This is a genomic window from Pseudomonas sp. GG8 (assembly GCF_052976945.1).
In genome coordinates, this window is record NZ_JBRIIP010000001.1 from 4,251,957 (window position 1) to 4,309,627 (window position 57,671).

General features: G+C 56.5%; 45 protein-coding genes, 2 tRNA genes, 1 other RNA gene and 3 pseudogenes (2 of these 51 cut by a window edge). 22 read left to right on the forward strand and 29 right to left on the reverse strand.

Annotation, left to right across the window (positions count from 1 at the left end; translation table 11 throughout):
* The 11 genes from infB to rlmE all read right to left on the reverse strand — a co-directional run.
* Positions 1-380, reverse strand: partial view of a translation initiation factor IF-2 gene (gene infB, locus ACVBEG_RS20455; RefSeq protein ID WP_322177820.1) — the 5' portion only. Its footprint begins 2,143 nt before the window's first position; only the first 380 of its 2,523 coding nucleotides appear in the window; the start codon lies at positions 378-380; its stop codon lies off the left edge, out of view.
* Positions 381-407: 27 nt separating this feature from the next.
* Positions 408-1,889 (reverse strand): transcription termination factor NusA, encoded by a 1,482-nt coding sequence (nusA, locus tag ACVBEG_RS20460; RefSeq protein ID WP_219063829.1) that lies wholly within the window; start codon positions 1,887-1,889, stop codon positions 408-410.
* Positions 1,890-1,936: 47 nt separating this feature from the next.
* A complete protein-coding gene (gene rimP / locus ACVBEG_RS20465; protein ID WP_219063830.1) occupies positions 1,937-2,395 on the reverse strand; it encodes a ribosome maturation factor RimP in 459 nt (152 codons plus the stop codon).
* Between the two features lie 129 nt (positions 2,396-2,524).
* A tRNA-Met gene (locus ACVBEG_RS20470) sits at positions 2,525-2,601 on the reverse strand.
* Between the two features lie 95 nt (positions 2,602-2,696).
* Positions 2,697-2,782 (reverse strand) — tRNA-Leu (locus ACVBEG_RS20475).
* Positions 2,783-2,826: 44 nt separating this feature from the next.
* On the reverse strand, positions 2,827-3,210 hold the full coding sequence (secG, locus tag ACVBEG_RS20480; protein ID WP_219063875.1) for a preprotein translocase subunit SecG: 384 nt from the start codon (positions 3,208-3,210) through the stop codon (positions 2,827-2,829).
* Positions 3,211-3,214: 4 nt separating this feature from the next.
* Positions 3,215-3,970 (reverse strand): triose-phosphate isomerase, encoded by a 756-nt coding sequence (gene tpiA / locus ACVBEG_RS20485; protein ID WP_322177819.1) that lies wholly within the window; start codon positions 3,968-3,970, stop codon positions 3,215-3,217.
* Positions 3,971-4,036: 66 nt separating this feature from the next.
* A complete protein-coding gene (gene glmM, locus ACVBEG_RS20490) occupies positions 4,037-5,374 on the reverse strand; it encodes a phosphoglucosamine mutase (protein ID WP_322177818.1) in 1,338 nt (445 codons plus the stop codon).
* Between the two features lie 16 nt (positions 5,375-5,390).
* Entirely contained in the window at positions 5,391-6,242 is an 852-nt protein-coding gene (gene folP, locus ACVBEG_RS20495) for a dihydropteroate synthase (protein ID WP_322177817.1), read from the reverse strand.
* 8 nt (positions 6,243-6,250) lie between these two features.
* Positions 6,251-8,155 carry an ATP-dependent zinc metalloprotease FtsH gene (gene ftsH, locus ACVBEG_RS20500; protein ID WP_322177816.1) on the reverse strand — a complete coding sequence of 635 codons (1,905 nt, stop codon included), beginning with the start codon at positions 8,153-8,155 and terminating at the stop codon, positions 6,251-6,253.
* 191 nt (positions 8,156-8,346) lie between these two features.
* Positions 8,347-8,997 carry a 23S rRNA (uridine(2552)-2'-O)-methyltransferase RlmE gene (rlmE, locus tag ACVBEG_RS20505; protein ID WP_322177815.1) on the reverse strand — a complete coding sequence of 217 codons (651 nt, stop codon included), beginning with the start codon at positions 8,995-8,997 and terminating at the stop codon, positions 8,347-8,349.
* Positions 8,998-9,101: 104 nt separating this feature from the next.
* Between rlmE and ACVBEG_RS20510 the strand changes: the two genes are divergently transcribed.
* Entirely contained in the window at positions 9,102-9,413 is a 312-nt protein-coding gene (locus tag ACVBEG_RS20510) for a YhbY family RNA-binding protein (protein ID WP_322177814.1), read from the forward strand.
* A gap of 8 nt (positions 9,414-9,421) precedes the next feature.
* Here ACVBEG_RS20510 and ACVBEG_RS20515 read toward each other — a convergent pair whose 3' ends face one another.
* From ACVBEG_RS20515 to grpE, 8 genes are all read right to left on the reverse strand, one after another.
* Positions 9,422-9,877 (reverse strand): MFS transporter, encoded by a 456-nt coding sequence (locus ACVBEG_RS20515; protein ID WP_416194649.1) that lies wholly within the window; start codon positions 9,875-9,877, stop codon positions 9,422-9,424.
* Positions 9,855-10,331 carry a transcription elongation factor GreA gene (greA, locus tag ACVBEG_RS20520; RefSeq protein WP_322177813.1) on the reverse strand — a complete coding sequence of 159 codons (477 nt, stop codon included), beginning with the start codon at positions 10,329-10,331 and terminating at the stop codon, positions 9,855-9,857. The genes ACVBEG_RS20515 and greA overlap by 23 nt, the downstream gene beginning before the upstream one ends.
* Positions 10,328-13,549 (reverse strand): carbamoyl-phosphate synthase large subunit, encoded by a 3,222-nt coding sequence (gene carB / locus ACVBEG_RS20525; RefSeq protein ID WP_219063838.1) that lies wholly within the window; start codon positions 13,547-13,549, stop codon positions 10,328-10,330. The genes greA and carB overlap by 4 nt, the downstream gene beginning before the upstream one ends.
* A gap of 136 nt (positions 13,550-13,685) precedes the next feature.
* The gene (gene carA, locus ACVBEG_RS20530) at positions 13,686-14,822 is read right to left on the reverse strand and encodes a glutamine-hydrolyzing carbamoyl-phosphate synthase small subunit (protein WP_322177812.1); all 1,137 of its coding nucleotides are present in this window, start codon (positions 14,820-14,822) and stop codon (positions 13,686-13,688) included.
* A 264-nt stretch (positions 14,823-15,086) separates the two neighbouring features.
* The gene (gene dapB, locus ACVBEG_RS20535) at positions 15,087-15,890 is read right to left on the reverse strand and encodes a 4-hydroxy-tetrahydrodipicolinate reductase (protein WP_322177811.1); all 804 of its coding nucleotides are present in this window, start codon (positions 15,888-15,890) and stop codon (positions 15,087-15,089) included.
* 24 nt (positions 15,891-15,914) lie between these two features.
* Entirely contained in the window at positions 15,915-17,039 is a 1,125-nt protein-coding gene (gene dnaJ / locus ACVBEG_RS20540; RefSeq protein WP_322177810.1) for a molecular chaperone DnaJ, read from the reverse strand.
* A 325-nt stretch (positions 17,040-17,364) separates the two neighbouring features.
* A complete protein-coding gene (gene dnaK / locus ACVBEG_RS20545; protein WP_322177809.1) occupies positions 17,365-19,278 on the reverse strand; it encodes a molecular chaperone DnaK in 1,914 nt (637 codons plus the stop codon).
* 104 nt (positions 19,279-19,382) lie between these two features.
* Positions 19,383-19,946: a nucleotide exchange factor GrpE gene (grpE, locus tag ACVBEG_RS20550; RefSeq protein WP_322177808.1), complete on the reverse strand. Its 564-nt coding sequence runs from the start codon at positions 19,944-19,946 to the stop codon at positions 19,383-19,385.
* A gap of 274 nt (positions 19,947-20,220) precedes the next feature.
* Here grpE and recN point away from each other — a divergent pair, with 274 nt between their 5' ends.
* A complete protein-coding gene (gene recN / locus ACVBEG_RS20555) occupies positions 20,221-21,894 on the forward strand; it encodes a DNA repair protein RecN (protein WP_322177807.1) in 1,674 nt (557 codons plus the stop codon).
* Positions 21,895-22,023: 129 nt separating this feature from the next.
* Here the strand turns inward: recN and fur are convergent, their stop codons facing one another.
* Positions 22,024-22,431, reverse strand: coding sequence for a ferric iron uptake transcriptional regulator (fur, locus tag ACVBEG_RS20560; protein ID WP_322177806.1), 408 nt, complete (start codon positions 22,429-22,431; stop codon positions 22,024-22,026).
* Positions 22,432-22,529: 98 nt separating this feature from the next.
* Here fur and ACVBEG_RS20565 point away from each other — a divergent pair, with 98 nt between their 5' ends.
* A complete protein-coding gene (locus tag ACVBEG_RS20565) occupies positions 22,530-23,051 on the forward strand; it encodes an outer membrane protein assembly factor BamE (RefSeq protein ID WP_322177805.1) in 522 nt (173 codons plus the stop codon).
* Between the two features lie 78 nt (positions 23,052-23,129).
* Here the strand turns inward: ACVBEG_RS20565 and ACVBEG_RS20570 are convergent, their stop codons facing one another.
* The 3 genes from ACVBEG_RS20570 to ACVBEG_RS20580 are packed head-to-tail and all read right to left on the reverse strand — an operon-like array spanning position 23,130 to position 25,288.
* A complete protein-coding gene (locus ACVBEG_RS20570) occupies positions 23,130-23,450 on the reverse strand; it encodes an RnfH family protein (protein ID WP_322177804.1) in 321 nt (106 codons plus the stop codon).
* Positions 23,443-23,877, reverse strand: a complete 435-nt coding sequence (locus ACVBEG_RS20575; RefSeq protein WP_322177803.1) for a type II toxin-antitoxin system RatA family toxin — start codon at positions 23,875-23,877, stop codon at positions 23,443-23,445. Before ACVBEG_RS20575 ends, ACVBEG_RS20570 begins: the two co-directional genes overlap by 8 nt.
* A 7-nt stretch (positions 23,878-23,884) precedes the next feature.
* The gene (locus ACVBEG_RS20580; RefSeq protein ID WP_323566468.1) at positions 23,885-25,288 is read right to left on the reverse strand and encodes a sodium-dependent transporter; all 1,404 of its coding nucleotides are present in this window, start codon (positions 25,286-25,288) and stop codon (positions 23,885-23,887) included.
* Between the two features lie 118 nt (positions 25,289-25,406).
* Between ACVBEG_RS20580 and smpB the strand changes: the two genes are divergently transcribed.
* Complete coding sequence (smpB, locus tag ACVBEG_RS20585) at positions 25,407-25,889, forward strand: SsrA-binding protein SmpB (protein ID WP_219063850.1); 483 nt, start codon at positions 25,407-25,409, stop codon at positions 25,887-25,889.
* 123 nt (positions 25,890-26,012) lie between these two features.
* On the opposite strand, the gene ACVBEG_RS20590 is transcribed toward smpB, so the two are convergent.
* Complete coding sequence (locus ACVBEG_RS20590; protein WP_322278275.1) at positions 26,013-26,780, reverse strand: GntR family transcriptional regulator; 768 nt, start codon at positions 26,778-26,780, stop codon at positions 26,013-26,015.
* A 410-nt stretch (positions 26,781-27,190) separates the two neighbouring features.
* Between ACVBEG_RS20590 and ACVBEG_RS20595 the strand changes: the two genes are divergently transcribed.
* From ACVBEG_RS20595 to ACVBEG_RS20635, 9 genes and pseudogenes are all read left to right on the forward strand, one after another.
* Positions 27,191-28,885 carry a lactate permease LctP family transporter gene (locus ACVBEG_RS20595; protein ID WP_322278273.1) on the forward strand — a complete coding sequence of 565 codons (1,695 nt, stop codon included), beginning with the start codon at positions 27,191-27,193 and terminating at the stop codon, positions 28,883-28,885.
* A gap of 150 nt (positions 28,886-29,035) precedes the next feature.
* On the forward strand, positions 29,036-29,860 hold the full coding sequence (locus ACVBEG_RS20600) for a (Fe-S)-binding protein (protein ID WP_322278270.1): 825 nt from the start codon (positions 29,036-29,038) through the stop codon (positions 29,858-29,860).
* Positions 29,857-31,332, forward strand: a complete 1,476-nt coding sequence (locus ACVBEG_RS20605; protein WP_322278267.1) for a LutB/LldF family L-lactate oxidation iron-sulfur protein — start codon at positions 29,857-29,859, stop codon at positions 31,330-31,332. The genes ACVBEG_RS20600 and ACVBEG_RS20605 overlap by 4 nt, the downstream gene beginning before the upstream one ends.
* On the forward strand, positions 31,329-32,000 hold the full coding sequence (locus tag ACVBEG_RS20610; protein WP_322278265.1) for a LutC/YkgG family protein: 672 nt from the start codon (positions 31,329-31,331) through the stop codon (positions 31,998-32,000). The genes ACVBEG_RS20605 and ACVBEG_RS20610 overlap by 4 nt, the downstream gene beginning before the upstream one ends.
* Positions 31,997-34,807, forward strand: coding sequence for an FAD-binding and (Fe-S)-binding domain-containing protein (locus ACVBEG_RS20615; RefSeq protein ID WP_322278263.1), 2,811 nt, complete (start codon positions 31,997-31,999; stop codon positions 34,805-34,807). The genes ACVBEG_RS20610 and ACVBEG_RS20615 overlap by 4 nt, the downstream gene beginning before the upstream one ends.
* Before the next feature lie 215 nt (positions 34,808-35,022).
* Positions 35,023-35,292, forward strand: coding sequence for a hypothetical protein (locus tag ACVBEG_RS20620; protein ID WP_219063857.1), 270 nt, complete (start codon positions 35,023-35,025; stop codon positions 35,290-35,292).
* Positions 35,293-35,410: 118 nt separating this feature from the next.
* Positions 35,411-35,804: a transfer-messenger RNA gene (gene ssrA, locus ACVBEG_RS20625) on the forward strand.
* A gap of 186 nt (positions 35,805-35,990) precedes the next feature.
* Positions 35,991-37,247 (forward strand): integrase domain-containing protein, encoded by a 1,257-nt coding sequence (locus ACVBEG_RS20630; RefSeq protein ID WP_447108258.1) that lies wholly within the window; start codon positions 35,991-35,993, stop codon positions 37,245-37,247.
* A 258-nt stretch (positions 37,248-37,505) separates the two neighbouring features.
* Positions 37,506-37,613 (forward strand): annotated as a pseudogene (locus tag ACVBEG_RS20635) (LysR family transcriptional regulator); the annotation flags it as partial.
* Positions 37,614-37,653: 40 nt separating this feature from the next.
* Here ACVBEG_RS20635 and ACVBEG_RS20640 read toward each other — a convergent pair.
* Genes ACVBEG_RS20640 through ACVBEG_RS20650 form a run of 3 tightly spaced genes read right to left on the reverse strand, consistent with a single transcriptional unit; the run spans position 37,654 to position 43,366 of the window.
* Entirely contained in the window at positions 37,654-40,857 is a 3,204-nt protein-coding gene (locus ACVBEG_RS20640) for a hypothetical protein (RefSeq protein ID WP_447108259.1), read from the reverse strand.
* Positions 40,858-40,869: 12 nt separating this feature from the next.
* Entirely contained in the window at positions 40,870-42,285 is a 1,416-nt protein-coding gene (locus tag ACVBEG_RS20645; protein WP_447108260.1) for a hypothetical protein, read from the reverse strand.
* Between the two features lie 55 nt (positions 42,286-42,340).
* The gene (locus ACVBEG_RS20650; RefSeq protein WP_447108261.1) at positions 42,341-43,366 is read right to left on the reverse strand and encodes a helix-turn-helix transcriptional regulator; all 1,026 of its coding nucleotides are present in this window, start codon (positions 43,364-43,366) and stop codon (positions 42,341-42,343) included.
* A gap of 1,756 nt (positions 43,367-45,122) precedes the next feature.
* Between ACVBEG_RS20650 and ACVBEG_RS20655 the strand changes: the two genes are divergently transcribed.
* From ACVBEG_RS20655 to ACVBEG_RS20695, 9 genes and pseudogenes are all read left to right on the forward strand, one after another.
* On the forward strand, positions 45,123-46,523 hold the full coding sequence (locus ACVBEG_RS20655; RefSeq protein ID WP_447108262.1) for a YfjI family protein: 1,401 nt from the start codon (positions 45,123-45,125) through the stop codon (positions 46,521-46,523).
* The gene (locus ACVBEG_RS20660; protein WP_447108263.1) at positions 46,507-46,866 is read left to right on the forward strand and encodes a hypothetical protein; all 360 of its coding nucleotides are present in this window, start codon (positions 46,507-46,509) and stop codon (positions 46,864-46,866) included. Before ACVBEG_RS20655 ends, ACVBEG_RS20660 begins: the two co-directional genes overlap by 17 nt.
* A complete protein-coding gene (locus ACVBEG_RS20665; RefSeq protein WP_447108264.1) occupies positions 46,844-47,824 on the forward strand; it encodes an integrase domain-containing protein in 981 nt (326 codons plus the stop codon). Before ACVBEG_RS20660 ends, ACVBEG_RS20665 begins: the two co-directional genes overlap by 23 nt.
* Positions 47,821-48,096, forward strand: a complete 276-nt coding sequence (locus ACVBEG_RS20670) for a hypothetical protein (protein WP_047295632.1) — start codon at positions 47,821-47,823, stop codon at positions 48,094-48,096. Before ACVBEG_RS20665 ends, ACVBEG_RS20670 begins: the two co-directional genes overlap by 4 nt.
* A gap of 682 nt (positions 48,097-48,778) precedes the next feature.
* Complete coding sequence (locus ACVBEG_RS20675; protein ID WP_447108265.1) at positions 48,779-49,666, forward strand: hypothetical protein; 888 nt, start codon at positions 48,779-48,781, stop codon at positions 49,664-49,666.
* Between the two features lie 184 nt (positions 49,667-49,850).
* Positions 49,851-52,217 carry an EcoAI/FtnUII family type I restriction enzme subunit R gene (gene hsdR / locus ACVBEG_RS20680; RefSeq protein WP_447108266.1) on the forward strand — a complete coding sequence of 789 codons (2,367 nt, stop codon included), beginning with the start codon at positions 49,851-49,853 and terminating at the stop codon, positions 52,215-52,217.
* An 88-nt stretch (positions 52,218-52,305) separates the two neighbouring features.
* Complete coding sequence (locus ACVBEG_RS20685; protein ID WP_447108267.1) at positions 52,306-53,775, forward strand: N-6 DNA methylase; 1,470 nt, start codon at positions 52,306-52,308, stop codon at positions 53,773-53,775.
* Entirely contained in the window at positions 53,772-56,138 is a 2,367-nt protein-coding gene (locus tag ACVBEG_RS20690) for a restriction endonuclease subunit S (protein ID WP_447108268.1), read from the forward strand. The genes ACVBEG_RS20685 and ACVBEG_RS20690 overlap by 4 nt, the downstream gene beginning before the upstream one ends.
* 351 nt (positions 56,139-56,489) lie before the next feature.
* Positions 56,490-57,067 (forward strand): annotated as a pseudogene (locus tag ACVBEG_RS20695) (integrase arm-type DNA-binding domain-containing protein); the annotation flags it as partial.
* A gap of 1 nt (position 57,068) precedes the next feature.
* Here the strand turns inward: ACVBEG_RS20695 and ACVBEG_RS20700 are convergent.
* Together ACVBEG_RS20700 and ACVBEG_RS20705 are read right to left on the reverse strand one after the other, a co-directional pair.
* Positions 57,069-57,245: pseudogene (locus ACVBEG_RS20700) on the reverse strand (MFS transporter); the annotation flags it as partial.
* 165 nt (positions 57,246-57,410) lie between these two features.
* Positions 57,411-57,671, reverse strand: partial view of a VOC family protein gene (locus ACVBEG_RS20705; RefSeq protein WP_322278261.1) — the 3' portion only. It continues 123 nt past the right edge of the window; the window shows 261 of its 384 coding nt (coding positions 124-384); its start codon lies off the right edge, out of view — the gene reads right to left on this strand; it ends in the stop codon at positions 57,411-57,413.

The window sequence follows — 57,671 nt, forward strand, 5'->3', positions numbered from 1 at the left end:
TTGGATTCTTCTTCAGCCTTTTGACGTGCAGCATTTTCTACCGCACGACGTTCGTCCACTTCGCGTTTACGCTCGGCTTCGATTTCTTCCGGGCTGCGCTGTACGAAAACTTTCTTCTTGCGCACTTCAACGCTGATGCTTTTGCTGCCAGCAACGCGAAGTGTGCTTGTGGTTTTGCGCTGCAAAGTGATCTTGCGCGGCTCTTCCACTTTGGCCTTGTGACCGCTTTTCAAATGCGTCAACAGGGCTTGTTTCTCTATGTCGGTCACAACTTGTTCGGCGGCGGTGTGCGGCAAACCTGCCTCACGCATCTGCTGTAACAGGCGCTCTACCGGTGTGTCGACCACTGTGGCCAGTTCTTTCACCGTGACTTGCGTCATGCACTTCTCTCCTCAGGCCGCGCCTACTTACTCGAACCAATGGGCTCGGGCGGCCATGATCAACTTGCCGGCACGAATATCGTCAATGCCGTCGATGTCGAGCAGGTCGTCAATAGACTGCTCGGCCAGGTCTTCGCGGGTAACTACGCCGCGCACCGCCAGTTCCATCGCCAAATCCTTGTCCATACCCTCAAGCGAGAGCAGGTCTTCGGCCGGATGGGCGTCTGCCAGCTTTTCCTCAGTAGCGATGGCTTTAGTCAACAAACGATCTTTGGCCCGAGCGCGAAGCTCGTTGACGGTATCTTCGTCAAAGCCATCGATGTTGAGCATTTCTTCCAACGGTACGTAGGCAATCTCTTCCAGACTGGTGAAGCCTTCATCAACCAGTACCTGTGCCAGATCTTCGTCGACTTCCAACTCGTCGATGAAGTTGCGCAGGATGTCACCGGTTTCTGCTTGCTGCTTAGCCTGGATGTCCGATTCGGTCATCACGTTCAGGGTCCAGCCAGTCAATTGGCTGGCCAGACGCACGTTCTGACCACCGCGACCAATGGCCTGAGCCAGATTGTCTGCGCCAACGGCGATGTCCATTGCATGGGCATCTTCATCAACGATAATTGCCGCCACTTCAGCCGGTGACATGGCGTTGATGACGAACTGGGCCGGGTTATCGTCCCACAGCACGATGTCCACACGCTCGCCGCCCAACTCGCCGGAAACAGCTTGAACGCGCGAACCACGCATACCAATACAAGCGCCTTGCGGATCGATTCGTTTGTCCTTGGAGCGAACAGCGATTTTTGCACGCGAACCCGGGTCACGGGAGGCAGCCATCACCTCGATGAGACCTTCGGAGATTTCCGGCACTTCAATCCGAAACAGCTCAATCAGCATCTCTGGCGCAGTACGCGACAGGATCAGCTGAGGGCCACGGTTCTCGGTGCGGATTTCTTTAAGCAGTGCACGAACGCGGACACCCACGCGGAAAGTTTCCCGCGAAATAATGTCTTCACGCGCCAGCAACGCTTCGGCATTGTTACCCAGGTCGACGATGACATTGTCACGCGTAACCTTTTTAACAGTGCCAGAAATAATTTCGCCAAGACGCTCACGATAAGCATCAACGACTTGAGCACGCTCGGCTTCGCGGACTTTTTGCACGATGACTTGCTTGGCAGTCTGTGCAGCGATCCGACCGAATTCGATAGAGTCGATTTTAATTTCGACAACATCACCGGCTACGGCACCAGGCTGTTTTTCCTGGGCCTGATCGACAGCCAGTTCGTGTGCTGGATCGTCCAGATCTTCGTCTTCGACCACTGTCCAGCGACGGAAAGTCTCGTAGTTACCGGTCTGGCGATTAATCTCCACACGCAGCTCAACTTCATCTTCGAAACGCTTTTTGGTAGCAGTGGCAAGAGCCAGCTCCAGCGCTTCGAAAATCACACCTGCCGGTACGCCCTTTTCATTGGACACCGACTCAACAACCAGCAGTACTTCTTTGCTCATCGTACGCCTCGCCTTTCGCAAGCCATTGGATCCGCGGGATCCGCGTCTCAGTCAAACTTGGGGATAATGTTGGCTTTGTCGATCAAGTCGATCGGCAACAAGTATTCGTGGTCTTCTACCTGCACCACGATGTCTTGCTCCTCCACCCCGCGGAGAAGGCCCTGAAAGTTGCGACGACCATCGAAGGGCGAACGCAGCTTTATCTTCACTTGTTCGCCGGCGTGCAAAGCAAACTGCTCAAGCGTGAACAGTGGGCGCTCCATGCCAGGAGAAGAGACTTCAAGGGTGTATTCAACGGCGATTGGATCTTCGACGTCCAGAACACCGCTGATCTGACGGCTGACTATGGCGCAGTCATCCACCAAAACGCCGCCTTCTTTATCAATATAAATACGCAACAGTGAATGGCGACCTTGAGCCGAAAACTCAATTCCCCAGCATTCATAGCCAAGGGCCACGACCACCGGGGCCACCAAGGCCTGCAACTGTTCTAGCTTGCTCGACACCTGAACCCCCTCGTGCATGCAATGCAAATAAAAAATGGGCGAAACGCCCATCCCTGAAAACGCCGTTGAATAGCGGCGCTATGACTGTCCAGCTAACAAAAAGCCCCTAAAAAGGGGCTCCGCTAAAACTGGTTGCGGGGGCTGGATTTGAACCAACGACCTTCGGGTTATGAGCCCGACGAGCTACCAGACTGCTCCACCCCGCGACAAAGCTGGGGCGGAAGTATACGACCGATCCCTCGCAGGGTCAATCGAACCTCCACCGACAAGAAAGCCCGCTACTGCGGGCTATCTTGATAATTGGTACCGAGAAGGGGACTCGAACCCCTACACCCTATGGGCACAACCACCTCAAGGTTGCGTGTCTACCAATTCCACCACCTCGGCAATACAACTCTTTAGCGGTTCAACATCAACCGCCCGATCCGGTGTTACTTTTGCTGTGGCGCTTGAGGTACGTCAGCAGGTTTAGCCGCTGGCTTTTGCGCTTCGAGCACCGGCACATCTTCTGTAGCCGGCTTTTTCTGCGGTACTTCCAATACTGCTGGATCAGGCAAACCTACTTGAGTCAGCTGATGAGCTTTCTCTTTAGCAAAGTAACCTAACCCTAAGCTGGTTATGAAGAAACCGGCGGCAAGTATAGCAGTAAACTTACTAAGAAAGGTAGAGGAACCTTGGCTTCCGAACACAGTATTTGAAGCACCTGCACCGAAAGACGCACCAGCGTCCGCACCCTTGCCCTGCTGCAGCAATACCAGAGCGACAACGCCCAGCGCACCCAACAGATGAAAAACGACTACGACTGTTTCCAGCATTTTTTCAGTTTCCCGCGGCGCGACAAATCGCACCGAACTCATCTGCATTCAGGGACGCTCCACCAATGAGCCCCCCATCGATATCCGGCATGCCGAACAGTTCAGCCGCATTGGCCGCCTTCACGCTGCCGCCATAAAGAAGCCGCACACCTTGTGCAACCTCAGCATTCTCTGCCGCCAACTGCGCACGAATGGCTGCGTGCACTTCCTGCGCCTGTTGGGGCGATGCAGTCAGTCCGGTACCAATGGCCCAGACAGGCTCGTAAGCAATGACTGCATTTACAAAAGCACCGACGCCCAGCTCTTCGATGATGCTGCCAAGCTGACGCGCGACAACTTCAAACGTCTTACCCGCTTCGCGCTGCTCCAGGGTCTCCCCTACGCACAACACCGGCGTCAAACCACACGCCTGAGCTGCCGCGAACTTGCGATTAAGGACATCGTCGCGCTCGCCCATGATCTGACGACGCTCAGAGTGCCCTACCAGGACCAGGGTACAGCCCGCATCAGCCAGCTGACTCGGCGAAGTCTCACCGGTCAACGCACCCTGCACTGGCTCTACCGCAGAATTCTGCGCACCTACGGCGACCGACTTGCCATCAAGGCCGTCAATCACCTGATTGATGTACAAACAAGGCGGAAACACCGCTACATCAACACCGCTCGGCAAGGCCTGATTACGAAGGCCATTGATCAGCTCAGCGACGCTGGCGCGGGTACCGTGCATCTTCCAGTTACCAGCTACCATTAGGCGACGCATGCTGTACCTCGTCGGTCAAAGTGGGCGCAGATGTTACCCAACCGCATCAACACTGGCAAGCCGAAATCAGGCGCAAACTTCAGTTACCAGTTTTGCCAGCTCATCGGCGTAACCGCGAACCAGGATTTCGTCGTCACCTTCGACCATGACACGGACCAATGGCTCAGTGCCAGATTTGCGTAACAGCACGCGCCCACGGCCACCCATAGCCACAGTAACGCGCTCGCAAGCCTCTTTCACGGCAGGATGCTGGACCGGATCCACACCGCCTGCGAAGCGCACATTAAGCAGTACCTGAGGACACTTGCGCAGCGCTTGTCGCGCCAACGCCAGGCTTTCGTCGCGACGACGTAGTGCTAGCAGAACCTGCAGCGCAGCAATGATAGCGTCACCGGTCGTGGTGTGCTGGAAGCAGATAATGTGACCGGAGTTCTCACCACCGATCTGCCAGTTACGCTCAAGCAACTCCGCAACTACATAACGGTCACCAACGCCCGCACGCACGAACGGAATCTTTAAGTCCGCAAATGCCAGCTCAAGCCCGAGATTACTCATCAGCGTGCCAACGACACCGCCTTGCAGCTTGCCTCGTTCATGCAAATCACGCGCAATAATGAACAAAAGATCATCACCATCGACGATTGCACCCGTGTGATCGACCATCAGCACCCGGTCGCCATCGCCATCGAAGGCGATACCCAGATCGGCATGCCCTGCCAGCACAGCAGCCTGCAAGTTGCCCATATGGGTCGACCCGCAGTCATCATTGATGTTCAAGCCGTTAGGCTCAGCCGACAAAACTGTCACCTGAGCGCCCAACTCACGAAAAACGTTGGGTGCGACTTTGTAAGTGGCCCCGTGAGCGCAATCGATGACCAGCTTTAAACCTGCAAAATCGGTACTGCTCGGAACACTGCTTTTACAGAATTCGATATAACGCCCGGCGGCATCATTGATACGCGAAACCTTGCCCAGCTTATCGGACTCAACCACCGTCATCGGCGCATCAAGCAGCTCTTCGATCATCATTTCCACTTCGTCAGGCAATTTGGTGCCCTGACCAGAGAAGAATTTGATGCCGTTGTCATGATGAGGATTGTGCGACGCACTGATCACAATGCCAGCTTCGGCATGAAAGGTGCGGGTCAGATAGGCGATGGCCGGAGTAGGCATCGGCCCCAGCAGCATGACGTCAGCGCCAGCAGCCGAGAGACCGGCCTCCAGCGCCGACTCGAACATGTAGCCAGAAATGCGCGTGTCTTTACCGACAAGAACCCGGCAAGCACCCAAGCGACGGAACGCCATCCCTGCGGCCCAGCCAAGCTTGAGCATAAAATCCGGAGTAATCGGAAATTGACCGACCCGGCCACGAATGCCGTCGGTACCGAAATATTTTCTAGTCATGGATGCTCCCTCATTCTTATTCAGCCGATTCGACTGCAGCGATCATTCGCACCACGTCGACGGTTTCGGCCACATCGTGCACACGTAAAATGCGTGCACCCTTGATCATGGCCATGGCGGCCAACGCCAGACCACCAGAAAGCCTCTCAGCAACCGGACGCCCAAGCACCTGACCAATCATGCTCTTGCGCGACACACCTACCAATAACGGCCTGCCGAGCGCATGCAAGGCTTCCATATGCTTGAACAGGCTCAGGTTGTGCTGAAGGTTTTTAGCAAAGCCAAATCCCGGATCCAGAATAATCCGCTCACGCGGTATGCCGACTGCCGCGCACTGCTCCATCCGCTCGAGCAAAAACGCGGACACCTCCCCCACAAGATCCTCATACTGCGGATTATCCTGCATATCGCCCGGCTCGCCGCGCATATGCATCAGACACACAGGCAAACCCGTGGCCGCAGCAGCGTCCAGAGCACCCTCACGACGCAAAGAGCGCACATCGTTGATAAGGCCCGCACCGAGGCGCGCCGTCTCACGAATGACCGCTGGCGTAGAAGTATCGACCGAAATAATCACATCAAGTTCGCGACTTAGCGCCTCGACGACAGGACCTATTCGTTCAAGCTCTTCGACAGGAGAAACTGCGCGCGCACCGGGCCGCGTGGACTCGCCACCGACATCGATCAACGTCGCACCTGCAGCGACCATCTCTTCGGCGTGACGCAACGCCGCCTCGCGCTGACTGAATCGGCCGCCGTCCGAAAAAGAGTCTGGCGTGATATTCAGGATGCCCATCACGTGCGTATGGGCCAAATCAAGAACCCGGCTGCCGCAAGGCAACCGGGTTGGGTACAGCGCAGAAGTCATGTCAGACCTTAGAGTTCAGCAGCCGGACCGCCGATAGGGGTTTCTGGACGCGGGCCCAGAGGCGCGGCCGGAGTAGTACCGGAGCCACCTTCCCAATCACGCGGTTCGCGAGGAGCGCGACCGGCCATGATGTCATCGATCTGTTCAGCATCGATGGTTTCATATTTCATCAGCGCATCGGCCATCGCATCAAGTTTGTCACGATTCTCCGTGAGGATATGCTTGGCGCTGCCGTAGCACTGATCAATGATACTCCGAACTTCAGAGTCGATAAGCCTTGCCGTTTCAGCAGAAACGCTGGAGTGCTGACCGCCGCCGCCGCGACCGAGGAACATTTCACCCTCATCTTCAGCATACATCAGCGGACCGAGCTTTTCTGACAAGCCCCACTTGGTCACCATGTTCCGGGCAATTTGACTTGCACGCATAATGTCGTTGGAAGCGCCAGTGGTCACGCCGTCGAAGCCCAAGGTCATTTCTTCAGCGATTCGCCCGCCATACAGCGAGCAGATCTGACTGATCAGCGCACGCTTGGACAAGCTGTAACGATCTTCTTCAGGCAAGAACATGGTCACACCCAGCGCACGACCACGCGGAATGATAGACACCTTATAGACCGGATCATGTTCAGGCACCATGCGACCCACGATGGCGTGACCCGCTTCGTGATAAGCCGTGTTCCGTTTCTCTTTCTCGGACATGACCATTGATTTGCGCTCGGCGCCCATCATGATCTTGTCTTTGGCCAACTCAAACTCTTTCATCTCAACGATACGTTTACCGGTACGCGCGGCAAACAGAGAAGCTTCGTTGACCAGGTTAGCCAGGTCAGCACCGGAGAAGCCCGGCGTACCACGAGCGATCACGCCCGGGTTGACGTCTTCACCCATGGGTACTTTGCGCATATGGACTTTCAGAATTTGTTCGCGACCACGAATATCCGGCAGACCAACCACCACCTGACGGTCGAAACGGCCTGGACGCAGCAGCGCAGGGTCGAGTACGTCCGGACGGTTGGTAGCGGCGATGACGATGATGCCGTCATTCATTTCGAAGCCATCCATCTCCACCAGCAACTGGTTGAGAGTCTGCTCACGTTCATCGTGACCACCCCCCATGCCAGAACCACGATGGCGACCGACCGCATCGATTTCGTCGATGAAGATGATGCACGGCGCATGTTTCTTGGCTTGTTCAAACATGTCCCGGACGCGGCTTGCACCAACGCCCACGAACATCTCGACAAAGTCGGAACCGGAAATAGTGAAGAACGGTACCTTGGCTTCACCTGCAATGGCCTTGGCCAACAGGGTTTTACCGGTCCCTGGCGGGCCAACCATCAGCACACCGCGTGGGATCCGGCCGCCCAGACGCTGGAACTTGCCCGGATCACGGAGAAACTCAACGAGTTCGCCGACTTCTTCTTTAGCTTCGTCGCAACCGGCAACGTCGCCCAGCGTGGTCTTGACCTGATCCTCGGACAGCAGCCGCGCCTTGCTCTTGCCAAAGCTCATCGGCCCGCCTTTACCGCCGGCACCACCCTGCATCTGCCGCATGAAAAACATGAAGACAGCGATGATCACCAGGATCGGGAAGCTTGCGACCAGAAGCTGAGTCCATATGCTCTGCTGCTCAGGCTGCTTGCCTTCAATCACTACATGATTGTCCACCAGATCACCGATCAGGCCATTGTCCTGAATCGCCGGGCGAATAGTTTTGAAAGAGTCGCCATCGGCACGCTTGCCGGTGATGACATAACCGTCGACGGCAACCTTCTCGACCTTGCCATCCTTAACCTGCTGGATGAACTCGGAATAGTTGAGGGTTTGCGGCTCGTTTGGGCTGGAGAAGTTGTTCATCACTGTCACAAGGACAGCGGCGATGATCAACCACAGGATCAAATTCTTTGCCATATCGTTCAATTAGCTACCCTCTGAAGCAAGCCCCACGCAGGAGCGTGCCTCGCATGATATTCACCGGCCTAACTTACTACATTACCTACGGGTGTGGCAGGCGCCGTCTGTAACCCTTTGTGAAACATTGACTACATCATGTTCGTTTATGCTTCATTGGCAAGGCCATTTAATAAAACCTATCGCCGACATCAAAGCCGCTCAACGCTTTCAGCGCCCTTGATGCCGCGAAACCCTCGACCCAGCAAATACTGCTCGCGAGACCGATCGCGTGAAGCCGCCGGTTTGCGCATCTGGACCTTGTCAAACACTTGGCGAACCGACTTATGGAACGCGTCGAAACCATCGCCCTGGAAAATCTTGACCAGAAAATCACCACCTGGACGCAATACACGACCCGCCAAATCAAGCGACAGCTCGCAAAGAAACATAGCGCGTGGCATGTCAACAGCAGCCAGTCCACTCATATTGGGGGCCATATCGGAAATCACAAGGTCTACTTGTGTATTACCGACAGCCTCGAGGATTTGAGCCAGCACCGCATCCTCCGTGAAATCACCCTGAATGAAGGTCACATCAGGGATGCTGTCCATTTCGAGAATGTCTGAGGCGATCAAACGCCCCTGACCACCAATCAGACGACTGGTAACCTGCGACCAGCCTCCTGGCGCGGCGCCAAGGTCGATAACGGTCATGCCTGGGCGGATCAACCGGTCCTTTTCCTGGATCTCCAGGAGCTTGTAGCTGGCACGCGAACGATACCCGTCTTTTTGCGCCATTTTGACGTAAGGGTCGTCGAAATGTTCTTTCAACCAGTTATGGCTTGTTTTGGAACGGGCCACAGGGCACCTCAAAAATAAACGAGTCGTGATTAACTGGGCGGTCCCGGACTCGCTCGGGTAAACTGGCCGCCGCTTTTTACAAGATCAGACGCAGAGGTCAGATTATGCCGCTCACTCAGGAGCAGAAGAAACAGTACAAATCCATTGGCCATCATCTGAAAGCAGTATTGATTGTGGCTGACAAAGGTTTGACTGAAGGTGTGTTAGCCGAACTTGAACGCGCATTGGGCGATCACGAGCTGATTAAAATCAAACTCAACATCCTCGACCGCGAAAGCCGCCTGGAGGCCGTTGCAGCGTTGTGCAAGGCCGGCAAAGCGGATTTAGTGCAAGTCATCGGTAAAATGGCGTTGATTTATCGCAAGAACGCCAAGGTAAACAAGCTGTTGTCCAACGTCCACCGCTTCCACGCATAACCAGGCGGTCAGGGGCGCGCAATGCGCGCCCCGCCACTTCCACCCGGCACAGGCTGGATAACCAGCAGCAGTCCGGACAGCGCAAGCATCAGGTAGCTCAACAATTGCCAACGCACGGCATCTGGCAACCATTGGTACAGCACGTAATAACTCGCTGAAGCCAACGTCGCGATCAGCAGCAATTGCCCGCGCACATCAAGCCAAAGACTCGACAGGCGCTCGGTCTGTATCAGCACCACCATCTGCAATACCGCGCAAAAACCTGCAAACGCGACCAGCAACGTCCCTGAAAGACTGGCAACCTCATCAATCAGCAGTGGCGCCAGACCTGTTTGCTCCAGCACCGTCAACATCGCAAGATGCAGCAATACCAAGCCGCCCACCCATAACGTCTGGGCGAGCTGCCAGATAATTGCGCCCGCACGATACGGGCGACAGCTGTTAGATATGGCTGACTTCGACAATCTCGTACTCGATCACACCACTTGGCGTTCTGACTGTCACCACTTCACCCTCTTCCTTGGCAATCAAGGCACGAGCGATGGGTGAGCCGACCGAAAGCTTGCCCTGCTTGATATCCGCTTCGTCTTCACCAACGATCTGATATTTCACGCGTTCATCGGTTTCGACGTTAGCGATCTCGACAGTCGTGCCGAATATAACCTTGCCGGTGTGCACAATCGTCGTCACGTCAATGACCACTGCGTTCTGCAGTCGGCCTTCAATATCACGAACCCGTGCTTCCACCATGCCCTGCTGCTCGCGAGCAGCGTGGTATTCAGCGTTTTCCTTGAGATCGCCCAGCTCACGCGCAGTACCGATGTCCTGGCTTAGCTTGGGGCGAATCACCTTTGTCAGGTGAGTCAGTTCTTCTTCCAGGGCGCGAGCGCCCCGAATGGTCATTGGATATTTGGTCATACCTTTAATCCTGCATGTAGATCCTGCAAGCGCCGTACAGTCTTCTCTGGACCGAACTTCAGCGCTTCACAGATGGCTTCACCCGCAGCGATGGTGGTCGTGCAGTAAATTTTGTGCTGCAAGGCATTACGACGAATCGAGTAAGAATCAGCGATCGACTGACGGCCCTCAGTGGTGTTGATGATCAGCGTGACTTCGTCATTTTTGATCATATCGACCACGTGTGGACGACCTTCTGTCACCTTGTTGACGCGACGCACTTTCAGGCCCGCAGCCTCAATCAACTGAGCGGTTCCGGCCGTCGCGACAATTTCGAAGCCCAGATTGATCAGATCACGCGCGACACCGGCCACAAGCGGCTTGTCGTCATCGCGAACGCTGATGAACGCAGTACCACCGGTCGGCAGTAGCTCGCTGGCACCCATTTGAGCCTTGGCGAAGGCTTCGCCGAACGTATCGCCCACGCCCATGACTTCGCCGGTGGACTTCATCTCCGGGCCGAGAATAGGGTCAACACCCGGGAACTTGGCAAACGGGAATACCGCTTCTTTGACGCTGTAGAAGTTCGGAATGATTTCTTTTGTGAACCCTATTTCCTTCAGGGTTTTGCCAGCCATGACGCGTGCCGCGATCATCGCCAGGGAAACACCGATGCACTTGGACACAAACGGCACGGTACGCGAAGCACGCGGATTGACTTCAATAACGTAGATGTCATCGCCTTGCAGCGCCAGCTGTACGTTCATCAAGCCGATGACGCCCAGCTCCAGAGCCATTTTCTTGACCTGTTCGCGCATCTCGTCCTGGATATGCGCAGGCAGCGAGTACGGTGGCAGCGAGCATGCAGAGTCACCGGAGTGAACGCCTGCCTGCTCAATGTGCTGCATGATCGCGCCAATGACTACGTCAGTGCCGTCACAAACCGCATCGACATCCATCTCGATGGCGCAGTTGAGGAAGTGGTCCAGCAGCACCGGGCTGTCGTTGGACACTTTCACCGCATCACGCAAGTAGCGCTTGAGCTCTTCTTCTTCGTAAACGATTTCCATCGCCCGACCGCCCAACACGTAGGACGGACGCACCACTAGCGGGTAACCAATCTTGCCTGCGGCGCGAATGGCTTCATCTTCGCTGCGCACAGTGGCGTTAGGCGGCTGACGCAAATTCAGGCGCTCGACCATTTGCTGGAAGCGCTCACGGTCTTCGGCACGGTCGATTGAGTCAGGGCTGGTGCCGATGATCGGCACGCCAGCTTCCTCAAGAGCACGCGCCAGTTTCAGCGGAGTTTGGCCGCCGTACTGAACGATCACGCCTTTAGGCTTTTCGACGCGGCAGATTTCCAGCACGTCTTCCAGGGTTACTGGCTCAAAGTACAGGCGATCCGAGGTATCGAAATCGGTGGATACGGTTTCCGGGTTGCAGTTGACCATGATGGTCTCGTACCCGTCTTCACGCAGGGCCAGTGCCGCATGTACGCAGCAGTAGTCGAACTCGATGCCTTGGCCGATGCGGTTCGGACCACCGCCAAGAATCATGATCTTGTCGCGCGTCGACGGGTTGGCCTCGCACTCTTCCTCATAGGTCGAGTACAGATAAGCGGTATCGGTGGCGAACTCAGCTGCGCAGGTATCGACGCGCTTGTAGACCGGGAAGATCTCAAGCTTGTGACGATGGCGACGCAGGTTTTTCTCGGTGACACCCAGCAGCTTGGCCAGACGCGCATCGGAGAAGCCTTTGCGCTTGAGGCGGAACATCAGATCACGGTCGATGGTAGCCAGACCCAGCGTCTTGATCTTCTCTTCTTCCTTGACCAGATCTTCGATCTGAACCAGGAACCAAGGGTCGATCATGTTCATGCTGAAAATTTCTTCAACCGTCATGCCTGCACGGAAAGCGTCTGCCACGTACCAGATGCGCTCAGCGCCCGGCACCGTCAGCTCACGCTTGAGCACGGCCATGCTTTCCGGGTTGGTCAGGTCAAGCTTGGGGTCCAGACCGCAGACACCCACTTCCAGACCGCGCAGGGCTTTCTGCAGGGATTCCTGGAACGTGCGGCCGATGGCCATGACTTCGCCGACCGACTTCATCTGCGTGGTCAGGCGTGCGTCGGCCTTGGGGAATTTTTCAAAGGCGAAGCGTGGCAGTTTGGTGACCACGTAATCGATAGACGGCTCGAACGATGCCGGGGTCTTGCCGCCAGTGATTTCGTTCTGCAGTTCGTCGAGGGTGTAACCAATTGCCAACTTGGCCGCGACCCGGGCGATAGGAAAGCCGGTGGCTTTCGAGGCCAGTGCCGAAGAACGGGAAACCCGCGGGTTCATCTCGATCACGACCATACGGCCAGTGTCCGGGCAGATACCGAACTGCACGTTCGAGCCGCCGGTCTCCACACCGATCTCACGCAGTACCGCCAGCGAGGCGTTACGCATGATCTGGTATTCCTTGTCGGTCAGCGTCTGCGCTGGCGCAACAGTGATCGAATCGCCGGTGTGAACACCCATCGGGTCAAAGTTTTCGATGGAGCAAACGATGATGCAGTTGTCCTTTTTGTCGCGGACCACTTCCATCTCGTACTCTTTCCAACCGATCAGCGATTCGTCGATCAGCAGCTCTTTGGTCGGCGACAGGTCCAGACCTCGGTTGCAGATTTCTTCGAATTCTTCGCGATTGTAAGCAATACCGCCACCTGTGCCGCCCATGGTGAAGGACGGACGGATGATGCACGGGAAGCCCAGTTTTTCCAGGACGACGTAAGCTTCCTCCATGGTGTGGGCAATACCCGAACGCGGGCAATCCAGACCGATGGACTTCATTGCCTTATCAAAGCGCGAACGGTCTTCGGCCTTGTCGATGGTGTCGGCATTGGCGCCAATCATTTCGACGCCGAATTTTTCCAGAACGCCTTCGCGCTCCAAGTCCAACGCGCAGTTCAGCGCAGTCTGGCCACCCATGGTTGGCAGCAGTGCGTCTGGACGCTCCTTCTCGATGATCTTGGCAACGGTCTGCCATTTGATCGGTTCGATGTAGGTCGCATCGGCCATTGACGGGTCGGTCATGATGGTCGCTGGGTTGGAGTTCACCAGGATGACGCGGTAACCCTCTTCGCGCAGGGCTTTGCAGGCCTGGGCGCCGGAGTAGTCGAATTCACAGGCCTGGCCGATCACGATGGGGCCGGCGCCGAGAATCAGGATGCTTTTTATATCTGTACGTTTTGGCATGGGTTGTCACTCAAATCCGTAGGTCAGTCGGCAAGCCGTCTTGAATATTTCTCTGAGGGGGTTGGGCGGACCATCCAGACAGTCAATCGTCCGGGCTCCACCCACCCTCTGCTCGCTACATTCTCAAGGCAACCGGTCAGCGTCGCTTGGCCATGGCTTCGATAAAGCGATCGAACAGTGGCGCCACGTCGGTAGGGCCCGGGCTCGCTTCAGGGTGACCCTGGAAGCTGAACGCGCTCTTGTCGGTGCGCTCAAGGCCCTGCAAGGTGCCATCGAACAGCGACTTGTGAGTCGCCCGCATGTTGCTTGGCAGCGTAGTCTCGTCCACCGCAAAACCGTGGTTTTGGCTGGTAATCATCACGACACCGGTGTCCAGATCCTGGACCGGGTGGTTTGCACCGTGGTGACCATGCCCCATCTTCATGGTCTTGGCTCCAGAAGCAAGTGCCAGCAATTGGTGACCGAGGCAGATACCGAAGATCGGGATTTCGGTTTCCAGTATTTCCTGAATCGCCTTGATCGCGTAGTCGCACGGCTCCGGGTCGCCAGGACCGTTAGACAGGAATACACCGTCCGGCTTGAGCGCCAACACATCACTGGCAGGCGCTTGTGCCGGGACTACCGTGACACGGCAACCGCGATCAACCAGCATACGCAGGATATTCAGTTTGATGCCGTAGTCGTAAGCCACGACGTGGTACTTCAAGTCTGCGGCTGCGAAGTCCGGGTGACTGTCAGTCGCCAGGCTCCAGACACCGGAGAGCCACTCATAGCGCTCCGTGGCGCTGACGACTTTCGCCAGATCCATGCCCTTGAGGCCAGGGAAGCCACGAGCAGCGGCAATCGCCGCTTCTTCGGAAATGTTATCGCCGGCCATGACGCAGCCGTTTTGTGCGCCTTTCTCGCGCAGAATGCGGGTCAGGCGGCGGGTATCGATACCGGCGATTGCGACAACATTGTTGGCTTTCAAGTAGTCCGACAGGGACATCTTGTTGCGCCAGTTGCTCGCGACCAACGGCAAGTCGCGGATGACCAATCCTGCCGACCAGACGCGATTGGACTCGGCGTCTTCTGGCGTCGTACCGGTGTTACCGATATGTGGATACGTCAGAGTGACGATCTGTTGGGCATAGGAAGGATCGGTAAGGATTTCCTGATAGCCGGTCATTGCGGTGTTAAACACCACCTCACCAACGGTTTGACCGTCGGCTCCAATGGCTTCGCCGCGAAAAATGCTGCCATCAGCAAGGGCGAGTATGGCTGGCTTAGTCAAGAAGACCTCCCGTAAATAAAGCCTGAAAGGGCGTTCGCAGGTTGCAAAAAAGCGGAATGACGTATAGACACGTCACCCCGCTTTCTCTTCGAATTATCTGCGCGCTTTTAGTGGACACACTAAAGCTGTAGCTTACAGAAAAAGCCTTTTTTGGTCTACCACCAATGAGCCTTAAAGACAGGGTAATGCGACAGAACGCCACCCAAAGGCTGAAAACAGAGTCAAAGCCCACGTAACTGTTGAGCTTCAACCCTGTTTAGGCGGTCAACGCAGCCCCAGCACGTCCTGCATGTCGTACAAGCCGGGTGCCTGACCGTCGAGCCACAAGGCAGCCCTGACAGCCCCCTTGGCAAAGGTCATGCGACTGGAAGCCTTGTGCGTGATCTCTACTCGCTCACCGTCCGCTGCGAACATCACGGTGTGGTCACCGACGATATCGCCCGCGCGAATCGTTGCAAAACCGATGCTTTGACGATCACGCGCCCCAGTCTGTCCTTCACGCCCATAGACTGCGACCTTTTCAAGGTCACGACCCAGCGCCTGAGCAACCACTTCCCCCATACGCAGCGCGGTGCCCGACGGTGCATCCACTTTGTGCCTGTGATGGGCTTCGATGATTTCGATATCGACGTCATCACCCAACACACGAGCGGCAGTGTCGAGCAATTTAAGGCACAGATTGACCCCGACGCTGAAGTTGGCAGCAAACACAATCGGGATGTCTTTACCCGCGGCTACCAAAAGCAGCTTCTCTTCCGCACTGAAACCCGTGGTACCGATGACCATGGCCTTGCCCGCCTTGCGGCAGAACGCCAGGTTCTTCAAGGTCACCGACGGATGAGTGAAGTCGATCAGCACGTCGAACTCATCAGCCACGTTGGCCAGATCGCCCGACAACGGAATGCCGATACGGCCCAGCGCTGCGAGCTCACCCGCATCCGCACCGACCAATGAGCTGTCCGGACGATCGACCGCAGCGGTCAAACCCGCGCCCTGCGTTTGCTGGACCGCCTCGATCAGGGTTTTACCCATGCGCCCAGCGGCGCCCATTACTGCAATACGTCGCATGCCTTGCTCCTGACCTGTTAGCCCTTACAAATCGCCAAAGAAGCGTTTCACACCTTCGAACCAACCGCTGGCCTTGGGTGAATGCGAGCTGTCGCCTTCGAGCGAAGCACGGAACTCTTCGAGCAATTCACGCTGACGACGTCCCAGATTGACCGGGGTTTCGACCGCAACACGACACATCAAGTCGCCCGCACCACCACCACGTACCGGCGCCACACCCTTGCCACGCAGACGGAACTGCTTGCCGGTCTGAGTACCTTCAGGGATTTTCAGTTTGACCCGACCATCCAGCGTCGGCACTTCCAACTCGCCACCCAGCGCGGCATCAGCAAAGCTGATCGGCACTTCGCAGTACAGGTGCTTGCCGTCGCGCTGAAAAATGGCGTGCTCGCGAACGTTGATCACAACATACAGATCGCCGGTCGGCCCGCCCTGAGTACCCGCCTCGCCTTCGCCGGAAAGACGAATGCGATCACCCGTATCGACACCTGGCGGCACTTTCACCGACAGGGTCTTGAACTCTTCGACCCGGCCTTCGCCGCGGCATGAGTCACACGGATCGGAAATGATTTTGCCGTGGCCATGGCAGCGCGGGCAGGTTTGCTGCACCGAGAAAAAACCTTGCTGCATGCGCACCTGACCGATACCGCCGCACGTCGGGCAGGTAATAGGCGCCGAGCCTTTCTTCGCGCCGGAGCCATCGCATGGCTTGCAATTGACCAGCGTCGGCACACGAATACTGACGGTCGTGCCGCGCACAGCCTCTTCGAGATTCAGCTCCAGGGTGTAACGCAAGTCACTACCGCGCTGAGCGCCACCGCGAGCACCGCCACGGCCGCCACCAAAGAAATCACTGAACACGTCGCCGAAAATATCGGAGAAGTTCGAGCCGCCGAAACCTGCACCACCGCCACCCATGCTTGGGTCGACGCCGGCATGACCGTACTGATCGTAGGCCGCACGTTTGCTGGTGTCGGAAAGCACTTCATAGGCCTCATTGGCCTCTTTGAACATGTCTTCGGACGTTTTATCGTCTGGGTTGCGGTCCGGGTGATGCTTCATCGCGAGTCGGCGATAAGCCTTCTTCAGATCAGCCTCACTGGAGTCGCGCTCCACACCCAAAATCACGTAATAGTCACGCTTAGCCATAAGTCTTATGCACTCTTGAGGACGTCCGACAAAACCCTCCTGAGTCTTGCCAAACTCGTTGAGCCCAATACAGGCCCGGACTCAACTCACGTCGATTCAACGATTCCGGTCTTGGCTCTACGGCCAGTTCACTGACCGAGAGAAGCAGCAAAACAAGCCACATGCAGGAGCATGTCGACTTTGCCGCATCGCTTGCGGGCCGAAACCCCCAAGCTTGAAAATTCGTCTATTCCAGACACGCCAACGCGGGAGCAAGCTCCCGCGCGGCGACATCCTACCAGCCACCGCTTGAATGCAGTCAACCGGCTTGCAAGTGAGCCTGCGCTTACTTGTGGTCTTTCACTTCTTCAAACTCTGCATCAACAACGTCGTCAGGCTTTTTGGCCTCCTCAGCAGGCTTGCCAGCCGCTTCCGGCTTCTCAGCTTCGGCGTACATTTTCTGAGCGATTGGCGCGGAAACTTTGGACAGTTCCTCAACCTTGGCGTCGATGACTGTTTTGTCGTCGCCTTTGATGGCCGCTTCCAGAGCAGTCAGTGCAGCTTCGACGGCGGTTTTTTCTTCCGCAGTCACTTTTTCGCCAGCATCGCTGATCATTTTGCGTGTCGAGTGGACCAGCGCATCACCCTGGTTACGGGCAGAGGCCAGCTCTTCGAACTTGCGATCTTCTTCAGCGTTGACTTCAGCATCACGCACCATCTGCTGAATTTCTTCTTCAGACAGACCGGAGTTGGCCTTGATCACGATCGACTGCTTCTTGCCAGTCGCCTTGTCTTGAGCACCTACGTGAAGAATGCCGTTAGCATCGATGTCGAAGGTCACTTCGATTTGTGGCACGCCGCGTGGAGCAGGTGGAATCTCGGCCAGGTCGAACTTGCCCAGCGACTTGTTCTGACCCGCTTGCTTACGCTCGCCTTGCAGCACGTGAATGGTTACCGCGCCCTGATTGTCATCAGCAGTCGAGAACACTTGCGATTTCTTGGTAGGAATCGTGGTGTTTTTCTCGATCAACGCGGTCATCACGCCGCCCATGGTTTCGATACCCAGGGTCAGCGGGCTAACGTCAAGCAGCAACACGTCTTTCACGTCGCCAGCCAATACTGCGCCCTGGATAGCAGCACCCATGGCAACAGCTTCGTCCGGGTTCACGTCTTTACGCGCTTCTTTACCGAAGAACTCAGTAACCAGCTTCTGTACCAGCGGCATACGTGTCTGACCGCCGACCAGAATCACGTCGTCGATTTTGCCTACGTCGATGCCCGAATCCTTGAGTGCAATACGGCAAGGCTCAATGGTGCGTTGAACCAGATCTTCAACCAGCGATTCCAGCTTGGCGCGAGAGATTTTCACGTTCAAGTGCTTAGGACCGGTCGCATCTGCAGTGATGTACGGCAGGTTAACGTCGGTCTGCAGGCTGGAGGACAGTTCGATCTTAGCTTTTTCAGCAGCTTCTTTCAGGCGCTGCATCGCCAGCGGGTCACCTTTAAGGTTCATGCCGCTTTCTTTCTTGAATTCGTCAACGAGGTAGTCGATCAGACGGATATCGAAGTCTTCACCACCCAGGAACGTATCGCCGTTGGTAGCCAGTACTTCGAACTGGTGCTCGCCATCGACTTCAGCGATTTCGATAACCGAAACGTCGAATGTACCGCCGCCCAAGTCGTAGACGATGACCGTGTGATCGCCCTTCGCTTTGTCCATACCGTAAGCCAGAGCGGCTGCGGTTGGTTCGTTGATGATGCGCTTGACGTCCAGACCCGCGATGCGACCGGCATCTTTGGTGGCTTGACGTTGGCTATCGTTGAAATAGGCTGGAACGGTGATGACCGCCTCAGTGACTGTTTCACCCAGATAGTCTTCAGCGGTCTTCTTCATCTTCTTCAGGATTTCAGCCGAAATCTGAGGAGGAGACATTTTCTGACCGTTGACTTCGACCCATGCATCGCCGTTATCAGCCTTGACGATCTTGTAAGGGACCATCTGGATATCTTTCTGCACAACTTCTTCGTCGAAGCGACGACCGATCAAACGCTTCACCGCATACAGGGTGTTGTGCGGATTGGTCACCGCCTGACGCTTGGCCGATTGGCCAACCAGAATTTCGCCGTCGTTGGCGTACGCAATGATCGAAGGCGTAGTACGAGTGCCTTCGGCGTTTTCAATAACTTTTACTTTGCCGTTTTCGAGAATAGAGACGCAGGAGTTGGTGGTCCCCAGGTCGATACCGATGATTCTGCCCATGTTAACTTTCTCCGGAAATTTTAAATTTGGATGCCGCAACTGCGTTCACACATTGCGGTAGCTCTTAAACGCATGACTTCTAAATGGGGGCCTGATGGCTGATTTCAAGCCTGCTCATCAATCGATGGTCTAACAGGCGAAACTGCCTTGCTGACCACAACCATCGCCGGGCGCAACAGGCGACCGTGGAGCTGATAGCCCTTCTGGAACACCTTCAGCACGCTGTTAGGCTCAACGTCGGCACTCTCTTGCATGGCCATCGCCTGATGATGTTCGGCATTGAAGGGTTGGCCGTGGGGATCAATCGCTTCCAACTGATAACGCTTGAGGGTGTCCTGAAACATTTTCAGCGTCAGCTCGATCCCTTCACGCATCGGACGGATACTTTCGTCGTCCGGGTTGGACAACTCCAGGCCGCGCTCAAGGCTGTCAATGATCGGCAGCAAATCACCCGCAAATTTTTCCAGTGCGAATTTGTGAGCTTTCTCGACATCCTGCTCGGCGCGACGGCGGACATTCTGCAGATCCGCAGCAACTCGCAAAGACTGATCCTGCGCAGCAGCCAATTGCTCTTCAAGCACTTGCACACGCGCTATCACGTCATCAACCGAAGCCGCACCAGCGGCCTGATCCTGAGTCTGCGTATCCAGATTCTGTTCGTCAGCCATAGATTTCTCCTTTCAATAACGTCCGCGAGCTCAACTCGCGCTTCTGTCCCGCTATATGGGGTCTTAATTTCCAGCTTCAAGTGCAACCAAAAGCACAATAACGTCCATTTTCATCAATAACCCGCCTCGCCTTAAGCCCAGGCCGCACATGAACAAATCACATAACGGACTAAAAAAAGCCGTAATTCAACCAAATCGAGCTAAGACAGGGCATTGTCAGCAGAAAGCAAAACACTGTATAAATAACCAGACAAATAGCTTGGGAGCCGCCTCTATGCTGGTGCACCTGTCAGTACATAACTACGCCATCGTCGAACATCTCGATCTCGAGCTGGACCGAGGCATGAGCGTGATCACTGGCGAAACCGGTGCCGGCAAATCAATCATGCTCGACGCTCTCGGCCTTACCCTGGGTGATCGCGCCGATAGCGGTGTGGTCCGCCCCGGTGCCGACAAGGCCGATATCCTTGCCACCTTCGACCTGACCGATATCCCCGAAGCCCGCGCCTGGCTCGCAGAGCGAGATCTGGACAACGACGGACCGTGCATCCTGCGCCGGGTTATCACCGCAGAGGGTCGCTCGCGGGCCTACATCAATGGTTCGCCCTGCCCTCAAGGTGACTTGAAAGCGCTGGGCGAATTCCTGATCGATATTCACAGCCAGCATGAACATCAGTCATTGCTCAAGACGGACACCCATCGCCGCCTGCTTGACGAATACGCGGGCGCCACCGACCTGGCACGCCAGGTACATCTGGCGGCACAGCGCTGGCGCCAGACCCGGCAAGAGCTGGAGCGACTCGCCAATTCAGGCGATGAGCAACGCTCGCGCCATCAATTGCTCAGCTATCAACTCGAAGAACTGGAAAGCCTCAGCCTTGGCGAAAACGAACTGGATCAACTGGAGCAGGAACACAAAACTCTGACCAATGCCGAAAGCCTACTGAGCATCTGCCGTCAGGTCGTAGAACAATGCAGCGAAAACGACTCGGGCAATGTCCTGAACGCACTGACCGCCAGCCTCAATCGTCTGTCTGGCATCAACAGCTCACCGACTGCCATGTGCGAAGCCGCCAGCCTGCTGTCCAGCGCGCAGATTCAGGTCGAAGAAGCAGTGGGAGAACTGAACCGCTTCCTCGATCACTTCGATGCCGACCCGGCGCGCCTGCAACAACTTGAAGAACGTCTAGATGCGATCTACACCCTGGCCCGCAAACACCGCATTCAGCCCACCGAAGTCGCCGCGCTCCAGCAAAAACTGCTGGACGAAATCGAGACATTGAATGCAAACGATGAAGCCATTGAATGCCTCGAGAATGAATTGTCCTCCTATGCTCGACATTATCAGGACAAAGCTCGCGAATTGAGTGATCTACGTCAAGGTTCAGCGCCGACTCTGGCCAGTGCTGTGGAGCAGGAAATTCAACGCTTGGGCATGCCTGGTGGGCGGTTCAGCATCGAACTGCGCCCTAATGTCAGCAAAGAATTGCTGCCCAATGGTCTGGAGCAGGTCGAATTGTTGGTAAGCGCCAACCCTGGACAACCACTGAAAGCGCTGGCCAAGGTCGCTTCAGGTGGTGAGTTGTCGCGGATCAGCCTGGCGATTCAAGTCATCACCGCACAAACCTCACGGGTGCCCACACTGGTATTCGATGAAGTCGATGTCGGGATCGGCGGGCCGACCGCAGAAATTGTCGGCCAGCTGTTGCGTCGTTTAGGCGAGCGCGGGCAAGTCATGACCGTCACGCATTTGCCGCAGGTCGCAGCGCAAGGCCACCAGCACCTGTTCGTGCACAAGGTACGTGACAGCGATGCCACTCGCACCGCCGTGTCCAAACTCAGCAAAACCGAACGCGTCGAGGAAGTCGCACGCATGCTCGGCGGCATTGATCTCACCAAAGAGTCATTGGCCCACGCGAAAAAAATGGTCCTCACCGCGAAGATTTGATCATTCAATCAAAAACCGTGGAGCAAGGCGTCGCCGGCGTCTTGTTCGCGATAGCGGCATAAAAATCAGACAACAGAAAGCACGAAGGCGACCCTGAGGTCGCCTTCGTCATTATGGCTGTCGGAAGGTTTACACCCTCTTCTTGCGCACGTAGAGCACCAAGTTGTGGTCCACCAACTCGTAGCCGTGCTTCTCCACAATCGCTTTCTGAAGCTTCTCGATTTCTTCTTCGAAGAACTCGATCACCTCACCGGATTCCACGTTGACCATATGGTCGTGGTGGCCGCCGTCGGCCAGCTCGAAAACTGCGTGACCTCCGTCGAAATTGTGGCGAACCACCAGCCCGGCAGCTTCAAACTGAGTCAGTACACGGTAAACCGTGGCCAGACCCACATCCTCGTTCGCGTCCATGAGTGCCTTGTAAACATCCTCGGCACTCATGTGACGCTGCTCAGCAGAATCGAGCATCTGTAGAATTTTGACCCGAGGCAGGGTCACTTTTAGTCCGACTTTACGCAGTTCGCTATTTTCAACCATGGTCAGCTTTCTCGCGGATGCTGCTTCGCAGCTTCTCTTAATGCGGGTATGATCGGGGTTTACGTTGTCCCAGCCAAGATAGTGGAAGTCGCCCACCGATGCAAAACACCAAGCACCTGCTAACCAGTTTCACCTTTGTGGGACTGCTCGCACTCGCCGGTTGTTCATTCCCCGGGGTTTACAAAATCGACATCCAGCAGGGCAATGTCGTCACGCAGGATATGATAAACCAGTTACGCCCCGGAATGACCCGTCGGCAAGTACGGTTTATCATGGGTAACCCTCTGCTGACCGATACGTTTCATGCCGATCGCTGGGATTACTTGTATAGCCTGCAACCTGGGGGCGGTGAACGCCAACAAGAACGCATGACCATTGTCTTTAATAGCAATGATCAGCTCGTCAGCCTTTCCGGTGACTTCATGCCTGGCGTGAGTCGCGACGAGGCCATTCTTGGTAAGAATAGCGGTACTTCCGCTACTCCCGCTCAGGGTGAACAGCCTAAAGCCGAAGAGGCGCCTAAACCTGGCTCATTGCTCAAGCAGATCCAGGATGACGTGGACAAGAGCGAATCCGCTCCAGTACCCACTCAGGAACCTCTGGAACCATCGCCGCGGTAGTTGTGAAAAGCAGCCACCAGCGTCTTCAAAAAAACCCGGCATGCCGGGTTTTTTTGCGTCTCTGGGTTCAAAAAAAGATTACTGCGAATCGTTTTTCATCCTGGACTGGGCAGCCTTGGCCGCACGCAACCGGCGAACCTCTTTTGGATCAGCCAACAACGGACGATAAATTTCTATTCGATCACCCGCCACCAGCACTCGGGTTTCGGCGTCGCTCAGCACGTTGCCGAAAATACCTACGGAACAATGCGCAAGATCCAACTCAGGAAAATGCTGGCTGATCCCGGAAGCCTGCAGCGCGTCTCGCACCGTCGAATCCGATGCCACGCCAACGCTAAGCAGCACCTGGCGATCTATCCCAGCGTAAACCACTTCGATTTCAATCAGCGGCTTAACCATGCAGCTGTTTTGCCCGCTGGCAAAAAGCGTCGACCAGGGTGTTGGCCGCCTGATTGAACAGCGGCCCTAACGTTGCGCGCACGATGGGGCCGGCGTAATCGAACGACAGGTCCAGGCTGATCTTGCAGGCCTTTTCTCCCAACGGCTTGAACACCCAAACCCCGTGTAACTGGTTGAATGGCCCTTCTTCAAGATTCATCTCGATCGACTGCCCTGGCACCAGCGTGTTTCGCGTCACGAAATGCTGCTTAAGACCGCCCTTGGCTATTTCGACCCGAGCGCGCATGTGCCCCTCACCGGCGTCCAATATCACAGCCGATGAGCACCACGGCAAAAATTCCGAGTAGTGCGCTACGTCATTTACCAAGTCATAAAGTGCCTGGGCCGGGTAAGGCAACAGGGCAGAGCGTTGAATATGGGTAGTCATGTCAGCGTCACTTCCAAAGCTGAGCGGCAAACACAACAAGAATGCCGAACGGCGCCACATAGCGCATCAAAAAGAACGTCAAAGCGAAAAGCACCGGGCTGCGCATCGATAACTCATCACGCACCGCCTCACGACCCATCACCCAACCTGCAAAAACCACAAAACAGAACCCACCGAGCGGCAACATGATCCGCGAGGTGAAAAAATCGATGACCCCAAAGAAGTTCAGCCCCCCCACTGAGCCCCATTGGTAGAGGTGAAAAACACCGGCATCGATCACAAAAAACTTGGCCTGCTCCCAGATATTGAACGAAAAAACCGTGCCCAAACCCACGAACCAGCAGATGAATGCCAGCCAGAATGTCACCCAACCGCGGCGAACTTTAGTCCGTTCGATCAGATAGGCCACCATTGGCTCAAGCAATGAAATAGCCGAACTCCAGGCCGCTACCGCCACCAACACGAAGAAGATTACGCCCATGAGTTGGCCGAACGCCACGTTGCCAAACGCAAATGGCAAGGTCACGAACATCAGGCCCGGGCCTTCGCTGGGGTTTAGGCCCGCCGCAAATACAATTGGAAACAACGCCAAGCCTGCTAATAGTGAAACAAACGTATCGAGCAACGCCACACCGACGATGGTCCCGGAGATCGATGAGTTCTTCGGCATATATGCGCCGTAAATCATGATCGACCCTACGCCCACACTCAGCGAGAAGAAGGCATGCCCCATCGCGGGCAGCAAACCATCGAGCAGCTTCGACGCGTCGAAGTCGAACATGAAATGCACGCCCTCCATGAAGTGTCCGGTCGTCAGGCTATAACCCAACAGAATCACCATCAGGATAAAGAGCAGCGGCATCATGATCCGCAGACTGCGCTCAAGTCCCGCAACCACGCCTTTAGCGATCACCACAGCAGAAAGCAGCATGAACACCGTGTGCCACAGGGTCAGGCGCCAAGGGTCGGCGATGACCTTACCGAAGTAAGCCCCCACTTGATCGGACGCGACACCCTGAAAATCGCCACGGCCCATATCAATGATGTAATCCAGAGACCAGCCACCTACCACGCTATAGAAGGACAGGATCAACAATGCCGTGATCATTCCGGCGAATGCCCCCCAGGACCAACGCGTCGAATGCCCCGCCTCGAGCGCCAACACCTTCAAGGCGTTGGCCGGACTTTGCCGGGCGCGCCGGCCAATCAGCGTTTCGGCGAGCATCACCGGCACACCGATCAAGGCAATACAGGCCAGGAACACCAACACGAAAGCGCCGCCACCATAGACGCCGACCATGTAGGGAAACTTCCATATGCTGCCGAGACCCACCGCAGAACCGGTCGCCGCGAGAATGAACACCCAGCGGCTCGCCCAGCCGCCGTGGACAGAAACCTTGTCCGTCGACATCGTTAACACGCTCAACCGTTGAAAAAAGAGGCCGCATTGTCCGGGATTCAATCAAGCTGCTCAAGCACGCAGCTTCACCGTAGCCGACAGCGCGTTGTCTCCCTATAATGCGTCCCCTATGGCTAAGCTCAAGAAACACCCCACAGGGACCATCGCGCAAAATAAAAAGGCGCGTCACGATTACTTCATCGAACATAAGTTCGAGGCCGGTCTGGTCCTGGCTGGCTGGGAAGTAAAGAGTATGCGTGCTAGCAAGGTGCAGCTGGTTGACAGCTATGTGCTGCTCAAGGATGGCGAGGCCTGGCTGATGGGCTGCCATATCACGCCGCTCGCGGCCGCCAGCACGCACGTCATCGCTGACCCTACACGTACCCGAAAGCTGCTGCTCAACCAGCGCGAGCTAGAAAAGCTCAACACCGCGGTTCAGCAGAAAGGCTATGCCTGCGTGGCCCTTTCCATTTACTGGAAAGCACACTTGATCAAGTGTGAAATTGCGCTTGGCAAAGGCAAGAAGGAATACGACAAGCGCCACACCGAGCGCGAGCGCGACTCTGATCGTGAGCTGCAACGAGCGGTTCGCACCAAGGGTAAAGATGACTGACAGCTCGCATGTGCGAGTTGCCTGACGCACTCAGGCGCTTCATTTGCGAATAAATTCGCTCTCACCGAGGATACGCAATCTCTGTGGGAGCGAATTCATTTGCGAAATAGTCCGGGCCAGACCTCACAGCGCGTTACGTCTCTCCGCCCGCGCCGTACGCTGCACTTGCTGCCGCACCTCTTCCAGCACCTCCTGCACATAGAGCAGATGGCGGCTGGCAACTTCGCGCGCGTCTTCCGCACGGCCTTCGATAATCGCCAGATACAACTCATGATGCTGACTGATCAGCATGTCGCGGGTCTCCGTGCGTTGCTTATACATGCCACCGATATTGGTCACAACATTACGTTTGAGTAGATCGAACAGACCACGGATCGTGTGCAACAGCACTGCGTTATGGCTCGCTTCAGCGATAGCCAGATGGAAGCTCGCATCGGCAGCCCCCTCCTCGGCTCGGCTTACTTCGCCGACCCGCGAATAACAGTCCTGCAATAAATCAAAGGCCGCCCGCAGCCGCTCACGGTCGACGTCTGTCGCGCGCAAGGCTGCGTAATACGCACACGAGGCTTCCAGCGTATGGCGAAACTCAAGCAGATCACGCTGAGCATCCGGATTGCTTTCCAGCAAATGCAGCAACGGATCGCTGAACGTCGACCCCAGATTCTCGACCACGTAATTGCCGCCGCCCTGGCGGCTGATCAGCAAACCTTTGGCTGTAAGTTTCTGAATCGCTTCACGCAAGGATGGGCGCGATACACCAAACTGTTCTGCCAACGCACGCTCGGCAGGCAAGCGCTCTCCAGACCTCAATGTGCCTTCGAGAATCATCCCTTCCAGTTGCTCAACAATATCGTCAGACAAACGGCGCTGACGCACCTGATCAAACCCCATAACTCACTCCACCTCCCCGATCATCTGTCGGGACCGCCTATTCTCGCCGATTGCCACCGCGCCGACACCCTTCAGGTTCAGCTGAAAATGCCACATCAATGCTAATTTTTTCGCAAATCGACGAAAGTATTAGAAGGGCAAATTGACACATCAATAGCTAGGCTTTTAACCTAGCGTCCAGACATTGTAAATTGGTATTACCAATTTACAATGCCGGCATTCAGTGGCCACCATCCACGACGCCGCAAGACCTCTCGTCATAGCGAAAGGCTTGAGCTGGTGAGCTGTGCGACTTGTTCGTCAGCTTCGATTCGACGACCGCGATCTAGCGTGTTTACCGTCGGTAACGAGCTGCGATCTTGCGATACGGAACACCGGGCCTGACCAACAACAATTAGGGGCCACCCCATATGCAAACCTGGCAACAGTTCTATACCCCACTCGGCAGCCTTGGCTTTTCCGCCATCGCCGCAGTCATCCCCATCGTGTTTTTCTTCATGGCCTTGGCCGTGTTCCGGCTAAAGGGCCATGTTGCAGGCAGCATTACGCTGCTGTTATCGGTACTGATCGCGATCTTCGCCTTCAAAATGCCTGCTGATATGGCCGTTGCAGCCGCCGGATACGGGTTTGCCTATGGCGTCTGGCCGATTGCCTGGATCATCATCGCAGCGGTATTCCTCTACAAACTGACGGTTAAAAGCGGTCAGTTCGAGATTATCCGCAGCTCGGTCCTGACCATCACCGACGACCCGCGCCTGCAAGTGCTGCTGATCGCCTTCTGCTTTGGCGCATTCCTTGAGGGTGCAGCAGGTTTCGGTGCGCCAGTGGCGATTACTGCAGCGTTGCTGGTGGGCCTGGGCTTCAACCCGATCTATGCCGCAGGGTTGTGCCTGATTGCCAACACGGCCCCGGTCGCTTTCGGCGCATTGGGTATTCCGATTATCGTGGCGGGCCAGGTTTCGGGTATCGACGCATTCAAGATCGGCGCCATGGCCGGCCGTCAACTGCCGTTGCTGTCGCTGTTCGTACCATTCTGGCTGGTGTTCATGATGGACGGCATGCGTGGCGTCAAGGAAACCTGGCCAGCCGCTCTGGTCGCAGGTTTTACCTTCGCCGCCAGCCAGTTCCTTACCTCGAACTTCATCGGCCCGGAACTGCCGGACATCACCTCAGCGCTGCTCAGCCTGATTGCCCTGACCCTGTTCCTCAAAGTCTGGCAGCCTAAACGTACCGCTGGCGCGCAAATGGCCGGTGCTACCCCAACCGGCCCAGTAGTCGCCAGCGCTGGCGGCTTCGGTCTGCCACGCACGTCGGTCAAGTCTGAATACACCGTGGGCCAGATTTTCAAAGCGTGGTCACCCTTCCTGATTCTGACCGTCATCGTCACCATCTGGACGCTTAAGCCGTTCAAGGCCATGTTCGCCGCGGGTGGTGCGATGCAGGCATGGACCATGAACTTTGCCATCCCGCATCTGGACCAACTGGTGTTCAAGGTAGCGCCGATCGTCGCCAACCAGACTGCCATGCCAGCCGTGTTCAAGTTAGACCTGATCGCAGCCTCCGGCTCCGCGATTCTGATCTCCGCATTGCTGTCGATGCTGGTGTTGCGAATCGGGGTCAAAACCGGTCTGACCACTTTCAAAGAAACCCTGTTTGAACTGCGCTGGGCCGTCGTGTCCATTGGCATGGTGTTGGCGTTCGCCTTCGTGATGAACTTCTCCGGCATGTCCACCACTCTGGCACTGGTTCTGGCATCCACGGGCGCTGCATTCCCGTTCTTCTCGCCATTCCTTGGCTGGCTGGGCGTGTTCTTGACAGGTTCCGATACCTCCTCCAACGCGCTGTTTGGCTCATTGCAAGCAACGACCGCACACCAGGTCGGCGTTAGCGATGTGCTGATGGTGGCCGCAAACTCCACCGGCGGCGTGACCGGCAAAATGATTTCACCGCAGTCAATTGCTGTTGCCTGCGCCGCCACCGGCCTGGTGGGTAAAGAATCCGACCTGTTCCGCTTCACCCTCAAACACAGTCTGTTCTTTGCCACCATCGTCGGCTGCATCACCCTGGCTCAGGCTTATTGGTTCACCGGCATGCTGGTTCACTAACAGCATCCACACCCGCAACGACCTGGCGCCGGGCTAATCCCCGGCGTCAACCATTCATGACCGGGTCTGCAAAGCGGCTGAAAGCGTCAATGATGCATCTTTCGACCGCGGCGCTGGACGGATAACCGGGACCACCCGGAGAAACGCCTGATGAGTGAGCTCTATTACAATGCCGTACCTAATGCGACCCGCGTCGCACCGCCACAGGCGGAACCACGGCACTACCCTGATGCGAAACCTGAGCGGGTCTACCTGTTCGGTACCTGCGTGGTCGACCTGTTTTATCCAGAAGCCGGCATGGACGCGATTCATCTGCTCGAACGCGAAGGCATTCGGGTTGAGTTCCCCCAAGGGCAAAGCTGCTGCGGGCAACCGGCCTACACCTCCGGTTACACCGATCAGGCGCGTGAAGTCGCGCGGGCGCAACTGGCATTGTTCTCTGGTGATTACCCTGTGGTCGTACCGTCCGGCTCATGCGCCGGCATGCTGCGCGAGCACTACCCCGACTTGTTCAAGGACGAGCCGGAAACCTTAAAGCAGGTCCGTGCTCTCGCCGCCCGCACCTATGAACTGGCGGAGTTTCTGCTGTTCGTGTGCAAAGTGAAGCTCAAGGACAGTGGCGCACCGATCAAGGTTGCACTGCATACGTCCTGCTCGGCACGCCGCGAAATGAATACCCATTTGCACGTCCGGGAACTGTTGTCGCAAATGGTCAACGTCGAGCGGGTAGACCACAGTCACGAAAGTGAATGCTGTGGTTTTGGCGGGACGTTCAGCGTGCGCATGCCGGATATTTCCGGGGCCATGGTCGCGGACAAGACACGTGCGTTAAAAGAGTCGGGCGCGCATCAAGTGCTGACCGCCGACTGCGGCTGCTTGATGAACATCAACGGCTCGCTGGAGAAACAACGGGAATCGCTACGCGGCCAACACGTGGCCACTTTCCTGTGGCAACGCACCGGAGGTGGACAATGAGCACGCAAACACTGATCCCCACCGTTGAGGTACACGAAGATTTCCGTGCCCGAGCCCACAAAGCCTTGGGCGACAGCCAACTGCGCAACAACTTCCGCACCGCCATGGACTCGCTGATGACCAAGCGCGCGGCCGCGTTCAGCGATGCTGACGAGCGTGAACGTCTGCGCACCCTGGGCAATGCGATTCGTGCGCGCGCCCTGTCCAAGCTGCCCGATTTGCTTGAGCAGCTGGAACGAAACCTGACCCGTAATGGCGTGAAGGTGCATTGGGCGGAAACGGTAGAAGAAGCCAATGACATTGTCCTCTCGATCGTCGAGGCTCATGAAGCCCGGCAAGTGATCAAGGGCAAGTCGATGGTCAGCGAAGAAATGGAAATGAATGATTTCCTCGCCGCCCGCAGCGTTGAATGCCTGGAATCGGACATGGGCGAATACATCGTCCAGCTCGACCACGAGAAACCGTCGCACATCATCATGCCGGCGATTCACAAAAACGCCGTCCAGGTGGGCACCTTGTTCCACGACAAACTGGGCGTGGACTACACCAAAGACGTCGACAAACTGATCCAGATCGGTCGCAAAGTGCTGCGCCAAAAATTCTTCGAAGCCGACATCGGCGTCTCCGGTGTCAACTTCGCCGTGGCTGAAACCGGCACCCTGTTGCTGGTCGAAAACGAAGGCAACGGCCGCATGTGCACCACGGTTCCGCCGGTGCATATCGCCGTGACCGGCATCGAAAAAGTCGTCGAGAACCTACGCGACACCGTCCCACTGCTGTCGCTGTTGACCCGCTCGGCGCTGGGCATACCCATCACCACGTACGTCAACATGATCTCCGGTCCACGCAAAGCCGATGAACTGGATGGCCCGCAAGAAGTGCATCTGGTACTGCTCGATAACGGTCGCAGCCAAGCGTTCGCCGACAGTGAACTGCGTCAGACCCTGAACTGCATCCGCTGTGGCGCCTGCATGAACCACTGCCCGGTCTATACCCGCATCGGCGGTCATGCCTATGGCGAGGTGTACCCAGGCCCTATCGGTAAAATCATCACCCCGCACATGGTCGGCCTGAACAAAGTCCCGGACCACCCCAGCGCTTCGTCGTTGTGCGGCGCCTGCGGCGAAGTCTGCCCGGTGAAGATTCCGATCCCGGCCCTATTGCGTCGCCTGCGCGAAGAAAACGTCAAATCGCCGGACGCGCCGAATAAAGTCATGCGCGGCCAGGGCAGCAAATACTCACGCACAGAACGCTTTATCTGGAATGCCTGGTCGCGCCTCAATAGCTCGCCAGCGCTTTACCGTTTGTTCGGTTTTTTCGCTACCCGCCTACGCAATTTGACCCCAAGCAACATCGGCCCGTGGACGCAGAATCACAGCGCACCGAAACCGGCAGCTCGCTCGCTGCATGAGCTGGCCCGTGAACATTTGGCCAAGCAGTCGATAGAGAAGCAACCGGGAGCCAAGCGATGAGCGCCAAACAAAACATCCTCAACAAGCTGCGCCACAGCCTGACCGGTGCCACGCCGATTGCCGACAACTTCGACGAAGACCTGGTGACCACCCCGTGGAGTTACGCCCCCGAACAACGGCTCGCGCAGTTGCGCAAACTGATGGAAGCTGTGCACACCGAAATCCATCTCAGCACTGAACAGGGCTGGCCGGAGCTGCTCGGACAATTGGTGCATGATCGCCAATTGCCGAGCCTGTTGATCGCGCCTGGCACGCCCCACGGTCGACGCGTCACCGAGCATTGGACTGTGCACCCCGAGCTACCGCCGCTGAAGGCCTATGACCGTGCGGTAGAGACGTGGAAAACCGAGCTGTTCGACGACACGCCCGCCAGCTTCACCACCACCTTGGGCGCCATTGCCGCCACGGGCAGCCTGATTCTATGGCCGACCCGCGAAGAACCGCGCCTGATGAGTCTGGTGCCGCCCGTGCATTTCGCCCTGCTCAAGGCCAGCGAAATCTACGACAACTTTTATCAGGTCCAGCAACAACAGAACTGGGCAGCCGGCATGCCGACCAACGCACTGCTGGTGTCCGGCCCATCAAAAACCGCAGACATTGAACAGATCCTGGCCTACGGCGCTCACGGCCCGAAAGATCTGGTGGTACTGATTCTGGAGGATGCATGAGCCTGCCCGCTGTATTCCTGCGCGAAGCCGAGCGCCTGATTCCCAAGAACAGACGCTTCGACGACCCGCTTTCAACCCTGGCCTTCGGCACTGATGCCAGCTTCTACCGGCTGATCCCGAAACTGGTGATCCGCGTCGAGTCCGAAGACGAAGTGGTCGCGCTGCTCAAGCTGGCTCAAGCTGAAAACGTGCCGGTGACGTTTCGGGCTGCAGGCACCAGCTTGTCCGGCCAGGCCATCAGCGATTCAGTGCTGATCGTACTCGGCGACAATTGGAACGGCAGAGAGATTCGCGGTCAGGGCACGCAGATCCGCCTGCAACCCGGGGTCATTGGCGCCCAGGCCAACGCTTGGCTGGCACCGTTCGGGCGCAAGATCGGGCCGGACCCGGCGTCAATCAACGCCTGCAAAATCGGCGGCATCGTCGCCAACAATTCCAGCGGCATGTGCTGCGGCACCGCGCAGAACACCTATCACACCCTTGCCGGGATTCGCCTGGTATTGGCTGATGGCAGCCGCCTGGACACCGAAGATTCCGCCAGCGTCGCCGCGTTTCGCGAGAGCCACGCCGACCTGCTGGAACAACTGGCCCGACTCGGCCGCGAGACACGTGCCAACAGCACACTGGCCGCAAAGATTCGCCACAAATACCGCCTGAAAAACACCACCGGCCTGTCACTCAATGCCCTGGTGGATTTCGATGAGCCACTGGATATCCTCAGCCACTTGCTGGTCGGCTCCGAAGGCACCCTCGGTTTTATCAGCGCGGTCACTTACGACACCGTCATCGACCACCCGTACAAAGCATCGGCGCTGATCGTGTTCCCCGATGTGGAAACCTGCTGCACCGCCGTCACCGTCCTGAAAAGCCAACCGGTTGCCGCAGTCGAACTGCTGGACCGACGCAGCATGCGGTCGGTGCAAGACAAACCAGGCATGCCTGCCTTCGTCCGTGAATTGTCGGAAAACGCTTGCGCACTGCTGATCGAATCCCGCGCCGCCTCCCAGGCATTACTGCATGAGCAGCTCGCGCAGATTATGGCCTCGCTGGCATCATTCCCGGTGGAAAAGCAGGTCGACTTTACCGAAGACCCGGTGGAAAACGCCCGTCTCTGGGCGATTCGCAAAGACACCTTCCCCGCCGTTGGCGCCGTGCGTAAAACCGGTACCACAGTGATCATCGAGGACGTTACGTTCCCGGTCGAACAACTGGCGATTGGCGTGCGTCGACTGATCGCGCTGTTCGACAAGCATCACTACGACGAAGCGATCCTGTTCGGCCACGCGCTGGAAGGCAACCTGCACTTCGTGTTCACTCAGGGGTTCGACAGCCCTTCGCAAGTCGCCCGTTATCAAGCGTTCATGGACGACGTCACGCAACTGGTGGCCGTAGAGTTCGGCGGCTCATTGAAAGCCGAGCACGGCACCGGACGCAACATGGCGCCCTTTGTCGAGCTGGAATGGGGCAGCGATGCCTATCAACTGATGTGGCAGCTCAAACGGCTGCTTGATCCTAACGGCATCCTCAACCCGGACGTGGTGCTCAGCACCGATCCGCAGATCCATTTGAAACACCTCAAGCCACTGCCCGCCGCCGACGAAATCGTCGACAAATGCATCGAGTGCGGTTTTTGCGAGCCGGTGTGTCCGTCCAAAGGGCTGACGCTAAGCCCACGACAACGCATCGTGATCTGGCGCGATATCCAGGCGAAAAAACGCGCGGGCATCGACACCACTGATCTGGAGCGCGACTACCACTATCAGGGCATCGACACCTGTGCCGCGACAGGGCTGTGTGCGCAACGTTGCCCGGTCGGGATCAATACCGGCGAGTTGGTGAAGAAGCTGCGCAGCCGCGAAGCGACCCATGGCAAAACTGCGGATTGGCTGGCCCATAATTTCAAGACCGCCCTGCAAGGTGCGCGCTTCACGCTGCACGTGGCCAACGGTGCGCGGATGCTCTTGGGCGCTCCACGCCTGGCGAAAATATCCGCAGCGCTGAGTAAGGCGTCGTCAGGTCGCGTGCCGCAATGGACCGCCGCCATGCCGCAGCCGGAACGGGCCATTCGTTTCAGCCCACCGATCAATGATCAGCGTCCACGTGTGGTGTACCTGGCGGCCTGCGTATCACGCGTCATGGGCCCCGCTGCGAGTGACCGCGAACAGATGTCGCTGCTGGACAAAACCCGTGGGCTGCTAGAGAAGGCCGGGTATCAGGTGGTATTCCCCGACAATCAGGACAGCCTGTGCTGCGGGCAACCCTTTGCCTCAAAAGGCTACAACGAGCAAGCCGAGGACAAACGCCAGGAACTGCTCGCAGCCTTGATCAAGGCCAGTCGCGGCGGTCTCGACCCGATCTATTGCGACACCAGCCCATGCACCCTGCGCCTGGTTCAGGACCTGAAAGACACGCGCCTGGACCTGTACGACCCGGTGCGCTTCATCCGCACTCACCTGTTGGACAAGCTGCACTTCACCCCCCAGCAGGAAGCCATCGCGGTGCACGTCACCTGCAGCACCCAACACTTGGGCGAGAGCCAGGCCTTGATTGAGCTGGCGCGCCTGTGCAGCCAGAATGTGGTGATACCCGAAGGCATCCATTGCTGCGGCTTTGCCGGTGACAAGGGCTTCACTACGCCAGAACTGAACGCGCATTCATTGCGCACCTTGAAAGACGCGGTGCAGTACTGCAACGAAGGTATTTCCACCAGCCGGACCTGTGAAATCGGCCTGTCGCAACACGGCGGTATCGATTACCACGGCCTGGTTTATCTGGTGGACCGAGTGACTCAAGCCAAGTCTGCGTAGGACCTCCCTGACGGGGCCCACACGCCCCCGTCAGAGCGCCGGACGTCGCAAGAACGGCTTTTTCACAGGCAGTTCAAGAAAAAATAGAACCCCTGCGCCAGGTAAGAGTCAATCTATTCAGGCCCTCCCCAGAAGTGAACCGGGCTTACCACAGCGCTCGGGCCATCGGACTCATAGACCGTCCATCCCCGAGTCCACAGGCTAAGGAGACACACATGAAGCGCACTGCACTCACTGGATTGTTCCTCACCGCCGCCCTGTTGGCTTCCCCGGTATTTGCCGCTGATGATCTGTGCGACGCCAATCTGCAGCAGATCAAAGATGACCTGACCACCGGCGCAACCGACATGGGCGACGACACCCTGATGAACCTCAAGGAAGCGCAAAAGGAAGCCATGGCCGCAAAAGCAGCTGGCGACAATAAAAAATGCATCGAGCTGACCGAAAAGGCCTTGGAAGAGGCCGACAAGGGTGAGGACAGGTAAAAGCATTGCCAAGGCCAGCCCTGGGGCTGGCCTGTTTCACCCCGTCGCCTGACAGAAAGTCGACGTCCTCCCTGCATTGAGGTAGACTCACCACTTGACTGCTAGAGCAGTTGTAATTGGGGCCGATTAGGATTCGACGCCGGTCGCGAAACTCTAGGGGCATGCCGAGTTGGTAACAGAACTCGTAAATCCACTGTTGCAACTTCTTATAGTTGCCAATGACGAAACCTACGGGGAATACGCTCTCGCTGCGTAAGCAGCCTTAGCCCTTCCCTCCTGGTCGCTTCGGCGCCAGCAATCACTAGGGGATGTCTGTAAACCCGAAGTGATTGTCATATAGAACAGAATCGCCGTGCAGTATGTTGTGGACGAATCGGCTAAAAATTACACAGCTCGCCCAATGCACCCTGCCCGTCGGGCCGCTGAGGGTTAACTTAATAGACACGGCTAAGCATGTAGTCCCGAAAGCGGAGTACTGGCGGACGGGGGTTCAAATCCCCCCGGCTCCACCACTTCAACATCTAAAGACGTCCACGGACGTCTTTTTTTGTGCCTGTAATCCAGCAAAATCAAGGATTTAAGCGCTTCTGGGGGCCAACGAGGTTTTTGGAGTTCCAGACAGTTTGGTATCCCAGGTGGTATCCCGGGCTACCCGGTGCTATTTTTAGGATACCAAAACGGTGCCCGAGGTAGCTCCCATGCCTACTCAAGCAACCCGTCTCTCCGATCGCCAGCTCAAGGCGGTCAAGGCAACTGGTAAAGACTTCGTCCTTAGCGACGGCGACGGCCTACAGCTTCGAGTACGCGCCAGCGGCTCGATGATGTGGAATTTCAATTACCGCGAACCGTTGACCAGAAGCCGTATCAATATGGCACTCGGTCCATACCCCGACCTCTCGTTAGCCAACGCCCGGAAGAAAGCCGCAGAAGCGCGTGAGTTGCTCGCTCTGGGCATTGATCCCAAAGCTCAACGCGATGAGGTAAGGCAAGCCAAACTCGCTGAGACCGAGCACACCTTCGAGAAGGTGGCCACCGCCTGGTTCGAGCTAAAGAAGGACTCCGTGACGCCAGCATATGCCGAAGACATTTGGCGCTCGCTAACGCTGCATGTTTTTCCAGACTTGAAAACAACGCCTCTCTCGCAGATCAGCGCCCCGATGGTCATCAAGCTCCTTCGTCCCATCGAAGCCAAAGGCAGTCTCGAGACAGTGAAGCGACTGAGCCAACGGCTCAACGAGATCATGACCTACGGAGTAAACTCCGGGCTGATTTTCTCTAACCCCCTCAGTGGTATTCGAGCGGTATTCAAGAAGCCCAAGAAAGAGAACATGGCCGCGCTACGACCCGATGAGCTTTCCGAGCTCATGATCGAAATCGCGAACGCCAGCATCAAGCGGATCACCCGCTGCCTGATCGAATGGCAACTGCACACCATGACCCGTCCTGCCGAAGCGGCTACCACTCGATGGGCAGATATCGACTTCGACAAACGCATCTGGACCATCCCGCCGGAGCGCATGAAAAAGCGTCGTCCGCATACCATCCCACTGACCGAACAGGCACTCGCGTTACTGGAGGCGCTCAAGCCCCACAGTGGTCACAGGGAATACGTGTTCCCGGCAGATAGAAATCCGCGCACCCACGCCAATAGCCAGACCGCCAACATGGCGTTGAAACGCATGGGCTTCCAGGACCGCTTGGTCAGCCATGGTATGCGCTCCATGGCCAGCACCATCCTGAACGAGCATGGGTGGGATCCGGAGCTGATCGAAGTCGCGCTGGCGCATGTCGACAAGGACGAAGTCCGAAGTGCCTACAACCGAGCGGACTACATCGAACGCCGGCGTCCGATGATGGCTTGGTGGAGTGAGCACATTCAGAAAGCGGCCACTGGCAACCTGTCGGCATCTGCGATCAATCAAACCAGGGACCATAACGTCGTGCCGATACGGTGAGCGCTCACCGGACGCCGCCGGTAACCGAGAATGACTCCCCAGATTGAGTGATGGTTGATTTGGCGACAGCGGCGACACCGGCGACAACCCGCGTAATACCTGGTCTGCAGCATGGCGACAGGAGTGGCGACTGTCGCCGCTGCAAGCCTCTCTCTTGGGGCTTTCTCGGTTAAGCCCACGCGAGCGGGAAGGCTCCGCATTCCCACTCGCATGGGCTCTGCGCAATTGCATCTACTTGACCAGTCATTTGCATTCGCGCTGTTCGTGGCCTACGCGCCCAATCGTCACATCAGTTTCAAGTTGCGGGTGTTCATCGACTGGATCGTCGAGTTGATGGCGGGGTATGGGGCGCAAATCGCGCGTTGACGGCAGAGGGGAGCATCGGCGATGCCCCCCCCGATCCGCGCTACGCTTTCGGCTGGCAGATGTAGTTGCCGCTTCGCAGGAAGGTTTCGTGTTTGTTCGGCGAGTAGACGCTCAAGGTGCCCTGCTCGTTGGCCGCGAAGTGCTTCCAATCGCCTTCTTCGAGTACCAGTTCCGCAAAGGTTTCTCCTGTCTGGCTCACGTAGAGCGCTTCCCGGCCCCAGCGCGTCGTAAACAGGCTCACATCCCGCAGATGGGCGTAGGCATTGATGCGGATGTCCTTGGACTGAAGCTTCCACTCGTAGCCATTTTTGTCGGACGTCATCACGCGGTCCGAGTAGAAGCACATCAGCGTCTGGCCCATACGCGTGATGAGCGGCGCATCGTAGTGGTCGTCTTCACTGGCCCAGGTGCAGGTTCGCCAGCCTTTTCCGGCAGTGTAGTAGCTGACGAAGGAGGCTACGTTGTTCTTCTTTTTCGACGTCGTATAGAACCAGTCGTACTTACAGAACGCGAGCAGGGTGTTTCCGTCCGGCAATGGCTGGAGGCTCTCCACCACGACACCTTCCGAAAGGCTCGGTGTGTCCTCCCAACGCTGCCACTGATTGTCGAGGTTCGCAGTGCAGAAGACGGCTATCTTGTCGTAGCTGTTGGTCTTGGTCGAATCGAAGATAAGGCCTTTTTCAATGTAGGAGTACTCCTTGCGCTCCTTGAAGTGCCAGAGCCACAGGCCGTTGAAATAGACGATTTCTTCGGTGCGGGTGAATTCGTAGCCCGCCACGTCCGGGAAGTGGCTCTGTTTCCAGTTCTGAGCATCGCGGGAGTAATAGAAGCCGTCGCTGTAGCCCGCCACGGCGATCCACATGCCGCCCACAAAATCCAGTTTGCTGATGTACGGCGAGTCTTCGGAGGCGCTGAGGCGCACGGTGTGCCAGTGCTCACGGTCGAGGCTGCGATAGAACCGATTGTCGTTGTCGACGATCAGCCAGGTGGTGCCATCGGTCTTGATGTACTGAATCTTCTCGGGGTCGCAGGGCGGGTGCTCTACCTGGCTCCACTCGATGCTGAACAGGTGATCACGGCCGTCCCTTTCGATGATGACCGACTGTTTGGCCAGTTTCTCCTGCTGGTGCTGGTCGAGCCGTTCGGCGCGCTGTTTTGCTTTGCGTTCGACCACCGACTCGTCGAATTGACCTTCCGTAAACAGATCGAGCTGTTCGGCAACATCGGTGCAGGCTTCGGAAAAGGAAGTGAGCGTATTGTCCAGCTGGCATTCGAAGTGATTGAACTGGTCGTACCAATCCTCGTTCGTGACGGAATTGTCCAATTCGAAATTGGCATACCCCGATTCGTCCTTGAACGTGATCGTTGGCAGTCCCCAGCGCGCCAGCACGCGATTACCCTGATTCAGCAGGCTGGAATGTCCGGAGATGAAATCGCTGATTTTCTTGCGCATCTCGTTCAGCGAGGACAGGCAGGAACCACGGCCAAGAGTGTAAGCCGTTCCCTCCACTTTGCTGCTGACCTTGCTCAGGAACGAGTCGTCCCATGCTTCCATGAAGAACGAATAATCAGAGGCTTTCAGGGTCGCTTTCGTCAGATCGTACGAAAGACTGCTGGCCTCATGACCGACCGTGCGCAGTCTGGCGCGAGCCTCGGTGAAGGTCTGCTCAAAACGCAGCTCGCGGTAGCGAACGATGTTTTTCCAGCCGTTGGTCTGCTGCTGCAACTTCTCGGCAGCCGCAAGCAGGTTCTCTTCATCCTGTTCGGTGATGATCACCAGCGCACGGGCGAAGTTTTCCTTGAACTGTGCGGGCTTGAGCGCGTTCAGGATACGCAGTACATGAGGACCTTCGATCTGTTTCTGGCACAGCGTCAGCAGGTAGAACGCATCGAGCAGCCAGGTGTAGGTCTTGTCGTCGCCTTTGAGCAGATCCTGAAGGATCGGCAAGTAGTCCTGAGCCTTGCGGGGGTTGTCCGCCAGCGCTCCGATTTCGCCCGGCACCTGGGGGCAACCGGCCTTGTGTGCCAGCAATTCCAGAAACTCACGGCCCTGTCGGTTCAATGACGCCGAGTTATCGATGCACAGGGCGAACAGCAACAGGTAATTGTGTCGGGCGGTCAGGTCATCAGTGGCGTCGAAGAAGGTATGGGTGTGGATGTCCGGCAACGATGAGGTTAGCGCGACGGGTTCTGCATGGGCCTCTTCGACGGCCTCATCCGTCAGAGCGTTCAGGCCGTGCTGATCCTTGTAAATCTCCAGGATCAGCAGGCTACCGCCGATGATTTCCTCGATCAGGTCGCGCATCCGGTACTGGGTATAAAGACCGGAAAATTCTTTGCCAAAGAACTTGGAAATGATTTTTTCGCGTTTCTCGTCGCTGTCACAGACATCACCGTCCGAGATCATGTCGATGATGCGGTCGTACTCGTCGGAGAGGTAATACAGCGAGTTGAACGCCAAACCCGAGATGTTTTTCTGGACGAAGTACGAATCGGCGACATGCTCTTCGAACGATAGCTCGATGACCGAGCGGTAGCGTTCGATGCTGGTGGTTTCGATCTGATCGATCAGGTCGATGATGAAACTCAACAGCTCGACTTCTTCGTCACAGTCCACGTCCAGCTTTTCCAGCGTGACGATCAGGTGGTTGATGTCTTGCGTGGTCAGCATGACGCCGGGGTGGCTGCGCATGAAGTCATACGCCAGGTTGAGCACCAGCAGCCCCTTGGGCATCGATTTGAAGCGACGTTTGTTCGCTTCGATGTTCAACGACCATTGATGAAAGTTAGTATTGTTTTCAACCCGGATCAGGCGGCGATTGATCTTGTCGACCGCCACCAGGACGAAATTCCGGGTTTCGATGATGTATTCGTTCATCGTGCCCAGGTTGTTGCGGATCACCGCAATACTCTGGGCGTTGATCAGGTTCTGCTGCTGCAGTTGCTTGAGGTAGTGCCAGGCGAATTTCTGCATGTGCAGCGCGTCAACCTGGTTCTGCAACTGGTTCTGGCGATTCTTGCCGCTGAATGCACCGGCAAACCGCTTGAAGAATCCGCTCTCGGCTTGTTGTTTCAGGCGTTCCTCGCTGCACGTGACCAGCCGTGAAGCATCCACTGCCAGTTGCTGGGTCAGCGCTGCGTTGTTCTGGTGCTGGGCAACAAGTGCCTCAACCGCTTCCTGCTCCGAGGCGTCCAGCGGTTGATTGAAGATTTCCTGGGGTGCTGCTTCGACCGTTTCGCTCATTGAAAATACGCCTTAAAGATTATCGATCAGGTTCTTCAACTGTGTGCTTTGGGCGGCCATGGTCTTGACCTGGCCAGCAAAATGGCGCTCGGACAAGTACAGGCCCTTGTGAAATTCGGCATAGAACGACTGCGACATCTGCAGGTATTCCAGCGAGTCATGCATGAGCATGGCGTTACCCACCACGTGTTCGGTGGCGGTCAGTGTCAACCGGAAACTTTTCTCGATGTGGTTGTCGATAGCGATGCTCATGGCCATCGTGGTGATCAGGCCGCCGATAATGCCGCCCACCAACGCACCGATCGGTCCACCGAGAGCGCCCACCGCAGCGCCCACCGAGCTGCCGACGACAGCTGCACCAGTCTGCAGTAGATTGTGGCCCGTTCGGGTTTCCAGCTCTTCGCTTGTGATCTTGCCCGCGGCAAACAACACCACGTTTTGCACCACGTCCACGGCACATACCGCAGCAGCAGCCACACCATTGTTGGCGAAGGTGCGCTTGAACGCCGAGCCCGCGAACAGGACCGGCAAGTTGCGTGCTGTGATGCTGACCGTCGCAGTCGCGATGCCTGCCTTCAGCGCGCTGTCACCGGCGGCGATGGCGGTGTTTTGGAGAATCTGGAAAGTCGCTTGCTCCACCGTGATTTCGCCGTCGCGGACTTGTTTGATCGACTGGAAAGTATTGATACTGCCCGCGATCACCGTAGTGATGACTGCTGCCGAACCTGCCGCGTGAAGGCTTTGTTGAACGGTGGCCTTGTTCAGGTAACCGTTCTGCATCTTTTCATGCAATTGCTTGCCTGCCTCGGTGCCGCTGCCCAGATGCTCGGCGTCCCGTTTGCCCAGAGGCGTTGACTGAACGCCCTCGACATCGAGGTTGTCCGTCGTCTTCTCGCGAACCTTTTCGGCGGCATTGGCCACTTCCGGCCGCGTTTGCTGGTTTTTCAGCATGTCTCGTTTGGCCGCTTCCTTGATCTGTTCGATCTGGTCTGCAGGCCCGATGAATGCATCACTGTCCTGATACTGATGAATGCCGTCTTTGGTGGATCTGAATGCCTTCTGCGTGGCATCGCCATTCTTGAAATATTTCAATTGCGCACCGAGCAGTTGCTCGTCGCCCTTCATGACCACGATATCGTGGGTGGTGTGATTCTTCGCTAGCGGGGTGTTGGTGAAGTTGTCAGTGAAGGCGCGGACTTCCTTGTCCTTGAGGATCGCGTCCAGGTTGAATGATTCGGCGTGCCATGTCTCTGCGGCGAACCCACCTTTGATCGCGCTGTTTTGCGCGGTTCCGGCAATCTTGTCGATGATGGCGTTCGCGTGATTGATTTCGCCCAGCATGTGGCCAATCTTTTCCGACGCCTGGGTGGGCCAGATCGGGCAGAGGCTGACTGAGCTGTTCAATGCCTTTTTACGTTGGTTGTCCATGGAGCTTCCTTGGCATCATCTAGATACAGAGGGTTGATCGGCGCGCTGTTGGGCATCAGGTGCTTGTTGAGGCGGCGTCGCAATAGAGGGTTCGCAAGTTGTTCAGCTTCTGGCGGATCTCATCGACCCAGACCTGTGGCGCATGGACCCGAATGTTGTCGTTGAGCCCAAAAATCCACCAAAGCGTGTCCCGGTCCAGCGACACTTGAGCGTGCAACCGTTTCCAGTTCTGGTCGGGGAGGTCGCTGAGGTTCTGCACACTGCTCAGCGGTGTCTCACTGAGCAGGGCGGCAATCTGCGGGTGAACGTCGGCGACCAGTTCGACCTGCGCATCGGCTTGTCGATGGTTGAAAATCCCTGTGTCGATGTAGTCGTCGACGTCGAACGTGGCGTGCAACTCCGCTACTTCATCCAGCACCCTGACCTCGCGAATGCGATGCAGGGCGAACTGACGAAGATCGTCGTAGCCGTCCACCGACGCCACCAAGTAGCTGATGGCGTGTCGCGACACCAGTCCGGCGGGGTGCAGACGGAACCGCTTGAGTTCGCTTTTGCTGCGGCTCTGATACGTCACTTCCAGTTTCCGGCGCTCCAGCAAGCCGGTTGAAACCTCACTCCAGACCTGGGGTGCAATGCTGGCAGGCAGCAAGGTTTTGCCGTTGGGAACCGTTCGGACCCGCTTTGCCCAATCCGCCAGGCCGTTGTTACCCAGATCGCCCAGAAAGTTTCGGGCGCGCCTGAATTGGGGGCCGAGTTGGTCCAGCACCGCTTGCGGGAGCAGGGTGGTCAGATGTCGTTCGGAGAGGTAGAGCGCCAGCGCTGTCGGGGTGTCCATGTCTTCCAGTTTCAGCGGCGCGTCGCGGGTAAAACTCCAACGAAAGGGCGTTTCACTGTCGTCGCACTGCAGCGAGAAGGGAATGGACAATCGGTTCAGATCGCGCTGAACGGAGCGCAGCGTCACGGAAAAACCCTTGTCCCGGAGTTTTTCCAGCAGCGTCGAGGTGGCGATGCGCTGCGGCTCCGTGGGTATCAGACGCAGCAATGCGAACAGCCGCAGCAGCGTATCCTTCGCTTGAGACATGGCAACTACCTTGTAAGCCTATTCAATGGATGGTCGCCATTTTGGCGCCAACTTAGCATCGATGCTACGAGATTGGATGGCTTAGTGCCATCTTTCTGTATTCCATAAAACTAAAGTCTCGACATGTGCAATTGTCTGCGCCTGCTCAACCGGGGGCACGCCGGCTCTGGGCATCGCGTTTGAGATCGCTGTATTCGCGATAGAACGCGTAGCCTTTCTGCAGAACGACAAATAATCCGATCACTGCAAGCAGGTTTTTCATAAGAGGCTCCTTGATTTGCAGTCATTGTCTTCAGTGGGGCGACAAGGTATGTCGCGCTCTATCTTGTTCAGGACCAGAAATTCTTCCAGACGCGCCTTGAGCACCTCTTTGTGGGTCGCCTCCCGGTATCCGAGCGGCAAGTCATGGCAAGCCGGGCAGCTTGTGGGAGGCGGCAAAACGGTCGGTCTTGAATCACAACAAGGCAAGACGGTCGTTTTCCAGAAGCATTCGGGACAGACAAAGGTGAGAGGGAGTGACATGAGCATGGCGACCACGTGCAATCTTCGGTGCTGCAAGATTGCTTTGCGGGGGCGACAGCACATGTCGCTCATCCGTAGGCGCTGAGCAGGAAAGGAGGCGGAACGGGCGACTCACTGAACTAAAAGCCATCGTTTTATGTTTTTTCGCCAGAACCTGCCCATAGAGGCGGCACTTGTTGGGAAGTAGCCTGCTCTTGACCTTCGGTCATAGCGTTCACGTCAGCACTCTCGGCAGCAGCCGTGGCGTGAACATCTTCGGAAACATCCGCGAATTCGTGACTGGCAGTTTTGGCCGTTCTCCGCCGGTCGTCACTACGGCGTGTGCTGGTCAAATCGAATGCAAACGGTTGATCAGCACGAATGCAATTGACTGGTCAGTGACGATGCAAATGGGTGGTCAAGTCCATGCAATGACGCAGGCTCACATTAAAAACCGACGAACGACCACCCGGCCATGGAAAGCCACCGGCCTCCAAGGTCTTCCAGCGCTACCGATTGGCGCAAGATTCGCCCCCAAAATCCGGTTGACCGCAAGCAGAACGAGCGCTAAACCAGAACCGTACCAGCGCTGTCCTCGACAGCACCCAGGTAGCCAGAACCTTTGAGGCTATGCCACATCGTGGTGGTTCTCCCCAAGTGCGATTAGCGTCCGGCGGCTCGCACGGTCACAGCAATGTGATGGATGCCCACTTCTTCCAGAATGCCCACCACGGCAACTCATGCCCCCACCTGGCTGCTCTGCAGCAATTTATCCGCTTGGCCATTTCTTGCGCCAAGTTTTTGCCCGTCTCTTTGCCCCCTAAAGAGACGGGCGCTCCTACCACTGCTGCAGCCCTGCTCGCACGGGTCTTTGCGGCTTTCCCCATCGTGACAATCGGTGTGACAACCACCGAATGCTCACTCACCACAGCGATGCCGATGACGGTGCCGCAGCCCACGGAATGGACTGCACCTGACTGACAGTCAGGCATGCCCCGGTCATCGCATCACTGCCTTCACCCGACTCAGGATCTCGCGGCGCTGGTCTCGTCAGCCAGTGCAGCCTCCACCCGCCCACCGCTATCGGTGTTCAGGAGGCCAGATCATGAGATGCCCCAGCTCCCGGTCGTAAGGAGCCGTCAGTCCCGCGTTAGTGGACAAACCTCACAGGTCGCAGGGGCCTTGATCCCTGATAACACTCAACAACCGTGGCGGGATGAGTGAGGACGACGTCGATAATCTCAGGAGAATTGTGATGCAACTGTGCGAAGCGTTCGAGCCCCCACAACCCTTGCTGGAATACCAGCAGGCGCCACTGTCCTACCCGGTCGAAGCACTCGGGGAATTGTTGGGCCCGGCGGTCGAACGACTGGCCGAGGTGATCGGCGTGCCCTGCGCCATGGCTGCGCAATCGGTGCTGGCCAGCGCTGCCCTGGTGAGCCAGGGCCATGCCAATGCCCAACTCGATGGCCGAAGCTATCCGCTGTCCCTCTACCTACTGACAGTGGCGTCCTCGGGTGATCGCAAAAGCGCGGTGGACCATCTGGCACTGAAGGCAGCCCGCGACTGGGAACGACAGCAGTGGAGCCTGTATGAGGAAAAGCTCAAAGCCTATCGCGCCGCTACCAGCATCATGGCCAAACCCAAAACCTCAAAGACAACCTCCGAGGCGAAAGGCGGCGAGCTGTCCGAGCCGGTGCCACCGAGACTGATCATTGCCGAGCCCACCATTGAGGCCCTGGTCAAAAGCCTGTGCCATGGCTTGCCCAGCATGGGTTTGTTCAATGATGAAGGTGGCCAATTTTTGGGTAGCAGCACCATGAGCAAAGAGAATCTGCTCAAGGCAATCACCACCTTGTCGATGCTGTGGGATGGCAGCCCGATCGACCGGGCTCGCTCCATGGCCGGAGAAAGCCTGCGTGCCTATGATCGCCGCCTCAGCCTGCATCTGATGCTGCAGCCCTACCTGGCCAACCAGATTTTCAAAGACCCGGTGATCAATGGACAAGGCATCCTCGGCCGTTGCCTGATCAGTTGGCCTGAGCGCCTGGCCGGCCAGCGACTCTACAAGGCAATCGACCTGACCCGCGATGCCAAAGTCCAGCGCTACCAACAACGGATCACCGCCCTGCTGCAAAAGCCCTGGTCGCTTCACAAGGATGGCTCACTCAATCCCGCCACGCTGGAGCTGACTCCCCGTGCCCGTCGTGCCTGGATTGATATTCACGACACCATCGAATGCCAGTCTGGCGAGTTCGGCGAGCTGGCCGGCGTCCAGCCTGTCGCGAGCAAGGCCGCGGCGAATGTACTGCGCATCGCAGGTGTGCTGGCCATGGTGGAAGAGGCCAGTGCGTTGGAAGAAGCACACATACAGCGCGCCTCCACGCTGATGGATTACTACCTGGCCGAGATCCAGCGCCTGACCGAACAGGAGCCGGTCAATAGCCGATGCGAAGAGGCGGATCGACTGCTGCGCTGGCTGGTACAGAAAGGCTGGACTCACTTCACCATTCGCGACGTCAATCGCAACGGCCCTCGTTTTGCCCGTAAGAGCGCTGACCATACCGCCTCTTTATTGGTCGTGCTGATCACTCATCGCTGGCTGACCAGCCGCGACGGAAAAACTTTCGAGGTTCGCCATGTTTCGCCTCAATGACGCGGTGCGCCGCTACCAGACGCAACATCAACCGCAGCCAGAATCGCGGTGTGTCGCCGCCTCAGTCGCCACCCTGTCGCCACGCGCCAGGCCAGAAACGACGCGGGTTGTCGCCACTGTCGCCGCTGTCGCCACACCACCCCTAGAACCTGCCCACATCACTCTGCTGATAAAGCAACTGCGTGAGGAAGGGGCGCTGCTGCAACACCACGGGAACTCCCTCCTGATTCGCCCGACACACTGGCAGCAGCTGGCCAGGCTCAGCCCCCACTGGAAAGCCCTACTGCTCTTTCTGCAAACAAACGAAAACGGTGAAGACGATGGCCCTGGTCGGACGGCGTGATGGTCGCAACTTTGGCTATGGCCGCCAGCTGAGCTACGCCGGCCCACAAGCGCTAAAGGATTTGTTTGGCGGCGGCCACTTTGCCACGGTCAAAGCTCATAGCGATCGCTGGCAAGCGTTCGTGCGTTGGTGTCGGTCAGAGGACGGTCCCGGTTACAACGATGCGCGCCAGATCGATCGACGGACGCTGCAAGACTACGCTGCTTACCTGCGCCAGCAGATCCAGCAAGGTGAACTCTGCATCGCGACCGCGCAGAACCGCCTGAGCAGCGTCAACCGTGCCCTCGCGGCGCTGCGCGGTGATCAGGAAGTGAGGATCGCCAGCCCGAGTCAGGCGTTGGGACAACAGCGCTCGAGCGTACGCACCCGTGCGCCGGATGGCCAAGACCACCAACAGGTGCGGCGAGTACTCGAGGCGCTTGGCGAACAGCAACACGAGCGGGTGGCCGCGATTGTCCTGTTGGCCCGAACAACCGGCATGCGCCTGCGCGAAGCGATCCTGGCCGACCTGCCACGCTTGCACCGCGAAGCCGAACACTTAGGCCGCATCAACATCCAGGACGGCACCAAAGGCGGCCGTTCAGGGGCATCAGCGCCGCGATGGGTTGTGGCTAATGAAGAGGTGAAGGCGGCGCTGCAGTTGGCTCGTCATGCGTCGCCGCCCCATAGTCGCAACTTGCTGGCCCGAGACGAAAGCTACGCCGCGTTCCTGCAACAGACCGTGCTCCCCGCCCGCGACACGCTACATGAACACGGGCTGAAGGGCTTTCATGAACTGCGAGCAGCCTACGCCTGCGAGCGTTACGAACAGCTCACTGGCCACGCCGCACCGGTCAATGGTGGCCACTGCTATCGCCTTGACCGTGACCTTGATCAACAGGCGCGGAAACAGATCAGCCTTGAACTCGGGCATAACCGGATCGATGTAGTTTCGGCCTACATTGGAGGTCGAGCGTGACCAAACCCTTCGATATGGCGCTGTTCCTGAGCGGCGTACTGAATGGCTCGCAGGCCACCCAGCAACGACACCTACGGCAAGCCCGAGTCATGCAAGCGGCCATTCAACAACGATGGCAGCGAGACAATCCCTGGACCTGGCAGCTCAAGCATGTGCGCTGGTTTCTCACTCAGCACCTGAAAGACCACTCCGACGCCACCCAGTATTACTATCGACTCACCACCCTATTGATCTGGAAACGCTTAGGAAATGACCGCGAAATGCTGATCTAACGCTCGAATCGTGGATAGGCCCCCCGGACCGCCCTCAGAAATCGTAGGGCTACTTGCTCAGCGAGATCCTCACCTTCACGGTTATCGGGCAACCTATTTTCGGTGCATGCTATTTTTCGACTATGGATCACCAATGTAGGTCAGCGCGTCTCAATGCCGGAGCTGATAGGCTTAGCTAACGCTACAGTACCCACACCACAGTTGACATTTCACTTGACAACTGATTAGATTGTTAAAGATCGTCTTTTAATGCGTTAAAGGCTCACTAGGTACCAACAGGAGGGCTGGCTACGCCAGCCCTCCTGTTGGTACCTAGTGAGCGAAAAACAACTGTTTTTTTCACACAAAATGGTCGCAAGGTAATGCATTTCGTCGGTTAAAGCCTTGCAATCACAGCCCTTCACCTGTAAATGCGCAGACTGAATGTGCTAACCTCAAATTCAAGTCTATATCTCCACCCTTATGGGTACTTTGCCATGATCAGCGGCCACCAGCATTCAAAAGACCTTAGCTTTGCGGAAATGATGAGCCTTAAAAGCAGCTCACGTGACCGCCAGGTTGATGCTGTCTATGCAGCTGACCCTCAGATGCTTGAAATGGCTGCTGCCCGTGCCAAAGCCGCCCTTCGTGGCAACTCTGCTTCAATCGCTCGCCCACAACGATTCTCTGCGCTAAGCAACTGATGCCCGAAACGGTAAACGAAGACGCTCCGTTCGCCCTACTTGAACGTTCAGAGCTCTTCGCTTTCCTGCTCGATCTAATTCAGCGCGTCTACCGTCCCTCAATTCAATCAGCTGTCACCGATTACGGCCTTGTGATCGTTGGCGGGCAATCGCTTACGCTTTGGGCCCGGCAATACCTCATCGACGAAATGACAGGCGAGGATGTCGGATTCGTCACTAGCGATGACTTGGACTTTATCGGCAAGCCCAACTCTATTGATTATTGCGCCCAGATGATGGGCGTCCCTTTTCGCAAGGCGAAGATGGACGACAACACGATAAATATTGCCGCCGCGTACATTGACTGGGTTGACGGTAAAGAGGTCATCGTCGATATCCTGGAAATGGATAGCGTCGGGGGCGCGCCCAAAAAAGAGATTTTCAAATATTTATCCGTCCTGGATATCGAAGGTGTGCAGGTCGCCGTCATCGACCCCATCACGTGTCTAAAGTCCCGGTTGTTCAATCTATTCGCTTACTGGCAGGATCGAAAGCACCGGGAGTCAGTGCGAGTGAAGATCGCACTACGCGCGTCGAACCACTACCTGCGCGACTTGCTGGTTCATGATGGTTATCGAGTCATATCAGAGCATATCCATCGAATTAAGGCCTTGGCCCTGACACCGCTCGGCAAGCGTGTGTATGTCGAATATGGGATCGACGTGCTGGACGCCATCCCTTACGATCCGACGCTGTTTCCAGCGGCCTACATGGATCGGGAACGACCGAACATGCTCCGCCAAATTGGTGATGTACGCCGACGGAAGTTAATTCAGTACCAACGATTCGCTTGTGGCCCTATCCACCCTAGCCATCTTCAGCCCGCTGCAGAGAACGATCCAAGATAAAGGAATCGGGACGACGCAAAACACTCGCGCGGTCATGGCTACGACTCATCTTGCCTACAGCTTCAACCACCAAAATCCGATCTTCCCCCGTGCCACTATCAAACAAGGTACATTTACGCCCATCGAGCACGATCAGCAGTGCAGGAATAGAGCGACCAGGCCGGCTTGAAAGGGAATTGGGGTTATGGATAAAAAGTCGCTTTCCGAGCGCGACATCTGCAGCAAGTACATCGCCCCAGCCGTCCAGCGAGCTGGATGGGACATGCACAAGCAGATGCGCGAGGAAGTCAGCTTTACCAAAGGCCGCATTATCGTCCGGGGCAAACTTCACAGCCGTGGAGAAGCACGCCGCGCAGACTTCATCCTCTACCACCAAGCCAACCTGCCTATCGCGGTGATCGAGGCAAAGGACAACAAGCACTCCGTTGGATCGGGCATGCAGCAAGCCCTGGGCTATGCAGAGGCGCTGGACGTACCGTTCGTGTTCTCCAGCAATGGCGATGGTTTCCTGTTTCACGACCGCAGTGGCACAGGCAGCCAGGTAGAAACCGAACTCACCCTTGATCAATTCCCCAGCCCTGCCGAACTTTGGCAGCGCTACTGCCAGTGGAAGGGGCTGGATAATACCGCCCAGCACAAGATCGAAGCCCCCTACTACGACGACGGTTCCGGGCGCATGCCGCGCTATTACCAGATGAATGCCATCAACCGCACCGTCGAAGCTGTAGCGCGTGGCCAAGACCGTATCTTACTAGTGATGGCCACGGGCACCGGTAAGACCTACACCGCCTTCCAAATCATCTGGCGGCTGTGGAAATCGAAACAGAAGAAACGGATCCTGTTCCTGGCTGACCGCAACATCCTGGTCGACCAGACCAAGAACAACGACTTCAAGCCTTTCGGCCAGGCGATGACCAAAATCGCCAAACGTCAGATCGATACCTCCTACGAGATCTACCTGTCGCTCTATCAGGCCGTCACCGGCACTGATGAAGAGATGAACATCTACAAGCAGTTCTCCCGCGACTTCTTCGACCTGATCGTGATCGACGAATGCCACCGTGGCAGCGCCTCCGAGGATTCCGCCTGGCGTGAAATCCTCGAATACTTCTCCAGCGCCACCCATGTCGGCCTTACCGCCACACCAAAGGAAACCAAAGAAGTATCCAGCATCACTTACTTCGGTGAGCCGATTTACAGCTACACCTTGAAGCAAGGCATCGAAGACGGCTTTCTCGCCCCCTACAAAGTAGTGCGTATCGACTTCGATAAAGACCTGCAAGGCTGGCGGCCACCCAAAGGCATGCTCGATAAGAATGGCGAGCTGATCGAAGACCGCATCTACAACCTCAAGGACATGGACCGCACCCTGGTTATCGAGGCGCGGACCCAACTGGTGGCGCAGAAAGTTACCGAACTCCTCAAGGCCACCGATCAGTTTCAGAAAACCATCGTCTTCTGCGACGACATCAACCACGCTGAGCGCATGCGCCAGGCACTGGTCAACCTCAACCCCGAGCGTGTGGCTGAGAATCGCAAATACGTTATGCGTATCACCGGCGATGACCAGGAAGGCAAGGCCGAGCTGGACAACTTCATCAACCCGGAAGAGCGCTACCCGGTGATTGCCACCACCAGCAAGCTGATGACCACGGGCGTCGACGCTCAGACCTGCAAGCTGATCGTGCTCGACCAGCACATCAAATCGATGACAGAGTTCAAACAAATTATCGGTCGCGGCACTCGCATCAACGAAGACTACGGCAAGTACTGGTTCACCATCATGGACTTCAAAAAGGCCACCGAGCTGTTTGCCGACCCGGCTTTTGATGGAGACCCAGTGGTGATCTACGCCCCCGACTGTGACGACTCCCCCGTACCTCCCGACGATCCGCTTGCCGATGAAGACGGCATCAGTGCAGGCGATGCTACCGATAGCGACGACCTGGAATTCACCGGCGAGGATGAAGACAAAAAACGCATCAAATACATCATCGACAACGTCCCGTTTTATGTCATCGCCGAGCGTGTGCAGTACTATGGCCCGGACGGCCGACTGATCACCGAATCGCTACACGACTACACCCGCGCCTGCGTGCAAAAGCAGTTTGCCTCGCTGGATGACTTCCTCCGGCGCTGGAGTGATTCCGAGCAGAAGAAAGCCATCATCGAGGAAATGGCCGTCCAGGGAGTGATGTGGGAAGCCTTGGCCGAGGAAGTGGAAAAGAAGCAGGGTAAGCCGCTCGATCCGTTCGACCTGATCTGCCACGTCGCCTTCGATCAGCCCGCCCTATCACGCCGCGAGCGGGCGGAGCAGGTGAAAAAGCGCAACTATTTCGCCAAGTATTCTGGCGCAGCCCGCCAGGTACTGGAAGCATTGCTGGATAAATACGCCGATACCGGCATAGAGCATATCGAGGACATCAAAATCCTTCAGCTCGACCCATTTAGCCAAATCGGTGCGCCCATCGAGCTGGTCAAAGCTTTTGGCGGCAAGGCTGGCTACAACAAGGCTATCCACGAACTGGAAGACGAACTTTACGCAAGCTAAGGGCTAAGCGCCGACGACATGCCAAAGCAGTCGTCTCCACTATCCGGTAGAATTTCGCCCCCCTTGCGGTACGCGTTGAGAGAACTTCATGTCCATTAGCTCCACCATCAAGTCCATCCAGGACATCATGCGCAAAGATGTTGGCGTAGACGGCGACGCCCAGCGCATTGGCCAGCTAGTTTGGCTGCTGTTCCTGAAGATCTTTGATGACCGTGAGCTGGAATGGGAGCTGATGGACGACAACTACCGCTCGCCCATTCCTGACAGTTGCCGCTGGCGTACTTGGGCCGCCGATCCGGAAGGCATGACCGGCGACGTGCTGAAGGACTTTATCGACAACAACCTGTTCCCACAGTTGCAGAACCTGCACGAGTACAGCAACACGCCCTCGGCCTTTGTGGTGCGCAGCGTGTTTGAAGACGCATACAACTACATGAAGTCCGGGCAGTTACTACGCCAGGTGATTAACAAGATTCAGGAAGGCGTGGACTTCAACAAAGCCCAAGAGCGCCACGAGTTCGGCAACCTCTACGAACAACTGCTGCGCGACCTGCAAAACGCCGGCAACGCCGGCGAGTTCTACACCCCGCGCCCAGTCACTGAATTTATGGTGCGCATGGTCGACCCCAAGCTAGACGAGAAGGTCATGGATCCGGCCTGCGGAACAGGCGGCTTCCTCACATGTGCCATCGAACACAAGCGCAGCCGCTATGTAAACACCGCCAAAGACGAACGCACCCTGCAGGCCAGCATTTTCGGCGTGGAGAAAAAGCCACTGCCGCACTTGTTGGCCACTACGAACATGATCCTGCACGGCATTGAGGTGCCGAATCAGATCCGCCACGACAACACCCTGAGCAAACCGCTGATCAGTTGGGGCCCGAGCGAGCGCGTGCACTGCATCGTCGCCAACCCGCCGTTCGGCGGTATGGAAGAAGATGGTATCGAAACCAACTTCCCCGCCGCCTTCCGCACCCGTGAGACAGCAGACCTGTTTTTGGTGCTGATCATGCAGTTGCTCAAAGATGGCGGCCGCGCCGCTGTGGTACTGCCCGATGGCTTCTTGTTTGGCGAAGGCATCAAAAGCCGGATCAAGGAAAAGCTGCTGACCGAGTGCAACCTGCACACCATCGTTCGCCTACCCAACGGCGTATTCAACCCCTACACCAGCATCAAGACCAACCTGCTGTTCTTCACCAAGGGCACACCGACCAAACAGGTGTGGTTCTACGAACACCAGTACCCGGCAGGCGTTAAGAACTACTCCAAGACCCGCCCCATGCGTGTCGAAGAGTTCTCCGTCGAAGAGGAATGGTGGGGCAACGAGGCGGACGGCTTTGCCGCACGGGTGGAGAACGAATTTGCCTGGAAGGTTGGCGTCAAAGAACTGCAGGCACGCAACTGGAATCTAGACTGCAAAAACCCACATATCGGCGAGCTGGTCAGCCACGACCCGGACGAGCTGCTGCGCAACTATGCCACCCTGCAAGGCGAGATCCGCGACCTGCGTGACCAGCTTAAAACCTTACTGGCTGAAGCCCTTGAGCGCCAGGTATGACCGTATTGCTGACCGATAACCTACCGCTGCTTGCTGGCGCGCCTAATGGCATCCAGAAACTGCGCGAGCTGATTTTGGAACTGGCGGTGCACGGCAAATTGGTACCGCAAGATCCGAGTGATGAACCAGCCAGTGAATTATTGAAGCGAATTGCTGAGGAAAAAGCACAGCTGGTAGCTGAGGGCAAGATTAAGAAGCAAAAGGCGCTAGATGTAATAGACGAGGAAGAACAGAGATTCTGCTTGCCTGTAGGGTGGGAGTGGGTACGTCTTGGCAGCCTGAGTCAGATAAAAGGTGGTAAGCGCTTACCTGCTGGAGCAACCTTTTCACCTGAAAAAACTCCGCATGTGTACATCCAGGTTACCAATATGAAAGGTGGCACCATTATTGATCAGAGCCTCAAATATATTGATCAAGTGACTCAAGGTGCCATTAAGCAATACACCATATCGAAGGATGATCTTTACATAACTATCGCAGGCACTATCGGCGATGTGGGTATGGTGCCCGACCACTTCGACGGAATGAACCTTACTGAGAATGCGGCAAAAATAGTTTTCCAAAAAATTGATAGACGCTGGTTTCAGCGAGCACTGAATAGCCAGTTCGCTCAACGCCAGTTTTCAGATAGCACGAACCAATTAGCTCAACCGAAGCTTGCGCTTCATCGGATAGCGGATTCAATTCTCGCTCTTCCACCCCTCGCGGAACAACACCGCATTGTCGCCAAAGTCGATGAGCTGATGGCCCTGTGTGACCGCCTGCAAGCCCAGCAGGCCGACGCCGGAAGCGCCCATGCCCAACTGGTGCAAGCGCTGCTCGACTGCCTAACACAAGCCAGCAACGCCACCGATTTTACTACCAACTGGCAACGCCTGGCCGAGTACTTCCACATCCTGTTCACCACCGAATCCAGCATCGACGCCCTCAAACAAACCCTGTTGCAACTGGCAGTGATGGGCAAACTGGTACCGCAAGATCCCAGCGATGAACCGGCCAGTGAACTGCTCAAGCACATTGCGGAGGAAAAAGCGCGATTGGTATATGAGGGGAAGCTCAAGAAGCAGAAGCCACTGGCGAAAATTGGGGAAGAGGAAAAGCCATTTGCGTTATCGAGGGGGTGGGAATGGTGTCGGATCAATGATTTAGTTTCTATCAAACACGGCTATGCGTTTTCAAGTTCATATTTCAGTGAATCTGCCTCCTCGCTAATTTTAACCACGCCAGGAAACTTCTTAGAGACGGGTGGCTTCAGAGAACGTGGCAGCCGAACCAAATACTATCGCGGCCCCGTATCGCAAGAATTCATTCTTGAGCCAAGTGATCTGATCGTTGCGATGACCGAACAGGCTGCAGGACTTTTGGGAAGTGCCGCCTTTGTCCCAACAGATGGCAAAACCTATTTGCATAATCAGCGGCTGGGAAAACTAGTTTTTAATCGCGAGCTTCTTTCGCCTGAGTATGTCTTCCACTACTTCAACGGACCATTTCTGAGGGCGTGCATTGCCGATAGCTCGACTGGAATGAAAGTGAAGCACACATCCCCTGAAAAAATGGGGTGCATCTTATTCCCCCTCCCCCCTCTCGCAGAACAACACCGCATAGCTGCCAAACTCGATCAATTGATGGCGCTCTGCGACCAACTAAAACCTCGCCTAACCCATGCACGCCAGTTGAACGAACAGTTAGCCAGCACTCTGATCGAACGTGCCCTGACCGAAGATGGTCTGCAGGTTCCAATTGCCACGGATCGGCAAACAGCTCGCACCCTGCTCGCCGCAGAAATTACTCATCAACTGCATAGCCAACGTACCTTCGGCCAACGCAAGCTGCAGAAAGTGATTTATCTGGCAGAGCACGTGGCCAGGCTCGCCGCTATCCAGGGTGACTATCTGCGCGACGCCGCAGGCCCCCATGATCGCCAATTGATGAATCAGATCGAAGGTGAGTTGCAAAACCGTAAATGGTACGAGCGCATCGAACGCGAGACTGTTGGCTATGCCTACCACCCGCTGTGCCAGGCAGGGCAACATCAGCAGGCATATGAGAACGCCTGGTTAGCCGCAGAACGTGCCTCTATTGATCAGGTTATCGAGCTGATGCGAGGCTGGGATACCGATCGTTGCGAAATGACCGTAACACTTTACGCCACTTGGAACGACTTCATCCTGGAGGGCCGCCCAGTTTCCGATGACGCCATCGTGGACGAAGTCATGCATAGCTGGAACGACACCAAGCTACGCTTTGGCAAAACCGAATGGTTGGCGGTACTCGCAGAGATGAAAAAACACAAAATCCTAATGCCTACCGGCTTTGGCAAGCGCACCAAAGGCGGCATGCTCAGCTTGCCCGGCTTCGAGTAAACAGATGATCCTTTTGGCCGTCCTTTGCAAGATACGGAAACGAAGCATATTGCTCATTCCAGCTTCTCTCGGTATTCCAATCGGTATTCCAAAGAAATTTACAAACTCACATTAAGCAATTAAATCAAATACCTAACGATCCAATTCAAATTACCCCGGCCCACCAAATCCACAAAAAAAGACGTCCACGGGCGTCTTTTTTTGTGCCTGAAATCCAGTGAATACAGGGGTTTCAGAGCCACCAACGTCCATGGACATCCGACAGAATCCACATCACCTGGTATTCCACATGGTATTCCAAGCCCCTCAGTGGTAATTTTTGGAATACCGAATGATGTCGTGGAATACCTCATATGCGCCCAAGCCACCCGCCTCTCTGATCGCCAACTCAAAGCTGTAAAACCGAAAGACAAGGACTACGTCCTCAGCGATGGCGACGGCTTACAGCTGCGCGTGAGGGTCAATGGCTCTACGCTCTGGAACTTCAACTACCGGCACCGGTTACCAAGAACCGTATCAACATGGGCCTCGACACCTACCCAGAACTCTCGCTCGCTCAAGCCAGGAAGAAAACGGTCGAAGCCAGAGAACTTCTCGCTCAGGGCATTGACCCGAAAGAACAACGTAGCGCGTTGGAGCAGACAAAAAGGCAGGCAACCGAGCACACATTCGAGAACGTCGCGTCTGCTTGGCTTGAACTGAAAAAGGATTCTGTAACTCAGGCTTATGCCGAGGACATCTGGCGCTCGCTCACGCTGCATGTTTTTCCATCGCTGGGAACAACACCTATCTCGCAGATCAATGCCCCGACGGTCATCGAGCTGCTGCGCCCTCTAGAAACCAAAGGCAGTCTGGAGACAGTGAAGCGACTGACCCCACGGCTCAACGAGATCATGACCTATGGCGTGAACTCGGGAATGATCTTTGCCAAGAAACATAGGCACGCATATGGCCGAGCCGCCTGATCAGTCGGTGGCCGACCGCCCTGCCAAGAATCAATCCGAGGAAGTTGACCGCCATCAGAGCCCCGACCCAGAACTCACTGACACCCTCAACGCCCAGGCGCAGCGCCAGATAAGTGCTGAGAAGGCACGAGCCAAACTGCATCAGTAATGAGGCCAGATACAAAGCACTGAAACCTTTTACAAGCCTGAGCACTTGTATCTCCCCTCTTGCAAAGAAGCGCCAACCTGCATCCTGTCCAGACCGTGGTGACTGCACCTGCCGGGTGGGGAAATATGGCGAGGACCTGTTTAGTCCTCGCCATAACGCTTAGGCCGGTTTGAAGCAGTAAGCGGCCAGCTTGTTGCCGTCGAGGTCGCGGGTGTAAGCGGCATAGGCGTTTGGTGCCCAGTCGCGAGTACCTGGAGCGCCTTCGTCGGTACCGCCGGCAGCCAGGGCGGCAGCGTGAAAAGCATCTATTGCAGCTCGGTTCTGCGCCTCGAAGCTGACAGTGACACCGTTACCCACACTGGCGGGAGCGCCGTTGGCCGGTTTAAGGACGAAGAAGGATGGTGCACTCTCGCCCCAGAT

Bases quoted from the DNA above. Each gene is read 5' to 3' on its own strand.
- recN (WP_322177807.1), top strand. From the start codon at position 20,221: ATGCTGGTGCACCTGTCAGTACATAACTACGCCATCGTCGAACATCTC.
- ACVBEG_RS20590 (WP_322278275.1), bottom strand. From the start codon at position 26,780: ATGGGGTTTGATCAGGTGCGTCAGCGCCGTTTGTCTGACGATATTGTT.
- ftsH (WP_322177816.1), bottom strand. From the start codon at position 8,155: ATGGCAAAGAATTTGATCCTGTGGTTGATCATCGCCGCTGTCCTTGTG.
- ACVBEG_RS20605 (WP_322278267.1), top strand. From the start codon at position 29,857: ATGAGCACGCAAACACTGATCCCCACCGTTGAGGTACACGAAGATTTC.
- ACVBEG_RS20665 (WP_447108264.1), top strand. From the start codon at position 46,844: ATGGCCCTGGTCGGACGGCGTGATGGTCGCAACTTTGGCTATGGCCGC.
- folP (WP_322177817.1), bottom strand. From the start codon at position 6,242: ATGACTTCTGCGCTGTACCCAACCCGGTTGCCTTGCGGCAGCCGGGTT.
- ACVBEG_RS20675 (WP_447108265.1), top strand. From the start codon at position 48,779: ATGCCCGAAACGGTAAACGAAGACGCTCCGTTCGCCCTACTTGAACGT.
- ACVBEG_RS20510 (WP_322177814.1), top strand. From the start codon at position 9,102: ATGCCGCTCACTCAGGAGCAGAAGAAACAGTACAAATCCATTGGCCAT.
- hsdR (WP_447108266.1), top strand. From the start codon at position 49,851: ATGGATAAAAAGTCGCTTTCCGAGCGCGACATCTGCAGCAAGTACATC.
- smpB (WP_219063850.1), top strand. From the start codon at position 25,407: ATGGCTAAGCTCAAGAAACACCCCACAGGGACCATCGCGCAAAATAAA.
- ACVBEG_RS20575 (WP_322177803.1), bottom strand. From the start codon at position 23,877: ATGACTACCCATATTCAACGCTCTGCCCTGTTGCCTTACCCGGCCCAG.
- ACVBEG_RS20650 (WP_447108261.1), bottom strand. From the start codon at position 43,366: ATGTCTCAAGCGAAGGATACGCTGCTGCGGCTGTTCGCATTGCTGCGT.
- tpiA (WP_322177819.1), bottom strand. From the start codon at position 3,970: ATGCGTCGCCTAATGGTAGCTGGTAACTGGAAGATGCACGGTACCCGC.
- ACVBEG_RS20685 (WP_447108267.1), top strand. From the start codon at position 52,306: ATGTCCATTAGCTCCACCATCAAGTCCATCCAGGACATCATGCGCAAA.
- ACVBEG_RS20570 (WP_322177804.1), bottom strand. From the start codon at position 23,450: ATGGTTAAGCCGCTGATTGAAATCGAAGTGGTTTACGCTGGGATAGAT.
- glmM (WP_322177818.1), bottom strand. From the start codon at position 5,374: ATGACTAGAAAATATTTCGGTACCGACGGCATTCGTGGCCGGGTCGGT.
- nusA (WP_219063829.1), bottom strand. From the start codon at position 1,889: ATGAGCAAAGAAGTACTGCTGGTTGTTGAGTCGGTGTCCAATGAAAAG.
- ACVBEG_RS20630 (WP_447108258.1), top strand. From the start codon at position 35,991: ATGCCTACTCAAGCAACCCGTCTCTCCGATCGCCAGCTCAAGGCGGTC.
- ACVBEG_RS20600 (WP_322278270.1), top strand. From the start codon at position 29,036: ATGAGTGAGCTCTATTACAATGCCGTACCTAATGCGACCCGCGTCGCA.
- ACVBEG_RS20645 (WP_447108260.1), bottom strand. From the start codon at position 42,285: ATGGACAACCAACGTAAAAAGGCATTGAACAGCTCAGTCAGCCTCTGC.
- dnaJ (WP_322177810.1), bottom strand. From the start codon at position 17,039: ATGGCTAAGCGTGACTATTACGTGATTTTGGGTGTGGAGCGCGACTCC.
- ACVBEG_RS20660 (WP_447108263.1), top strand. From the start codon at position 46,507: ATGTTTCGCCTCAATGACGCGGTGCGCCGCTACCAGACGCAACATCAA.
- ACVBEG_RS20640 (WP_447108259.1), bottom strand. From the start codon at position 40,857: ATGAGCGAAACGGTCGAAGCAGCACCCCAGGAAATCTTCAATCAACCG.
- ACVBEG_RS20565 (WP_322177805.1), top strand. From the start codon at position 22,530: ATGCAAAACACCAAGCACCTGCTAACCAGTTTCACCTTTGTGGGACTG.
- dapB (WP_322177811.1), bottom strand. From the start codon at position 15,890: ATGCGACGTATTGCAGTAATGGGCGCCGCTGGGCGCATGGGTAAAACC.
- fur (WP_322177806.1), bottom strand. From the start codon at position 22,431: ATGGTTGAAAATAGCGAACTGCGTAAAGTCGGACTAAAAGTGACCCTG.
- dnaK (WP_322177809.1), bottom strand. From the start codon at position 19,278: ATGGGCAGAATCATCGGTATCGACCTGGGGACCACCAACTCCTGCGTC.
- carB (WP_219063838.1), bottom strand. From the start codon at position 13,549: ATGCCAAAACGTACAGATATAAAAAGCATCCTGATTCTCGGCGCCGGC.
- ACVBEG_RS20690 (WP_447108268.1), top strand. From the start codon at position 53,772: ATGACCGTATTGCTGACCGATAACCTACCGCTGCTTGCTGGCGCGCCT.
- ACVBEG_RS20615 (WP_322278263.1), top strand. From the start codon at position 31,997: ATGAGCCTGCCCGCTGTATTCCTGCGCGAAGCCGAGCGCCTGATTCCC.
- ACVBEG_RS20595 (WP_322278273.1), top strand. From the start codon at position 27,191: ATGCAAACCTGGCAACAGTTCTATACCCCACTCGGCAGCCTTGGCTTT.
- ACVBEG_RS20580 (WP_323566468.1), bottom strand. From the start codon at position 25,288: ATGTCGACGGACAAGGTTTCTGTCCACGGCGGCTGGGCGAGCCGCTGG.
- ACVBEG_RS20610 (WP_322278265.1), top strand. From the start codon at position 31,329: ATGAGCGCCAAACAAAACATCCTCAACAAGCTGCGCCACAGCCTGACC.
- secG (WP_219063875.1), bottom strand. From the start codon at position 3,210: ATGCTGGAAACAGTCGTAGTCGTTTTTCATCTGTTGGGTGCGCTGGGC.
- grpE (WP_322177808.1), bottom strand. From the start codon at position 19,946: ATGGCTGACGAACAGAATCTGGATACGCAGACTCAGGATCAGGCCGCT.
- ACVBEG_RS20620 (WP_219063857.1), top strand. From the start codon at position 35,023: ATGAAGCGCACTGCACTCACTGGATTGTTCCTCACCGCCGCCCTGTTG.
- greA (WP_322177813.1), bottom strand. From the start codon at position 10,331: ATGACCAAATATCCAATGACCATTCGGGGCGCTCGCGCCCTGGAAGAA.
- ACVBEG_RS20655 (WP_447108262.1), top strand. From the start codon at position 45,123: ATGCAACTGTGCGAAGCGTTCGAGCCCCCACAACCCTTGCTGGAATAC.